27 protein-coding genes and 1 pseudogene are annotated in these 44320 nt (G+C 34.3%); 5 read left to right on the forward strand and 23 right to left on the reverse strand.

Annotated elements, in window-relative coordinates; translation table 11 throughout:
* Positions 1–121: 121 nt before the first annotated feature.
* The 7 genes from ABW636_RS20025 to ABW636_RS20055 form a co-directional block, all read right to left on the reverse strand.
* Positions 122–3016: a T9SS type A sorting domain-containing protein gene (locus ABW636_RS20025; protein WP_367591866.1), complete on the reverse strand. Its 2895-nt coding sequence runs from the start codon at positions 3014–3016 to the stop codon at positions 122–124.
* Positions 3017–3020: 4 nt separating this feature from the next.
* Entirely contained in the window at positions 3021–5111 is a 2091-nt protein-coding gene (locus tag ABW636_RS20030; protein WP_367591867.1) for a fibronectin type III domain-containing protein, read from the reverse strand.
* On the reverse strand, positions 5111–9976 hold the full coding sequence (locus ABW636_RS20035) for a hypothetical protein (protein WP_367591868.1): 4866 nt from the start codon (positions 9974–9976) through the stop codon (positions 5111–5113). Before ABW636_RS20035 ends, ABW636_RS20030 begins: the two co-directional genes overlap by 1 nt.
* 9 nt (positions 9977–9985) lie before the next feature.
* Positions 9986–10723 (reverse strand): hypothetical protein, encoded by a 738-nt coding sequence (locus tag ABW636_RS20040; RefSeq protein WP_367591869.1) that lies wholly within the window; start codon positions 10721–10723, stop codon positions 9986–9988.
* Positions 10724–10789: 66 nt separating this feature from the next.
* Positions 10790–11053 carry a hypothetical protein gene (locus ABW636_RS20045; RefSeq protein ID WP_367591870.1) on the reverse strand — a complete coding sequence of 88 codons (264 nt, stop codon included), beginning with the start codon at positions 11051–11053 and terminating at the stop codon, positions 10790–10792.
* 2 nt (positions 11054–11055) lie between these two features.
* The gene (locus ABW636_RS20050; RefSeq protein WP_367591871.1) at positions 11056–17334 is read right to left on the reverse strand and encodes a deaminase domain-containing protein; all 6279 of its coding nucleotides are present in this window, start codon (positions 17332–17334) and stop codon (positions 11056–11058) included.
* Between the two features lie 18 nt (positions 17335–17352).
* Complete coding sequence (locus ABW636_RS20055; RefSeq protein WP_367591872.1) at positions 17353–19782, reverse strand: TonB-dependent receptor; 2430 nt, start codon at positions 19780–19782, stop codon at positions 17353–17355.
* Positions 19783–20253: 471 nt separating this feature from the next.
* Between ABW636_RS20055 and ABW636_RS20060 the strand changes: the two genes are divergently transcribed.
* Entirely contained in the window at positions 20254–20826 is a 573-nt protein-coding gene (locus tag ABW636_RS20060) for a rhodanese-like domain-containing protein (protein ID WP_367591873.1), read from the forward strand.
* 73 nt (positions 20827–20899) lie between these two features.
* Here ABW636_RS20060 and ABW636_RS20065 read toward each other — a convergent pair whose 3' ends face one another.
* The 13 genes from ABW636_RS20065 to ABW636_RS20125 all read right to left on the reverse strand — a co-directional run bounded on the left by ABW636_RS20065 (position 20900) and on the right by ABW636_RS20125 (position 36697).
* Positions 20900–22126, reverse strand: coding sequence for a hypothetical protein (locus ABW636_RS20065; protein ID WP_367591874.1), 1227 nt, complete (start codon positions 22124–22126; stop codon positions 20900–20902).
* A gap of 96 nt (positions 22127–22222) precedes the next feature.
* Positions 22223–22672, reverse strand: a complete 450-nt coding sequence (locus ABW636_RS20070; protein ID WP_367591875.1) for a GNAT family N-acetyltransferase — start codon at positions 22670–22672, stop codon at positions 22223–22225.
* Between the two features lie 107 nt (positions 22673–22779).
* Positions 22780–23787 carry a hypothetical protein gene (locus ABW636_RS20075; protein WP_367591876.1) on the reverse strand — a complete coding sequence of 336 codons (1008 nt, stop codon included), beginning with the start codon at positions 23785–23787 and terminating at the stop codon, positions 22780–22782.
* Between the two features lie 394 nt (positions 23788–24181).
* Entirely contained in the window at positions 24182–25183 is a 1002-nt protein-coding gene (locus ABW636_RS20080) for an SGBP N-terminal domain-containing protein (RefSeq protein ID WP_367591877.1), read from the reverse strand.
* A 141-nt stretch (positions 25184–25324) separates the two neighbouring features.
* Positions 25325–25915 (reverse strand): hypothetical protein, encoded by a 591-nt coding sequence (locus tag ABW636_RS20085; RefSeq protein WP_367591878.1) that lies wholly within the window; start codon positions 25913–25915, stop codon positions 25325–25327.
* A gap of 506 nt (positions 25916–26421) precedes the next feature.
* On the reverse strand, positions 26422–27510 hold the full coding sequence (locus ABW636_RS20090; RefSeq protein WP_367591879.1) for a helix-turn-helix domain-containing protein: 1089 nt from the start codon (positions 27508–27510) through the stop codon (positions 26422–26424).
* A gap of 362 nt (positions 27511–27872) precedes the next feature.
* Positions 27873–28457: an NAD(P)H-dependent oxidoreductase gene (locus ABW636_RS20095; RefSeq protein ID WP_367591880.1), complete on the reverse strand. Its 585-nt coding sequence runs from the start codon at positions 28455–28457 to the stop codon at positions 27873–27875.
* Between the two features lie 67 nt (positions 28458–28524).
* Positions 28525–29097 (reverse strand): Crp/Fnr family transcriptional regulator, encoded by a 573-nt coding sequence (locus tag ABW636_RS20100; RefSeq protein WP_367591881.1) that lies wholly within the window; start codon positions 29095–29097, stop codon positions 28525–28527.
* A gap of 327 nt (positions 29098–29424) precedes the next feature.
* Positions 29425–29964, reverse strand: coding sequence for a transposase (locus ABW636_RS20105; protein ID WP_367591882.1), 540 nt, complete (start codon positions 29962–29964; stop codon positions 29425–29427).
* Between the two features lie 90 nt (positions 29965–30054).
* On the reverse strand, positions 30055–33552 hold the full coding sequence (locus tag ABW636_RS20110) for an efflux RND transporter permease subunit (RefSeq protein ID WP_367591883.1): 3498 nt from the start codon (positions 33550–33552) through the stop codon (positions 30055–30057).
* Positions 33553–33558: 6 nt separating this feature from the next.
* Positions 33559–34725 (reverse strand): efflux RND transporter periplasmic adaptor subunit, encoded by a 1167-nt coding sequence (locus ABW636_RS20115; protein WP_367591884.1) that lies wholly within the window; start codon positions 34723–34725, stop codon positions 33559–33561.
* Between the two features lie 8 nt (positions 34726–34733).
* Positions 34734–36095: a TolC family protein gene (locus ABW636_RS20120; protein ID WP_367591885.1), complete on the reverse strand. Its 1362-nt coding sequence runs from the start codon at positions 36093–36095 to the stop codon at positions 34734–34736.
* A 2-nt stretch (positions 36096–36097) separates the two neighbouring features.
* Positions 36098–36697 carry a TetR/AcrR family transcriptional regulator gene (locus ABW636_RS20125; RefSeq protein ID WP_367591886.1) on the reverse strand — a complete coding sequence of 200 codons (600 nt, stop codon included), beginning with the start codon at positions 36695–36697 and terminating at the stop codon, positions 36098–36100.
* Between the two features lie 254 nt (positions 36698–36951).
* Between ABW636_RS20125 and ABW636_RS20130 the strand changes: the two genes are divergently transcribed.
* On the forward strand, positions 36952–37926 hold the full coding sequence (locus ABW636_RS20130) for a polyprenyl synthetase family protein (protein ID WP_367591887.1): 975 nt from the start codon (positions 36952–36954) through the stop codon (positions 37924–37926).
* A gap of 156 nt (positions 37927–38082) precedes the next feature.
* A complete protein-coding gene (locus ABW636_RS20135) occupies positions 38083–38442 on the forward strand; it encodes a hypothetical protein (protein WP_367591888.1) in 360 nt (119 codons plus the stop codon).
* Between the two features lie 43 nt (positions 38443–38485).
* Here the strand turns inward: ABW636_RS20135 and ABW636_RS20140 are convergent, their stop codons facing one another.
* Positions 38486–39025, reverse strand: a complete 540-nt coding sequence (locus ABW636_RS20140; protein ID WP_367591889.1) for an alpha-ketoglutarate decarboxylase — start codon at positions 39023–39025, stop codon at positions 38486–38488.
* Between the two features lie 112 nt (positions 39026–39137).
* Between ABW636_RS20140 and ABW636_RS20145 the strand changes: the two genes are divergently transcribed.
* Complete coding sequence (locus ABW636_RS20145) at positions 39138–41912, forward strand: 2-oxoglutarate dehydrogenase E1 component (protein ID WP_367591890.1); 2775 nt, start codon at positions 39138–39140, stop codon at positions 41910–41912.
* Between the two features lie 82 nt (positions 41913–41994).
* On the forward strand, positions 41995–43212 hold the full coding sequence (gene odhB / locus ABW636_RS20150) for a 2-oxoglutarate dehydrogenase complex dihydrolipoyllysine-residue succinyltransferase (RefSeq protein WP_367591891.1): 1218 nt from the start codon (positions 41995–41997) through the stop codon (positions 43210–43212).
* Positions 43213–43428: 216 nt separating this feature from the next.
* Here the strand turns inward: odhB and ABW636_RS20155 are convergent, their stop codons facing one another.
* Positions 43429–44040 (reverse strand): hypothetical protein, encoded by a 612-nt coding sequence (locus ABW636_RS20155; RefSeq protein ID WP_367591892.1) that lies wholly within the window; start codon positions 44038–44040, stop codon positions 43429–43431.
* Positions 44041–44117: 77 nt separating this feature from the next.
* Positions 44118–44320, reverse strand: a pseudogene (locus ABW636_RS20160) (hypothetical protein); the annotation flags it as partial.

The following is a 44320-nucleotide window of genomic DNA, read 5'->3' on the forward strand; positions in this document are numbered from 1 at the left end:
TGAAATAATCGATTGCTGCTCTGTGTGAACGCAATTCACAAAATAATCTTTAAAATCTTCTGGGATCATAGCTGAAATTTAATAGTTCAAAGATAACACATATTTATCTTAGAACTTAGCCTTATTTTATAATCACTTTTCTAATGGCATTTCCATAAGGTGTTTCTAATACAATGGCATATACACCTGAAGCTACCTGGAGAGTAAAAGGTATATCATATTCCTTTTTTCCGGTTGCTGAAATGTGTTTTAAAAGTGTGTTATCCGTTAGGTTAAACACCTTGATACTGATTTCTTTTTCTTCTTTGAGTGTTATTTTTACAGAAAACTGCCCGTCTGATGGGTTGGGATATGCCTTAAATTCTTTAATGTTTTCTAATTGTTGAATTGTCGGATCATTTTCATTGTTAAGTCCTTCTTGTTGTAACACCAGTACTTTTTGAATATAGACATCTTTACAATCTCCCAGGGTAGCAATTAGTGTAATTTCATATTCTCCTGGTGTGTCAAAAGATAGTTCTGCAAGATCTTGATTTTGTGATATAACTTCTGCAGCATCGGGTATGATCCATTCGACCTCGTTAGGTGCCGGATAGGTTACGTCGATCATTACCATTTTTTCATTGGTAAATATCTGGCTGGTATATAAAAACTCTGCTTTAATTTCTTTGATATTTTCGATGACATTGATAGTGTCTTCTGCAATACACCCTTTCCCACTGGTTACGGTTACGGTATATTGTCCTTCTTGATCCACTGTGATTTCTGGATTAGTACTGGTAAATCCAGTAGTAGATGTCCAGCTATAGGTTGCTTGGGGATCTGATATAGCAGCAGAAATAGTGACTGTTTGCCCTTCACAAAAGAAAGGATCTTCACCCAGATCAATAGTGAACAAAGGAGGGTTTGCAAATTCTATAGGCTGACTGGCATTGGTCACCATACATCCATTTTCATCTACTACCCGGTAGATATACGCTCCATGAGCTATATTTTCTAGAGTAGTACCAAACGCACTAAAATCAGGTGCTGCTATCTTTTCCCAGATGACCACATAATCTCCTGTTCCTCCTTGTATATCGAGTTGTATACCTGCATCACTACCATCTCTACAAGAGAGTTCTTTTTTGTTAGAAAGAGTTACAGTGATTAGGTTAGGTCCTTCGACGTTAATTTCTTGCACTTGGCTATTTCCTCCATTATCGGTAACTGTTACCTGATAGGTGCCTATTCCCACATTATTTAGTGAAGGATTTGTTGTACCATCGTTCCATAGATATGAATATTCTCCATCAGGATCGAGATACCCTCCTGTTGCACTAGCGATGAGATTAACCATAGTATCCGAACAATCTAGTGTATCTGGTGTCATATTGATGGTGATATCTATAGGTTCTGGATCGGTCAATGTAAAGGTTTCGATCTCAGAATTACAACCATTAGAATCGGTTACTATAATGGTGTAAACACCTTCATATAAATCAACAATACTGGTGTTGGTAGACCCTATGGGAGGTGTAAAAGGGTTACCATCTTTGGTCCAGACATAATTTGTATAGTTGCCGGATCCGCCTGATACAGCAATCACAATACGACCGTTATTACCATCAATCAGTGTAGGATTGGTAATTAATCCCGGTAAACCAATGACATTGGGTATGGTAGGAAAACGTTCATCTACAGAGATAGTGGGACTTTGTACTTCACAACTGTTTCCATCACGAATGGTCACTACATAATCCCCTTTGGTAAGTCCATCAAATAGGGCAGACGTTTGCCAATTAATTCCATCATCAATAGAATATTCATAGGCAGGTGAGATTCCTGGAGTTCCACCATTAGGAGTAACCGTTATACTTCCATCACTACCCCCGGCACATTGTACATCAGTAGGAACACCACTTACCGATAAAAGAGGGGGAGTATTTAGTACAAAAGAGGGACTTTCACCGAATTTATCAGGAGTACTGTTTGCATTGTCAAAAGGAGCATTATTGCTTTTGGTTTGCCAGAATAGTTTATAGGTTCCACCGGGTAAATTTCTGGGATTCCAGGTATACGAACGCCCGTTAAAATCAATTTTTTCGATCACTTTAGATTCAAAACCGTCCCAAATCCCGTTTACGAGATCCCATACTTCAATCTTCATTTTTTCCTGCTTGGTATCATCAAGTTCTCTATCAAAAGTAACGGTAAAACTCCCATTATCGTTATTTGCAACATTGATACTATTGTTACAAGAAGGTTGAATGTCTACAATAGCACCATCTAATTCTGGAGAACAATTTTTTATATCGAAGGAAATAATATTGGTAAATTCTAACGTAGGTTTATATCCTGTTCTGAAGTGAGCTTTGTTTGCGTTTTGCAATGCACTTTCAGGAGTATTTGTCAAATTAAGTAATTCTAATAGATTGAAGGTGGTAGTTCTACCGTTCTTTGAATCCGGAAAGTGATTCCAGTCAATGCCATTTAAACTAAATTGCCAATGGTAACCATAATTCAAGGTAATTTCTTCTTCAGGACAAATTTCACGTACGACTTGTCCATTGTTATCGACAGGGAAATCGATATGGATTGTGTAAATATAGGTACGGAAATTACATCTGTTAAAGCTACGTGTTGGATCTACATTAAAATTGTTAATATTGTTAACTCCAGTGGGATCAAGAGTATATGGGAAAGCTTTTTCTTCGACACATGTTTCTGGATTAGAAGGGTTTCCTATAAAACGACTACGTATATCTATCTGTGGATTTGAAGATGAGTTGAGGACAGAAAAAAAATGAAAAATAGGATCACTATTAATATCAAAACCAAAATTCTCGGGACTATAAGAAACGATACTAGAACTTCCATTATCATCTTTAAAACTTATATTAACACTATTAGCATGATTGCCTCCTGCGTTTCCGACCAATTTTGTTTCAAAAAGGAGACCATGTTCTTGCCCCAAAACTGTAAAAGACAGTATAGGGTAAAACAATAATAGTAGTAAAAACGCTTTTCTTTTCATAATTCTAATATTTCACCTCAATCTCTTTCCATTCGCTTATACTACCATCTTTAAAAATTGCTTTAAATGCATAATTGTAGGTAGTATTAGGGATTAACTTTTGATCAATCCATCGTTTATCGTTTGGATCTAATCGTTGATATAGCGTAAATGATGCTTCATTTGATTTTCTATATAGCTGTAGTTCTACCCCATTTTCATCATTAAAACGCCAGGTAAGCTGTATAAATTTTTGCTCTCTGTCGACGGTTGCATAGATCCCTTTGATACCTGGTTTTAATAATTTGCCAGGCATATTGATGATTACAGGAGGAGTAGGTTCACTCTCTAGTCCACTTTGATCTACTGTAATCAAGGTATAGCTATACTTTCTACCAGGATTTACTTTGGTGTCACTATAACTGGTGATCAAATTGTTGGTAGATTCGTATATTTTTTGCCATCGATCAGGAATAGAGTCGGTAGCATCTTGTCGATATAAAATGGTTGATGCCCAATCATCAGAAGAACTATTAATCCAGCTAAAATCAACACCACCATCTTTAATCTCATAGGTTTTAAAGACGGGTGAAGTAGGAGGTATTCGATCTGGCTTTACGAGCACCAAGGTATCAGAAGGTACGGATTCATTATATCGGTTGTCTTCTGCAATTATCTGGTAATATACCGCTTTATCAAAAGAGGTCATATCGATACTATCGATATAATTTTCTTTGATCAGATTCTGTTTGTTAAGTTTTGTGAACTCCTGATCTTTACGATAGGCTCTTATAATATTGTATCCTTTTAAATCGAGCTCGGTGTTTTTTGCCCATTTGAGGGTTACAATACCCAATGTATCTACGATACCTTCTAACCCTTGTGGCTTTTCTGGAGGGATACTATCGATGGGTTGTACCATGGTCGGTGGTGATTCTTTAAAATCTTGATTTTTACCAAAAGCTTTCAATTTAAAATAATTGATATCTGATAAAGGACTGTAATTGATACTTTTTTGATTTGGAGCAATACTATCTATTACCGTTTTATAGGGACCAATAGCCGTTTCAGCACGTAAAAGTTCGAATTTTCGCAGTTTCCATTGTTCTTCTTCTGCAAATGTCCATTGCAGTTCTACTTCATTTTCAGAAAGGATGTTGGACGAAGTAAATAACGGTTCGGTTCTAATCTCTTTAAAAGCTATGAGTTCTGCCGTATCAGAAGGTGGACTTTTTTCATTAAAATAATTGATACCCACAATGCGATACCAATATTTTTTTCCATATCCCGGAATCGAATCGGTATAAGAAACACCAGTATAAGGAGAATCTGCCAATTTGGTAATCGGTACTTCATTTACTTTGTTGTAATCGGTACCGTTTTCTGATCGTTCTAAATTATACGAAGTATAATAAGGTAGTAATTGATCATACTCCCATACCAGTACAAAGGCATTTTGATAGTAATATCCAAAGAAATCAAAGGGCTTTGGTAACTCTTCACGATCTTTTGTGCTTATAAAAACACCAGAAGCTTCAACCTCCAATTTATCTTTTGGGATAGCACTTTTTACATTATATAGGTATTTTTCATTTTCTTTTACTGTAGTATCCACAAATCCGAGTCCTGCAAATTGTGCTACCTCAAAATCTTGATCAATAGCAAATAATGAAAACCCAAATCTACGATCCAATTCTTCACTTTCGTAAAATACCTGTAGCAATGGATTGTCTTCGTTATTATTTACTTGAAATGACTCTCCGTAGATAGCTTGTGCAGCAACTGCAGCCATATCATTTTGTTGTACAAAACTTTCCCATTCACTGGCAGGTCGTGGTTTGATAGTATCGCCAGAAAGAATTACCCGTTCTGGACTGGATAACGGTTTTCCATCTCGTAATACTGTCGTACGCTCTACAATAAATCCATATTGGTTACTATACTTCCAGGCATACTTGTCGGTTACAGCCCAACGCAATAAGATTGCATCGGCTTTTGCCAGAGCTTTTACCACTATTTTTTTAGAAGGTATTATTTCTTGCTCTTGAGAAGATACAGGAGTACATACACTTATAAAAAGTACTGTAATATATATGATAGAGTGTTTTAAAGCCATTAAAAATTATTTTTGTAATCGATTTTAATTGTGTTACCCGATGTTTTGGTAGGTAGTATATAGTGAAACTCTACCTGGTATTTTTCAACGTTGATGTACGGAAATTGTCCATCCATGATATACTTAAATCGTTCGTAAGCATTTTGATCAACAGGATCTGCATTTAGATACCTATTTATAATCACATACTGTAAATGATTGTAATCTTGTTTATACGCAACAGATAGATTCCAACGGAAAGGAAAACGTTCCTTTAAGTAAGGACTATCTGGATTATCTCTAACATATTGACTATATCGTATTGATGGGGTAATATGTTTCATAGGTGGTGTTCCCAAAATGGTCTCGTCTCTATCTACACGAATGTTACCATCTAATGGGTAATTTTGGTATAATAGAGGATAAATTTCTTTTTGATAATAATCATCAGATTTCATTCCTATACCCGACATCAGAGGTTTGTTTAAAGTATAATGAGTTCCAACCACTTCATTCACATCAAATGGTTCGAACTTAGCAATTTTCAATTCCAGTTGTGCTGTGTTTGAAGACCCAGCATGAAAATTAAAATGATCTATAACATTCATGGCTCTGACCTTTTCTCTAAAGGTATCAAACCTACTGGTATTAAAATTAAATGTTAATCGAGTAATGAATGCATCGTTGGTGGCATCTCCTGTAAGTGTGTTTTGAGAGATAGATACATTTTCGTCAACCTGTGTAAACGTTTCTTCTATAGTGTTATTAGCATTCGAATCCGTTCCCGATTTTGAAGTGATCAGGGCATATGTAATATTCGTTTCATTCGGTAATTTTGGAAGCGTAAAACTTAATTTGTTGCTCGCATTATCATATGCAAATTGCGTTTTTAGTTTTTGTCCGTTTTCGGTTACAAAGAATAGCTCATCTTTAAATCCAGGTGTGCCAAATAAATAATCTTGTCCTTTTTCTAGTTGCACATACCCTGTGTTAGATTCTTTAGGTAGTACATATCGTTGATTTACTATCGGATACATGTATTCGATGTTTTTATGCGGTATTCTTGTAGGTGCTTTGCCTGTAGTAAAGGTAACAGTTTTTTCCTCTACAATAGGTTGCCCATTATCGATAACAGCTACCCATTGCCCGCCTTTGTATTCGTTAAACTGTACTTTTGCTGTCGCCGTTATTTTTTTCTCTGGTGGTAAAATATCATCAGATTCAAATATGAGAATATCTTTATTGGTATTCCAGATAAGTTCACCTGGGATGGTTGTATTTCCATCTTTTACAGTAATCTCTTTCAGGGTTACTTGATATTTTTTGGTTCCCAGATCATCATTGATTTCTACAGTTTTGCCTATAGGTACATTAAAAGCTACTTGTACAGCATCAAAGACATCGACCTCGTTAGCATTGTCTTCTGGAGAAATATCTGAAATAATGACGACTTCTTGCAGTCCTGTTTTACCCACTATTTCACACTCTTCTCCTATGGTTACTTTAAGTCTGGCCTGTATGGTGATAATACCCATAACTCTTACTTTTACTCCGGCATAACCCTTTACAAACCAAGGATTGGGTAATTGCCCTTGTGCTAGTACAGCAACTCCAGCTTTCAGGATAGGAATTCTTTTTCGCATTCCGAAAATTTTGATTTGTGCACCTATTTCACCTTGTAGAAAAGCATATAATTGCCCGGTGGCATACCATCCGTCCATACCGATAGGACCCGGTCTTCCTTTACAGTGTGCATCTCCAAAATCTCTAATCATAATATCAAACCCTACACCAGCACGTACCGATGCATAAATGATTCCCCAATCAAAGCTTTTTCCGATCTCGACATAAGCACCAAAGGCATATCCTGTACCTTGTGCCAATTGGCTTTCAAAGTTTCTACCAAATTGTAACTCATCACCTTGTAAATTTAAAATATCAATTACCTCTGGTTTGGGCAAAGCAGCGGGTTCTAATATGGTTCCTACCATAAAGTAGAGGTCGAAGGAAGCATCAAATGGCCCGATCGGTATTCCTGCTACCCCAAATCGTTTGGTAGGAGTACCGATATATATGTACCAGTCATTGGGTGCATCATAAAATTCGATATATCCCAACCTGTTCTTTTCACCTGCTCCACGAATGGTCCCTAGATTAAGGAATACATCAAACATCCCCCAATAAGTATCATTTCTAAAATCTAAATCTACTGCAAGTTGTGCTGCAAATTTTTCGTTTCCGGTAAGGATATCAGGAAATACATGAGTGGCAAAATATTTGATTCCTTCTTTATCGATAGACATTTCGCTGAAAGCGGGATTGTTCTGTTCTTTCTCAGCTAGCTTTTTCTGCATTCCGGCTACGGTACCAAAAGGATTGCCATCACCGCTTCCGCCACCGCTTCCACCGCCACCGCCGGTCATAAGAGCGGCACCGCCATAGAATCCAAGTCTACTTAGTCCACCACCAGCAGATTCGCTATTAAAGCTCATTTCGATCGCAAAAAGACCAGTAAACGTAGCCGATTTTTTAACTTTAAAAGCTGCCATGGCTTTAAAACCAAATTCGGTATCAATATCAGGTCTATAGTAGATGCCTGACATACTCTCGGCACGTTCATCCATTCCGGCTTTTCGCATATGGTGATATACACCACCACCCAGCTCTAAAATTTGTAAACTCTTATTACTCTTATTAGAAGTCGGTTTACCAAACGCATCTACATACCAATATCTAAAATCATCTTTTCGACCAAAAATACCTTTGGCTCCCAATTCTATTTTTAGACTTTCGGCATATAGTTTTAGCTTACCAGAGAGTCCTTTGCCATAGACAGGATTGTCCCTAAAGAAATTGAGTTCTCCGTAAAATTCGAAGTTCTTTTTCTTGACATCGACCTTGACGGCATCGACTTCTATTTTGTCATATTTCCATTTTAGGTAATCTCCTTCTTCGAGCTTTCCTAGGATACGTAGTTTTACATCTCCTTTGATACCCGATTTATCCAGATTGATATAACTGTTGAAACCAATTTCGGCACGATCATCTTCGTATACTTTGGCTTTTACATCATAAAATCCTAGTTGAAATCCTGCAATTTTGGGTAAGGCAATCGTATCCTTAAAGCCCATATATTTTATAGAAAGATAGGGGCGTGATTTGGTCTGTATTTTAAAATTCTGAAAGGAGAGCCCTTCAAAATTAAGGGATTCTATATCATTATCTTTTACATCTTCTGAGGATGTGTTGTCCAGAGCATCTTTTTGTTCTTTATTAAAGGCCATAAGACCCGTGAGGTTGGCTTCGGGGTAGAACTTACTGTTTTCTACCTCCATCTTTATATAGGATTCTGGAAAAAGCTTTGCTTTTCCTTTAAAGATATTAAAATCGACATCTTCGGTCACCTCGACACGTACACTATAATGTTGATCTGCTGTGATCAAACCTTTATAGGCCAAAGCACCATTACTACTGCTGTCTGATTTACTAATGGGTAGTACCAACTCCCCATTAAAACCAGCTTTTATAAAATGGTTTACCTGTAAGTCTACATTGATAGAATCAAGGGAATATTGCCATTTACCTGCATTTCCTTCGTTGATAGTAAAAAGATTGGTGGCAAAGAAATTACCCGAGACCCCAAAATTATCTATTAATAGGCCTTTGGCACCAAAGGAGATGCGTTCTTTGGATTTGGTGATCTGAAACTCTGGTGGTAAGGTAACGGTGACTTCTTCACCATAAAACCCTCGCCATAGTTCTTGCTGATCTGCAGGGATCAATTGTTGCTCATTGTAGATGTTTGGAAACTTTACGGTAGGCGAATTTTTGGTATCACTTAGATCCAAGACTACATTTTGCATTTTAAAAGCCCAGCCAGGTAGTGGTTTTAATTCGAATTTAGGTAGGTCTAATTCGATGATCAGATCTTGTAATGATTCTGCTACGAATTTGAAACTAGCGCCTACGTAGCTTTCGTTACCTGCTATTTTTTTACCGTCTTGTGGTTTGGTTTCTCCCGGAAATTTTTTAGTGCCATCTTCATTCAAGGGAATGGCTACCGTTTTGGCAATACGTACATCGGCTTCTAATCCTATTTCTGATACTTTACCGGTACAATCAATTTTTACATAGGTTTGGCTGGTCGCACTACCATCACTTTCTAAGCCTCCTTTAAAGGTAATGGCCCATTGCCCACCACTTTGCCCTACTGGGAAGTCACCAATCAAATTTAATTGCGCCTCGCCATAGATACCTCCCTGGTGTGATAGTTTGACATTACTGGCGCTAAAGAAAAGCTCGGTACTTAGCTCACCCAGCGTAAGTTTTGCAAACAAATCTACCTCTGCATAGTTGGCATGTAATTTTGCTTTAACCACCCCAATAGTGATTGATGAATTGGCAGATACATCTTTTTTGATCCCAACAGGGAACTCTAATAACTCTTTACCACTTAGGATGTTTACAAAACTCTTTTGCTTTTCGATTTCCTCAAACAATTCTTTGGCTTTGCTAACTAGCGAATCTGTTTTGGGAGTAGGTTTATAGATCTTTTTGATATAGTCCTTAGTAAACTCTGCCAACCCCTGGAAGAAGTTTTCTGTAGGCGCCTCTGCTGATATAGACTCTAGTTCAGAAAAAGAACGAAACTCTTGCGTATTGTATTTGCGTAACGCATAGGCACCATTTTTTTGCTCGGCGATACGCTTTGCCTTAAAAGAAGCCAGACGTTGCAATGCGACCGAGTCTAACCCTTTTGCCATAGGGCTATTAAAGGTAGATGTTATGACTTTTTTTGTAGTCAGTAACAAAGTATCTTTACCTGTATTGGCAAAAGTAACTATCGATAGGAGCAGTGCTAGTATGAGTAGATAGTGTTTTTTCATCCTTTGGGGTTATTTATTTTTTTTATTTTTTTTATTTTTTCTAGTAAATAAATTAAAAACTTGTTTTATTCCTTCTAATTTATTTGGGATATGCATTTTTGTTCCAGAGTCCTTATAATCTCTTATTTGTGTATACATTGAAACGGGAATAAGCAATAGTCCTATTCCAGAAAGTATCGTCACGAAATATCCCGCCAATATCATCGTCCAAGCTCGCAATTTTATGTTCCCTCCTTTTAAGGTGTGATTATTTACCTTTAAATAGGCTATATTATTTTTATCACTACGAATTTGACTTTTTCTAACTTCAACTTCTTTTATAAAGTTTACATCCACATTTTTTATTTTAAGAAGTGTTTCATCTTTAAGATCACTTTCTTTTAAGATGTTATTTTTTTTCAAAAAATCAGTGACTATTTGAAAATCAGTGCTCTTTGTGTTGAAGGTGTTGCTTACTAGTAAAGTGTCACTAAATATTTTAAAATCAAGATATTCCTTTACATTATTTTTTAATTTGATTGAGCTGCTTAAGGGTATGGAATCATATTCTTTTCCATTTAATACAATCTTAGGTTTATTAAGCTTTTTCTCTAATTGTATCGATAACGAATTAATATTTTTATATGTGACTATATCATTAACGATATCATTACCCTTATTAATTAATAAGGGGCCAAACCAAAAAGTAAGCATTCCTGCTACAATTAGATAGGCTAAGGATAATATAATAAAGTTGTTTTCAGTCATTATTTAACTAATACTAATTTTTTGTTATGATTAAATGAGAATATTTATTTTGTCTTTTAGTACGTGTTAACTTTCGGGAGGAAATGGATACTCATCTATAGGTAACCAGCTATCTCCTTTAATGGCTAAATGTTTTTGCAAAGTTCCTAACCTGTATGCGAATTTGTATATTAATTTTGCTGATGTATTTTTAAAATCAATTGTTACAAACGGGGTTCCATCCAATATATCGATATCTATTAATTCAATTTTAGTTGAATTATTTACATTAAACTTATATATATATTGTTTAACCGCTGTTGGGGCATATACTATTTCTTTTAATATCATATCTAATATTTTAAATTATCAATCAATACGATTTTTACATTTGGGAACATAGTACTGAAATTTTTAATTACGCCTTGACAGGACAAACAATAAGGTAGTTCAGAAACGATTTTAAATTCTCCTTTAATATTAGGATAAATTTTTCCTTTTTTTGCTCCCAAATCCCTAGCTATTTCGGATAACATAACATATTCAGTATCTGCGTTTCTAATCCAAGATTCAGCCGTGTTAATACCTCCATTCTTGTCAACTTTATATGCTGTAAAAATATCTTCTCCTTCAAAAGTGTCACCACTTTTTCTTATCGTGAGGTTATCAAATTTTAAATTCCCAATGTTTCCTTCTAAATAGGCCTTGTTTTTTTTATTTAATTGTCTCATCAATTCATCCTGTTCGGACTTAGGTAATCCTGAATTTTTAATTTTATATATTTCTCCATCCATATATTCTTTTAATCGTTTTTTTGCTAGGCTATATTCTGCTGCGGAACCCCTAAATATATTATTGCCTTCGACTAATTTTGCTGGCCCATTACTTTTTTTCCTAAACCCTACTTCGTCACCTTTTTTTAAGATATCATCCCCTTCATATTTTCCTTTGGGGGTTCCATCTTCTAAGAATTTTTTCTTGACAAGCTTATTATCAACAAAACGCGCTACTTCATCTCCTTTACCGTCAATGGTTCGCGTTATTTTTATATCTCCCTTTTTTACTCCACTAAATTTTACAGGCAATGAAGGGTCAAAAATTTCATCTGCTTTTTTAAGTCCGTTGATCAATTTTTGTTTACTTGCAGCACTACCATTAAAGAGTAATTGTAAGCCTTCAAAAGATGATTTATTGTCATATTCAAATCTCTTACTTACTTTAGAAAGTATTTCGATATTACCTTTTACTACTCTTATCTCTGGAAATGCTTTTAAAACTCCCCATGCATCGACTAAGTTGGGATCTTTAATAAATTTTGATATAACACTTGCGTCCCCAAAATCAAAATCTTTTCCAATTTTGAGAATGTCGTCACCAAGATCGTCAAGCTTTTGTAAAAGAGAGAGATCGTTGTCTCCTAGTTTGTTTATCCAATCTTTTAACTTAATTAATTTGGGATCAGCAAGACCATCAAGTTTAGACAAAATACTGGTTTTAGAAGCAGATACACCTAGTTTAATTTCTAAAAGTACTCTTCTGTATTCAGATTTTAAATGCTCGTTTTTGTTTAGGAGTTGTTTACTTTTTACAATTAAATCATCAAACTCATCAAGAGTGATTTTTTTTCCTTTCGAGTTTAGTATTTGAAGATCATCTAGATATTTTTGTTTTTGAGCTGCTGTGGCGTTATCAACCACAGCTAATCCTTTTAATCCTCCATTAAGTAGATCAAAGGTTGTTTTGGCAGCAAGAAAATATCCAACATATTGAAAGGTCTTTGGTAATTTGTCTCCTGTACCAAATTGATATGCCGCACCCCCAACGGTAATAGAAAGATCAATTAATGAATAAGATTGTCTATATAGTGTTCTAAATAGAATTTTTGTGCCAGAATTTGCTGCTATTCTTACTGCTGAAATAGCAGCAGCTCCTTCACCAAGAGTAGCAACAGTAATTACAACATTAAAAGTATTCCAAGCCAAATTTTTAATTCGCTGATCTCCTGTATCATCGTACATATGTTCAAGAAAAATAACTGGAATAATATGACCTTTGGCCTCTAAACCACTTTCTGTATACAAGTGCTTGTTTGTAACAGGACTAAATGGAGAGGCATTGTCATAAAAATATACCATAACCATATCAAAAGGAGAGCCACTTTTTTCTAATAAATTGATTTTACTACTACAATCTTTCCCTCCATTTTTACAGGTTAAAAGCTTTACTTTATGAGTTTCTTCGTCATATAAATATTCATAGTCATTTTTATCTCTCACAAAACTTAATAAAACATAATCTCGATTTTCTACTTTCCAGTTTATTTCTGCTTTTATCCCATAAGTATTAGGACTTTCAATAGCTCTTTCGGCAGCTAATCTGTTTATTTCTTTGAAAAAAGAGGTATAGGAATCTGAGTTTGTGAAAAAGTTTGTTAACCGTTCTTTTAGGTGAAATACCAGAGGGTCTTCATCAAAACTCTTTTTTGGATCCTCTAAAGAACTTAAAAACGTTGCAGCCTCTTCATTAGTGACAGATTTCATGAGTTTAGTAATAACATCTTGATAATTGGTCCCAAAAAATGTAAGAATATTACCATCAAGCATTTTACTTAATGCTTCAATTTTAATATTTATATTTCTTGCTTTTAACTTATCAAACTCTAGCGCATTTACTATCTCAAATAGGACTTCTCTTTTTTGCGAAAGACCACTCTGTGATGAAGGTTTATATCGTTCTTTGTTTCCTATTATCTTATCAATAAACTGATCAAGATTTGTATTGTCTACATTATTAACTATTTTCTTTATTAAAGAAACATCACTTTTGCCACTAACAAATAAATCATCTCCAATAAATATGTTGTGTTGAAAAATGATTTCTAAAAGCTTCTCTTTTTCTTCATATGTCAGGTCACTTATAAATTTATCATTCAAATAATACAAAGCAGAATAAAACTCTTCTTTTGATGCATTAGATCCTAGTTTTTCGTTGTAGGCCTTAATATTTTTATTTACTCTTTGAAGAGCTTTAAGATAGAGGGATAATGCCCCGTCATGATACCAAAAAGCATCACGAGCTTTTATGAAAAGTGCTTTGTCACTTCCCCAAAAGATTCTATCTAACTTATCAGAAAAATCTTTGCTTATTTGTGCTACCAGGATGTCATAATCAATTTTGTCGTCTCCTTCACTACAAACCAGTTTTGCAATTCCAGTAAGCGCTTGAGCATCCTCTTCACTTTTAATTAAGTAACTATATTCTTTATAAAAATTGTTCCCATCTGTACATAAATCACAAGCTTCGGGACTATTTACATTGGACATATATGGTGTTAAACTACCAATTTGATTTGTCTTCAATAGATTTTCTTTACGCCCACCGCTATTCCATTGTTTTTCTCCTTTGTCAACAGTATTAGGATATCCTTCTTTTTTATAAAGATCTATACCACAACTATCATCTGTTCTTTTTAGTTTTCCTAAATGTACGGTGACTTTATTGCTCAGATTTTTAGAATAGTGATCTTGAAATACACGTTGTGTCCAGGTGTCGCTTGTTCCTAGGTTTTTTAGATACCCCATGAACAGCTCTTGACCATTGTTACTTCTACCTTTTGCTGCTACATAACGTTCTAACTTTCCGTTTTCTAATACAGTAAATGCGAATAGTGCACCTGTATGATAAAAGGTAATATCCTCTGCATTAAGAGGGATAGAGATTAGTTTGTTTGCAGGAGAAACAAATGAGATACAAGATTCGTTTTTACTGGTAGTATTAACGGTCACCTCGTACTGATTAAATTTGTTGGGTGCTACCGCATTACCAATTAGGTATTGGTCAGCAGCAAATTCCCCATCCTTATCATCCTGAAACAACATCAACTTCAAGCTAGGATCACTCATGGTTGCCCAATTAGGATATCCTAATTCGGTACCATCACCATAATCCATCAGCCAGGTGTTGGCTTGCCCTGCGTTAGCATCATTATCACCAAAGGGGTGTCGTAGTGTATATACTCCATGCCCTAATTCGTGAGCTGCTACCTTAAGGGCAGAATCTTTTTGTTCAAGTCCTTGCCCCATATGTTTTTCAAACAAGAACCCCCATTGTCTGGTTTTAGGCATAAAACCACTTAAGGGTTTAGAAACCGTAAATTCATCACTTAATACTAAAACAAAATATTGTTGTGAGTCATACCCAGGATATTGTTTTTTAAAGGCCTTATAGATGTTTTTTAATTCGGTAGGGTAATCTGATAAAAGTCCGCTACCATCGTAGTCAATAACACCGTTATCATTATCATCCCATTCGTCTTTGGTAATGGTAATATTGATAACATCTTTTTTGACGTTAAATATACCTCCTGCTTTCCCAAAAATATCATTTAGACCTGTTTCTAGATTCGAGATATTGTTACCACCATTTACTGTAATGACTTGTAATGGAGTAGGAGTGTGTTTTTTAAGATGGTGTATAAAGAAATTGGCGGCTATTTTATATTTATTATCGCTAGCATCAAGGTAGGTGATCACTGCTTCCTCGGTGCGATAGGGATCTCCACCTGTAACAGTAATTTTATAGGTGTTGGTATTGGCCAATCGCTCATGTTTGATCGATTTGTTTGTTACCGTTTTGATAATCAGGCTGTCGATATTGATTTTGGAGTCATTGATAACGATATCGGCATAAAACACATCATTTTCACCTTTTACAATGGCTTTATGGGCAGGATAGTAAGAGTCGCCACTACTGGTATTTATGTTAGGATAATTGGCTTTTTCGTAGTCATTGTTTACCAGATCCAAAGCAAAATGGGTGTCATCTCCAGTTCTAAACGTTACTGTAATTGCATCATTAGTAATGTTATTTACGACGGGATCTTCTAGTGTACCTGTTGGGTTTCCTGAGTTAACACCATCGGTATTATCAGATGTTATTTGAGGAGAAGGATCTCCTGTACCTGTTTGGGTAATGTTTCCGTCTTTAACCGTCCACTCATCACCGCTTGCATCTTTAATGATATGAGTATCTCCTTCATCATAATCAAAAGTGTCTGTCGTACCGTCGGGCTTTACAATAACGATTTGCCCATCAGTAATACTGATATCTTCGGTATCTATTTCATAATCTAATGGTGGTATTTCTGTAACATCCCCACCAGTAAAGACATCGGCAATATCTTCGGCTACATCAATAACTTCGTCTACATCCAGGATATTTCCCCATGTAGGGTCGTAGGTAGTAATAACAGCTCCTTCGGCAAGTTGATTTTCGTTATTAATAAAAACATTGGTAAAATTAACAGCTACTTTAATACTGTTAAAATAGGGAAAGGTTACATATCCTTTTCCTGTAAACCGCCCGTTACTACCACTTACTTCAGTTACTTTAATAGGGAAATCTCCGGCTTTAAAAGAACTACCAGGAAACAGTTGTTCTAATGGCTCCATGTTTTCGATATCCAAATCTGGAGAAATACCACAGTCTATAAGACTGGTTTCATCATCTTCGGCTAGGGTAGTAAATGTTTGTAAGGGAGAATAATCACTTTCTGAGATCAAACACCTCTTATTTACTTGATATTCATACTCGGTATCTGCTCGAAGGTCCCATAACGTAGTCCAATTGGCACTGGTTTTAGCAAAAAACCATTCGTTATTATCTCCTTTTTGTCGATAGCGTATGGTAAACTCGGGCACATCTGTAGTGTAGTCATCCCAAAGAATGTTTACTTGTTGAGCGCCTTTTACCTCATGTCTGGTATTGGTTGGCGTATCACAAGGGGCGGTATAATTGAACCAAAAAATTTCACTATATCCATTGTTTTTGAATAATCCTACTTCTTCTGCACCGCTAATAGCTTTTCCCTGTACACGCCATGCATATCGTTTGTTGGGCAATAATAAAGGATCCGCTGGCCCATACAGATAAGAAGTGTTGGAGGTAGTGATCTGAAATACCGGAGGAGAACCCAAAAACGCAGCTTGCGGATTCATCGTTTGATCCCAGATCTCTACAATACTTAATTCATACTGTACATTGCTGACATTAATATGTCTTGGAGTCCATTGAAACAATAAGTTTAATGGGTTTTGCTCTGAAATATCGGTTTGGTTAGAAGGAGCAATTAAGAAAGGCGGTTCGTTTTGAAAAACATAGGTGGTAGCACATGTTCTTTGAGAAATACGAGCTCCTGTAAGTGTGTCAAACACTTCAAAACAAAATTGATAAGATCCTTCTGGGATCACTTGGCCATATACTGATGGCGGAATACCCGATATGTTTTCAAAGGCGAAATATGGAGCTAATTCTGTATTTGATAATGTTAATGGGACTCCTCCTTCAACAAATAGAGAGGGAGCTCCTATGATTAGATCTTTACTCTCAAACGCAATACCATTACCTTCAAAATAAGCTTTTAATCGTATCTCACGATTGGCCTGAGAAAGGTCATTTAAGAGTATTTGTAAACGTAATGGACTATTGATAGCAGTTGCATCTGCATAAGATGAAAAATAAATAGGTGCAGGAGGAATAGCCTGCGGTATTAAGGTAACAGGATACGTTTGTGAAAACATACCTTGCCATGCCAGCAATACCATTAAGAACAGAATAAACAACCGTCGTTTCATAGGGGTATACGTTTGGTTTTATATTTTATCTATATATCGAAGCTCGAATTTGTCTGGATTGACCTCTTCTAGCGACTTATGATAATAGAAATCAATAATTTGGGATTCTAAATATAAGTTAATTTTTTTAACATCTTCTTCTTCTTCTTCTTCATACATCTTAAAAGCTTTTTGTGCTTGTTGCTTTTTAAATGTCGCAATCAATTCGTCGGGTGTTGTTACCGCTTTTATACTAGTGTACTGGTCAAACTTCTTCTTCATCCATCGGTGTCCAACTAGCTTCTTTTGGCGGTCGTCAAGCTCTTTTTCTAACCTACTAATTTTACGAGTATCTTGCGGAGTGGCCTTTTTAAGGGCATCTAATTCTACTTTTGTTTTTACAAAGCTTCTTTCTAGTTTAAAGTCAATATACTGCATGTCTTCACGAAGACTCTCTATAACTTCATACAGTATGTTGTCATAGGCTTTTAAGAAATCCTCATAACTGTATAAAGCGTTTAAGAACTTGAGTGCTTTTTGTTTATAAGGTTCTGATTTTGATTCTTTTTGTACCGCTGTAAACAGAAAATCAAGATTACCTTGTTTTTCTTTAGGAATGTTCTGAAACCTTGAACTGTTTTTTACATTGGTAAGCTGTTCGTTAATTTCTGGAATGGTACCACTATAGGTGGTAGATCGATGTCTAAACTGTAAAGTTCCTAATTTAGCGATCGCCTTTTCATCAAGCTTGTTACGTTTTTTTAATTTAATTTTAAACGTATCAAAAGTATATGTGTAACCCAAAGTTGCTGTAAAATCAGTATTACTTACGGTTGTAGTATTTCTAAATAAAGAGAGTAAGTTCAAATTTAGAGTATGACTCTCATAAAAAGAATAGTTACCACCCAATCTTAGGTTGTAAACATCATTTTGTTTTTCTCCATTATTAAATGCAGTATTGTAAGAGCTAGAAAAGTTTGCTCTTAATTTTTTATCGAAAAATGATTTGGTTACAGTAAACGTGGGTCCTAATGTTAGATTTTCTGTTACCCCCACAGTATTATAAGATGCATTGGCTGCCAGGGTAAAATTTAAAGATTGTAAAGGATATCCCAAGGTATATGCAGACGAAACATTGTAAAATTTGGATAGCCCATTTTCGACTGTATTTCCTCCCTGCTGATTGTTCGAGTTTTGGTATGTTAGATTTAGATTTACAGCCTGTTGTCTGGTTTCAGTTTTCTTTAAAGTATAGTTGATACCAAGGTTAGCGTTTTGAGATATTTGACGATAATTAAGGGTGTCTACATTGTCAAATTGATTTACTTCATTGATGAAATCAAATTGATCTCGAATATTGGTATACGATTGAAAATTTGAATATCCAGCGTTTACAGATAATTTATCAGAACCTGTATAGGTGATATTGACAGCACTTACGATTCGCTGTAGTTCTGAATTTTTTGTTTTATCAAGGTTATCTTTTTGAAGCCCCGCATTTACACTTAGTCCTATTTTGTTATTAAATAGGTTTTGTGTAGCATTTACTGTAATGTTTTCGAGGTCATTGTTAAAATAATAGGCACCAAAAGTTCTGTAATTCGGGTCTATTCGTTCGTATCCTACCCCAACAGAACCATTTCCTGCTGGATAATCTAATTGCGCATTAAGTGCATTATAATAATTGGTCGTTAGGTTTTCATTTAATAAAAAAGATAACACACCAGCAGAAGATACTTTTGCTTCTGTTGCCAGAATGTCTTCGGTAACACCAGAAATGGCATACTCGAAGTTTAATTTAGCTTTTTTGAAAAGCGTGAAATTAGTTTCTGCACTTACTACGGTATTTTCTTTTGGAGTTAATTCTAATTCTACAGGAATGGCATTTAGTAATGAGTTTTCTTTGTCTTTTGCATTAAAAAATATAAGTCCAAAAGAAGCTCCATCCAGATCATAGGTAGTTTTAAAACCGAAACCAAATCGCTCATAAGCGGGAATGGCTTCGGGGGTTTCATCATTATATTCTGTAGCCTTTAAAAATCGACCATATAACGCACTGATTTTAAAAGGACCTTTGGGAGAAAGATCCACCCCACCTCCTGTAAATTGATGTCCGTTTAATGTATAAGGCGAAAAGGTCATGGCGACATCCCCAATATGAGTAGCGACCCATTTATAAGATGGATGAATGCTTAATCGATTTATTTTGAAAGGTGTACTATAGCCAAAGTCCTGATTGGTATAAGAAAACGACAATGGAATATTATAAATACCACTAACATTAAAATTTAAATTTCCGTTTACGAAATACGTAAAAGGATTCCTATTGGCAGTACCATCATAAAAAACACCATTACCAGAAATTCCACCATTAAATCGTAATAAAGGAACTTTACCAATTTGCTCAAGATTTTGAGCAGAAGTAATGAAGGTAAGGCTTAAGAGTAAAATAAGTAGTTTTAGTTTCAATATGTTTACGGTTTGGGGAAGCGAATTTAGTATAATTTTAACAAAAAAGAAGTAAATTTTTTGATTATCAACGGTTTAATGTTTTTTTTTAGACTGTATATACGTTTTACCTTTTAGTTATTATTACATCCAAAGTTATAGAGCTTTAGTCTCATTTATTGAGACTATAAGGCTAATCTTTGGTGTTGTATAGTTTAATATTTTAATATATAAAATTATCATATAACCGAGTTTTTTTATCAGTCAAATAAGTCCTGAATCTTTAACATTGTTAAAGATTCAGGACTTATTTTTTCATTTTACAATAATTACAACTGTTTTTTACTTGTGCTTTTATGTAAATTGAAAATAAATATACCTATGATTTGATGTAAAGGGTTTACTGACTCAATGAGATGACCCGTTTACTCATTTATAGTATGTATTGGTATAGTTAACCAATACATTTGATACAACTTTAAAAGCAAAAAGATGGAAAAAAGAGTGATTTCTATACTGATCTTAATAAGTGCATTGCAAGGATTTTCTCAAGACAAACCCAAAAATGATTACCCCAAATCGTTGGCCAATTACAAAGATTTTAAAGATCTGGTTATTGAGGTAGAAAACTATAGAGCAGAAAGATTGTTAAATTTAAATGCTTTTTTAAAGATGAGTAAAAAAGAAAATGTGATCATTCTGGATACGCGTACCAAAGACCACTATAATAGAAAGCATATTAAAGGAGCTATTCATTTGGAATTTTCTGATTTTACACAAGAAAACTTAAATCGGTTGATTCCTGATATGAATACCCGTATTTTGATTTACTGTAATAATAATTTTATGGGTGATCAGATTGATTTCACTTCCAAAATAGTAAAACCTTTACCCAAAGCCAGAAAACCAATAGTGTCTAATGAAAAACCAATTACGTTGGCACTAAATATTCCTACTTTTATTAATTTATATGGATATGGGTATAAAAACGTTTACGAATTGGATGAATTGGTTAATGTAAACGATACGAGAATAGCATTTGAAGGAACAGAAGTCATACAATAACTTTGTTATTTTGTATAATGATATTTCTTTAGGGTATCGTATAAAATACCCTAAAGAAATGTAAAGGTATACTTTATCTTAGTGTGCCTGCAAAAATATCGGCTATTAACTCAATTTTTGAGGGGGTATAGATGTCAAAATAGTTTGTGAGCAGATCACTATATTTTTCAATTTCTGAGTATCGGTTCATGATTTTAAATATTACATCAACTTTATAGTTTCTTAATCGGAAAGGACCAGGTGCTGTCATACTACTAGGAAAGCTAACCGTTACATGTAACCTTCCTTTTTGGTTGGTATGTATGCTACCATCACCTTTTAGTACTACATGGATAAAGTAATTCTGGATAACTTCTTCAGGGGTTTCGGTAACGTTTATTTCAGAAGCAAATATATCTGAGGTTATAGGGTAGTTTCCATAGTTTGTAAAGCCTATAACGTTATTGTATATTTTAAAATCAGATTCTACTAATCCTATGCTTGCTGTGGTGTCGTCAAAAACAATAGGGTTCTTAACATCTACTAATACACTATAGATGGCATATCTTGAACGATCACTGTTATGTATTTTTAGAATCACTTCATTAGGGTATTTAAAATCTAAAAAAGTGCCGGGAGTAAATTCTTTATAACTTTCGTCACTATCTGTCTTGTTTTTATATGTGATAGAGCTTCCCTCATACATTATTTTGGGTGCCAGATTCGAAAAATCTGTTCCGTTGGGTACAATCATAACAATAGTACCATTATAGGGTCTTCCGTAGGGATATTTTCTGATTTCTGAACTTGAAACATCCTCACCCAATCCAGGGTTTTGATCACTTAAAAACTGAAATTCGCTGATTTCTAATTTTTCATCTTCAGGATTAATCTCTTTTATGGTAACCAAAACATCATATTGTAACGTAACTTCTGTTTTTTGAGAAGGTGTGATAGTGTAGGTAATATTTTTTCCCGGAAGAATATGTTGCTCACCAACAGCAGGAACAATATTAAAATCTTCGGTATTAAAAGGTACTTGTTTTAAACTAAATTTTGGAATTGTGGTATAGGCGAGCTCGATTCTTATTTCTCCTTTGTCTTGAGCTACCCCATTTACCATTTTTGGTTGTTTAATAGAAATATCTTCAACAAGATTTTCATCGACTTCAGATAGGATAAAATCAAAGAGTTGTGCTTTTTCAAAGCTAACTTGGCTGCCAGAGCCATCTACTTCATCATTATCATTACTACTACAACTTGTATGCAATAGGTTTATCATGACTAATAGGGTAATTAAGAGTACATTTTTTTTGATCATTGTTGTTTTAATTTTTGTTTATTAGTATTGTTTAATTTGTTTATACTACATTTTATATGTCTTACTAAATTGAAATGTCTTTTCAATTTTTTTTGATTAACTTTTTTTTAACCTTTTCTCCATAAAAGTACTTAACGGGTCATCTTTATAATGTCCAAATTTTCTGCAAATAGAATACCCAAGTTTTTTATATAGACCAATTGCATCTTTTGAGTACGGCCCAGTTTCTAATCTTGATAAGGAGATATCTTTTGAAATAAGAAGCGTTTCGAGTTGATGAATTATCTTTTTTGCCAAACCTTTCCTTCGTTGTGTTGGAGGAACATAAATACGTTTCAATTCACCATAATCAGAGTATATTTTTACAGAACCAATAGCTATGATTTCTTTATTTTCGATAGCACCATAAAAATATACGTTGTCATTTTTAAGAATTTCAATGCTGTCCAAATGGCAACTGTTGGGAGGATATAATTTACTTTGGTATTCGTCTAATTCTTTTATGAGGTCTTCGGCGAGAACTGGATCTATAAGTTTTATCTGCATGATGTTAAAAAAATATGTTTGGTTTGTTAATGGAATTTTATAAAGAACTGGTTTAAACGAATAACTATTTAAACCAGTTCAATGGAAATAGCCTAAAAAGAATACAACTATTCATTGCTTACAAAAACGCTGGCTTGCACCTCAACCTTTGCAGGCGTGTATATATCGTAGCTCTTACCGTCTGCTTTATCGAAATGTTTATTAATTTCAAAATTTCTATTTACGATTTTAAATGTTACATCGACTTTATAATCGGTATATCCAGTAAAAGTTCCTTTAAGGGTACTAGGGAAATTGGTTGTTACATATAGTCTTCCTTTTTGGTTAGTGGTTATGGTGCCATCACTTGTTAACCAAGAATTTATGTAGTAGTTTTTAATAACCGCTTCGGGAGTTTGAGTAACGTTAACATCAGAAAAAAACAAATCTGAAGGTATAGGGTAGTTCCCGTAATTGGTAAATTCAATAACATTTTCATATATGTAATGGCCAAATATTACTGCTTTTCCGTTATCTATTTTTACTGTGGTGTTATCAAAAACAATAGGCGTTTTAACATCAACAAGTACACGATAAGTGGCATATTCTGAATTATCACTATTATGTATTCTAAAAATAACTTTATTGGGGTGTTTGAAATCTAAAAAAGTACCGGGAGTAAACTCTTTAAATTCATTATCGCTATCTGCTTCATTTTTATACATTATTGAGCTTCCTTCGTAAGCTATTTTAGGTGCTAAATTCGAAAAATCTGTTCCTCTGGGTACAATCATAACAATAGTACCATGATATGAATTCCACAAAGAAGGGCTTCTGATTTCTACGTTTGAAACATCTTCACTCAGGCTGGGATTTTTTGTGTGTAAAAACTGAAAAGCATTGATTTTTGGTTCTAGATAATCATCTGTATTTGTAGAACCATCGTCATCCGTGTTTGTAGCATCATCATCATCCGTGTTAATAAAATCATCATCATCTATGTTTGTAAAATTATCGTCATTTATGTTGGTAGGTTCATCTTCATTTGCTACTATTTCATCGATACTACTACAACTTGTTAATGATACACTTATAATCATTAGAAGTGTAATAAAGAATGCACTTTTTTTAATCATTTTTTTTATTTTTTATTTAATTCATAAATGCAATTGTGGCAAATGTGTCCTTTAAGTTTTGTATAATTAATTTTTTGACTTTTGTGCAAGAGGGAGTTTAGTTATACTTTGATTGAATCTGATTTCTGAAACAGCTTGTTATGATTTAACCTGAATTGGATTGTTATTTTGTTTATAATTAGTTAGTTGGGTTTTGGAGTCATGTTGAGCACAGTCAAGATGTATTGATTTGTAAGAAAAATATCTCTTGGCTGTGCTCGTGGAGGCAAAAAAAGAGTAAAATAAAATACGTTGATGATAAACAATTTTTTATAAATAGGGGGCAGATTGGTTTACTATTGTTAAGAACTCTTAGGTGCTCCTCTTTTTTTAATCACTGATATAGATTAACGTTTTATTCGAATTTTAGATCGTCAATTAATGCAGAAGAATATTCATTAAGGGCATTAAGGGTAATTTTTTTAGATGCTAAAACAAGTTGGATGGTTGCATAATCAATTTCCTGACCAATAAATTCACTAACGTCTATTTCAAAATCTGTCAAATCTTCGGTGGGTTCAACAATGGTGATATATCTTGCTCTATCTGGTAAAGTACTGGTATTAAGTTGACTGGTTGTAAGTGTGTCAGCGGTTTTAGAGAAGTGAACTGCAATTCTAAGTGTATCTATCACATCTGGTAAATTAGAACCAAAGAATTTATATTTGCCTGTAAGTTTATTAGGAACTTTAGAGCATTTAAATCGTATATAACCATTGCTTTTGCCTTGATTATAACTAGTGCCAGGAATCGATCTTTTTATGAGTAAAGCACTTCCTTCACCAGTAGGATAATCATACTTATTAAAAAAAGTGTACTTGCCAAAAATTCTTGTAAGAATACTTACCAAACCTTCTGTCCATTCATTAGGAGCATCATAATTAACTTCACTTTGAGTATAAGTTCTCCAACTCTCAAAATCTCCATTAGGGATTTCACAAAAAGATTCTTCAGAAGTTTCAATCCGAGTTTCAATAATATATTTTTTTGTTGTTTTGTCTTCTGCGGTAACAATATAGTTAACCGGACTTGAAAAATCTAATACTTCTTCTGATTTTGGGGTAATAGTTGCTTTTTCAGAAATAGTAAGAGTAGGTTTTATGTTACTAATATCAGTATTTGGAGGAAAAGTAATTGTAATTGTATTGCTTTTTTGATCGATAACTGCATTATGTATTGTTTTTAAACCATTATTTAAATTGGTATTAAAAACAAATTTTTCAATTTGTTTTTCACTGCTTAATTTTAGTGATATTTCCTCGTCTGATGGTGTTTCTTCATAGTTGTTATTGTCTAAACTGCAAGAAGTGAAAAATAGGGCACATACGATTAATGCGATTGAAATAGTTTTCTTCATTTTTTTTAAAATTTAATGTTTAATCTGTTTATTAGTTTATACTATTTATTTATGTGTTATTACTAGTAAAAGTGTCCTGTAGCTTTTATTTAATTAACTTTATGTATAAAAAAATTATGATGTAGTTTTTGCATACACCTACTAGAAATGATATCCAACAAAAAACCAAATATTGTTTACAAATTTATGTTGTTCGACTGTAGTGTTACCCCATTGTGTTTCGGGAATATTGTTAAAATAGTAACGAAAAGGTAGAGATGCGTTGATGTATACATGTTTGATGCCAAACAAATTTTCTTTTCTGTAACCAATAGCAAATCCAACAGTCATTGTTTCATTGTTTATACTGTTATCAGAAATAATATGATTGTATTTATCATTGACATAAGCAATAGTACCGCTGTAATAAAAGTTCTTTCTTTTTCCAAAATATCTATCATAGTACAATTCATAAATTCTGAAGTAACCTTCTACATTATCTCCTTCTACGGCCGCAGACTCCCATTTACTAGATAAATGCCTTTCGGTTAAATTTACTTCTCCAATCATCAGTCGTATTTGATTTTTATCATTGAAACGATATCCTATTTCTCCTGCAAAATTCTGGAACTTGTTCATTGTCATTTCTAGAGTTTCATAACCCATAAAGAATGTTGATCGATTATTGTTTTGAGCATTGATTATGTTAAGGAATAAGGTTACAATAAGTCCAGTTACCCATCTTAAATTCATGATTTTTTTTTAAAGTTTAAAAACTCAAAATTCTATAATTTGTATTAAGAAATAGTAGCTCCCTATATATCGATACTTAAATATGATGTTAGAATGGTGTCATCCTTTAGGATGATACGTTGGTAAATGAAGAATGATGCTCTATTTACTAAATAATACCAGTTTTTAAATGATTTTATCGTTAACTGAATTGAATTGTTTTTGATTCAGGTGAGAAAGAAAATTTATGGATAGCAGGGCTACCGATGATATATTTTATTTTGAAATATGGAGCAAAAAGAAACAATTTTAGTAGGTTATATGATTTGAGAATTGGTATAAATTTAAAATAATTAGAAGTATTTAAAAAAGTTAATGATTATCCGTTTGGTGTGCTACTGATAATTTCAATGTCATTCCGAATGTATTTCGGAATATTATTATATTCATAGGTACTAACTTATAACAAGAACCTGAAACAAGTTGACAATAATGAGTTAGTATGCATTGCGGACATTCAAAAAAAGTTAAATGACTTTGCTCTGGGATGATACGTTTTGAATTTCTTTTTTATACTCAGAAGGAGTTTTTCCTGTGATTCGCTTAAAATTTCGGTTAAAAACAGATTTGGAACTAAATCCGCATTCATATGCTATTTCAATAAGTTTGTAATGTGTAAATTCATTGTTCTTTATTTTTGTACAAAACTCATCTACTCTTTTTGAATTAATGAAGTCATTAAAATTCATCTCAAACTGTCCATTTAATAGCTGTGAAAGATGATTGGGTTGCGTATTAATTTTTTGTGCCAATTCTCTTAGTGACAATTCAGGATTTAGAAAAGGTTTTTCTGTTTCAATCAACTTTTCTAATCTTCTTGTCAATTCTACTTTATTATTATCGTGGAGTCCCGATTTTTCGTATTTCACATGTTTTGTAGGACTATTTATGTTTTCTGTATTAGAAAAGACGTTGTTTTGTCTAATGCCAAATATTCCTATTAAAATAATGAATAGAACCGCCCCTGAAAATATCAATTCATTACTCCCTCCAAATACGAAAATCCAAATAGTTCCGATTCCAAAGGTTAAGAATCGTAACCAGTCAAGATTTCTTCTTTCTATTTTTGAAAGTTTGTGTTTAATATTTTTTCTGTGTTTGTGAATAATAATGTAACTCATAGAAAAGTAAACAACACCAGAAAGTAAGGTCAAAATAGTATTTACGATTACAAATTTTTCATAACCAATTCCATCGTTTTGAAATATATACAATTTTTCGCTGGCTGGTAAAATGTAAAAAGGGATAAGCCTTATGTTTACTAATATAAATAATAAAAAATGCAACCAGTGATAACTTATGTTTTTATTAGGGTTTACAAATAAAGAAGTATAGGTGTACAAAAACGGTCCGTGTAATAAGGGGAATGGGATGCTCAATCCAATTAGGAAACTGTATTTTTCAATGGTTGTACTTGCGTCCAAATAGTATAGGGTTGTATGAATAGCTAATATCGTGAGCCAACACATCAGTACCCAGTCCGCTTTGTTTTTTCTTTTGAAAGCTAAAAGAATTATTAGAAAAGTAGCTATTGTTATTCCTGTTATGTATTGCATTTTTATCGTATAACTTTTTCTTACTATTATAAGGTTTAGATATGCTAAAAGTAATAATAAAATAGTGTACTATTGGCTATCGTAATGGTCTAATTTTTTAGGTTAAGAACTCTAGGAAAATTAATGTTGTAGTTTGATGGATAAGGAGTTTTTTATCAGTATAGTATACGATTTACGAATAAAAATTTCTAATTTATTCCAATAGATTTTCTGTCCTATAATTCTGGTTTTATGTAATTCTCATCTTATGAGCAGTAGCGGATTTTATACTGCTTATCTGGCAGATAACAAAATACTAAAATAAAAACGGTTCAAGTTTGCATCTAAAGGGCTATTGCTTATACACAATGTTGTATGGCGTATTATTTATTTTCTCTACCTAGTTGCTCAACTTTTGCCAGCCATTTATTTCTAAATTCTTCTTTTGAATTTTTTATAGGTGAGATATAGGTAACCTTAACTGGTTCAATACCACAAAATTGAAGAGTTCCTTTTTTTAATTGATTCACTGCTGGGTTTTTCATAATAAGATCATTGTACCATTTTGGGGTATCGGCTGTAACTATAATTCTACCTATTCTTCCTTTTAATAGTTTTTTTGGTATTGCTTTTCCAGGTTCGTAATCAAAAGTAATTCCTGGAAGAAAAGTTCTATCAATGAAGCCTTTCATTATAGCAGGATAACCATACCACCAAATAGGGAATATCCAAACTATGTGGTTTGCTTCTTTTAACTTTTCAATGGAGGCTAATAGGTCCGGTTCCAATTCAGTTCTTTTCTGATAACCGAATTCTAAATTTGGGTTAAATTTTAAATCTCTAATATTTATAACTGAAACTTCTGCATTGGATTCTTCAGCTCCTTTTTGATAAGCTTCTGTCAATCCCACATTAAAGCTCTGAGGGTCTGGATGACCATTTATAATCAAAATTTTATACTGTTCCATATTTACGTATCTTTGTTTTATGCAAAAGTATGGACGGGGAAAACGAATAAGAAGGACAAATGTCCAATTATGAAATGTTTCTTCTGAGTCTGCTTAGATGTCTTTGAGTTATACCTAGATATGAAGCAAGGTATTTTAAAGGAACTTGTTGAATGAACTCTGGATTATTTATGATTAAATCGTTGTAGCGCTTTTTTGCAGATTCCATTTGTAAGGCAAGTAGTCGGTTTTCCATTTCTATATAAGATTCTTCTGCAACAAGTCTTGAAAATTTCAGCCAATTTTCACTCGAATTCATTAATTCATAGTACTCTTTACGTTTAATTATCAGTAGCTCTCCATTAGTTAGTGCGTGAATATTTTCAAAGGTTGTTTTTTGTGTCATAAAGGAAGAAAATGCAGATATTATATTGCTTTGAAAAGCTAAACAATAAGTTACTTCTTCATCTTTACTAGAAATGTAAAAATTTCTCAAAATACCTGAGTTTACAAATGCCATCCAATCACAAACCTTTCCTGCCTCAATCAAAATATCTCCTTTTTCAAAAGATATTGGTTCAAAATATTTTAATCCATTGGCTATTTCTGAATCTGTCAGAATATTAACAGATTTGAGCATATTTCTAAGATTATCTTTCATATCACTCTAACACCTTTTTCATATGGCATACAACGTCTCTTGTATGATACGTTTGCATCCCGCAGGGTGCATATGCATTATACAAATTGTGTGTGCCCAGCATGGGCATCTTTTAGTTATCAAAAGTAACTAATTCATCTAGAGGGTGCAAGTCCCTTATGAGCAGGAGTAACGCCTTGAACCATTAGTAAGTCGCAAGCTGGTTTATCGTGAGGTATGCAGTGAAGGAAGTGAGACTACAAACCCCGGTACTGAGGAATACTTTTAGAGGTTGCCTTAGAAATGGTTGATGCCAATATGTGAATAATGTGTATGCCTAAATGGGCATTAAAGTCCTTTAAGTTTTCTGATACGATCCCTGGAGGTCTTAATATTCTTGCCCCATACAAAGGTATACCGATTGGCATTGGCCTGGATCTTGGTACCATCAACATAAATATCTTTCAGGTTTACATAGCCCTGATCGGCTAAAAGAAGAACTACCTGATTAAAAATCTTCTTAAACTTACCCTTCAACTTACCCTTCAACTTACCTGAGCGGAAGTTGGCAATGGTGTTGTGATCAGGCTTGATACAACCAGATAACCACATAAAATGAATATTCTCTGATAAAGCCTGCTCTATTTTGCGTGAAGAATACAGATTACGCAAATAGGCATATACCAATATTTTCAATAAAACTTTAGGAAGATAACTTGAGCTACCACCACCTTTATAGGTGGCTTCCAAGCTACTCATATCAATATGATCTAAAATCGTATTAACAATACGTACCGGATGATTCAAAGGAACTAAATCATCGTAACTGGGAGGAAGTAAACTCAATTGATCTTGATGGTTAGTCTTCCAGACTTGTGTGCGTTTCATATCCTAAAAATACAAAGCAGTACAAAATCATCCAAAAAAAAGAAGCTGCCTTTTTAGACAGCCTCTTAGAATAGATTGTCGGGGTATATATTATGCTGCTTTTGCTGCAATAGGTATTTGCGCAACGCGTTGTTTTCTGAACCTTACTTTTACTCTGTTTACAATAAAGAATAAACAAGGTACAATGATCAAGGTTAAGAATGTTGCGATGATCAATCCATAGATCACAGCCCAGGCCAAAGGACCCCAGAAAATTACATTATCTCCACCAAGATATATTTTAGGATCTCCAGTACTAAATAATGAAAAGAAATCTACATTAAATCCAATTGCTAAAGGAATAAGTCCTAGAACTGTTGTAATTGCCGTAAGTAATACAGGTCTTAAACGTGCTTTACCTCCTTTGATGATGATTTTTAGTACTTCGTCATTAGGTAAAAGCTGTCTTTCTGATAGGTTAAGTGCTACTTTTCTACGATCAATCAATAATTGAGTGTAATCGAGTAGTACCACCCCATTGTTTACTACAATACCGGCCAGAGAAATAATTCCCATCATAGTCATCATAATAACAAAAGAAGCTCCGGTTACCAATATACCACCAAACACACCAATAAAACTTAAGAAGATAGCAATCATTATAATGGTTGGCTTGGATATAGAACTAAACTGAAAAATTAAGATTAACATGATAAGTCCCAATCCAGAGAAAAATGCGCCCATTAAGAAAGCCATTTGTTTGCCTTGCTCTTCGATTTGTCCTGTGTAATCGATTTCTACACCTCTAGGCAGTTTTTTAAAACTAGCCATTTCTGTTTGTATTTGGGAGACGATCGCACCTGCATCGGTAAATCCGGGTTGTAATCCAGAATATACGGTTACCACTCTTTTGGTGTCTTTGTGTTTGATAGCACTAAAAGAAGAGGTGTTTTTTTGCGATGCTACTGCAGAAACAGGGATTTCTCTTAACTTTCCTGTTGCCTGATCTCTAAAGGTGATATTTTGGTTAAATAATGCACTGGTGTTATATCTGTTGTCTTCATTAAATCGAACATAAATATCATAATCCTCTCCGTCTTTTTTGTAAACCCCAGCTTTTTCACCAAAGATAGATCGACGTAATTGGTTACCAACCTGTCCTGCAGCGACATTAAGCTCTCCTGCTTTTTCACGATCGATTACTACCTGCATGGCGGGTTTTCCTTTGTTGACATCTATTTTTAACTCTTCGATACCAGGAATGTTCTTCTCATTAATAAAGTTACGCATTTGTTCGGCTATATTAATAAGCTCGTCATAATCGGGCCCTTCGATTTCTATATTGATAGGATACCCGGCAGGAGGTCCCACAGGATCTTTTTCTACAGAAATAGCTACTCCAGGATAGATTCCTTTCAGGTTTTCTTGTACTTTTTGTCTTAGTAGTTCAGAGTCTTTGCCTTTACGGTACTTATACTCTCGCATGGTAGCCGTGATTTTTGCTTTATGAGGCATCTCTGCATTACTACCCCCATCGGTTTGTGGGTTACCTGCTCCTTCACCTACTTGTGATACAGCAGATTCTACCAAGAAGTTATAATTTTCTCCTTCTACATACTCACGGTCATTGACCACAGCATATACGCGTTGTTCTATCTCTTTGGTAATGGCATTGGTTTTGTCGATATCGGTACCTTGTGGATATTCTACATACACCACAATTTGATTGGGTTTATTATCGGGGAAAAACTCTACTTTGGTACGTTGACTTCCTACAGACCCGCCAAACATGGCAAAGACAACAAATAATAGGATAAATGTACCTATAACAAAACCATAGGCACGCCACCCTTTAAGGGCGAATCCTAAGAATTTTTGATACTGGTTTTCTAACCAGGCAAGAATCCTTCTTTGAAAGAAATTGGCTCCTTTTTTAAGAACATATTTGTATACCCAAAACATAACGGCTGTAAAAATCATCAAGCTACCTAATCCTCTTACAGCACCACCAAAGATCAAAATAAAAATACCGATTCCTCCTAGAATAATACTTAGACGGATGAGTTGTTTTACAGTAAGTGTTTTTTCACCAGTTTCCATAAACTGAGAGACTAGCATCGAATTGATAAAGATGGCCACAAAAAGAGAGGACCCTAGTACAACCGATAAGGTGATAGGGAAATAGATCATAAATTGCCCCATTACTCCTGGCCACATCCCTAGAGGTATAAAGGCAGCTACGGTCGTAGCCGTAGAGATAATAATAGGAAACGCAATTTCACCAATTCCTTTTTTAGCCGCTTGTATGCGAGACATGCCTTCTTCTTCCATCAATCTATAGACGTTTTCTACCACCACAATACCATTATCTACCAGCATTCCTAACCCCATAATCAAGGCAAATAAAATCATGGTGTTCATAGTGTATCCTAGGGCAGATAGAATCATAAATGACATAAACATAGACATTGGGATCGCAAAACCAACGAATAGGGCATTTCTAAATCCTAAAAAGAACATTAAAACACCAACAACAAGAATAATCCCAAAGATGATATTGTTTACCAAGTCACTTACCTGGTTGTTGGTTTTTTCTGATTGATCATTAGCTACAGTCACGTTTAAATCAGAAGGGAATACATTTTCTTTTGCTTTTTCAAGAATTTCGTTAATTTGCTCTACAGCCTCGATCATATTTTCTCCAGAACGCTTTTTTACATCGAGCATAACCACGCTATGTCCAAACTCTCTGGCATAGGTAGTTTTGTCTTCTTCTTTAAAAGTAACTTTGGCAATATCCCTAAGATAGACCGCTCCGTTTTGAGCTTTTACTACAAATCCATCTAGTTGTGATGGACGTTCTATTTCTCCCAAAATACGTATAGTACGACGTTGCCCACTGGCAATCATATTACCGGCAGACATGGTCATGTTTCCGTTACGTATGGTATTGATAACGTCGTCAAAGCTTACTTTGGCAGCCATCATTTTATATATGTCTACAGCAACCTCGACTTCTTTTTCTTGTGCTCCTCGAATATCTGCTTTCTTGATTTCTTTAAGATCTCCTATTTCATCTTCAAGGTATTCTGCATACTCTTTTAGCTTATCAACCGGATAATCTCCAGAGATATTAATATTCATGATGGGTGTTTCTTCAGAAATACTTAGGTCAAAAACATTAGGTTCTACTTTTGCACCGTTAAATGTTGGCCAGTCTTCGTTTGCTTTTTCAGAATCAACTTCATCTTTTACTTTTTGCTTGGCTGCTGGTACAGAAAGTTCTTCGTCAAACTCGACCGTGATAATAGCATAATCTTCTTGAGAAGTTGATAGTATTTCAACAACATTACTTACACTTTTCAATTTATCTTCCAGAGGATCAACGATCAAACGTTCTATATCTTCTGCAGTATTACCAGGGTAAGGTACACTAATGTATATTTTGGTCTCATTAATTTCAGGAAAATTTTCTCTGGGCATAGAGAAATATGCGGTGAGTCCCAGCACTAAAAAGATACCTATCATTACGTAGATGGTGGTTGGGTTATTTATCGCCCATGAGGACAACCCAAACTCCTTGTCTACTTTTTTCTTATTAACTTCCATAGGGTATTAGTTTAATATTTTTACTTGTTGACCATCTTTTACACTTCTGGCTCCTTCGCTGATAATAGCGTCGCCATTGGTAATTCCGTCTAGTATTTCAATAAAATCACCTTGTGTTTTTCCTGTTTTTATAATTACTCGTTTGGCTTCAGCAATATTTTCAGGGTTTTTATCTAAAGTTACATAGGTGTATTGATCCCCTTCTGCATTTTCAGAAATGATACTTTGCGGTATTAATATCGCTTTCTCATTGGTGTAATCGTTGATTTTTACTTTTGCGGTAAGGTTAGGTTTTATGGTCCCTCCGTCTGATGGCACAGCAATTTCTACATTAAAGGATCTGTTATTTGGGTTGATATAATTTCCTACCTGACGTATTTTTGTAGTAATCGTTTTTCCTAGTACGGGGAAATATACTTCTACATCTTTGCCCTTGGTAATAGAAGAAATATAACGTTCAGGAACTTCACTTTCTATATACATGTCATTTAGGTTAATGATACGTATTACTGCAGATTGCCCAGGAGATACGACACTTCCTTGTTCGGTGATGACATCATCAACAATTCCAGAAAAAGGTGCATTTATAGTGGTTTTAGCTAATTGACGTTTGATTTGATTTACAGCATTTTGCTGTGCTTCATAGTTTGTTTTAGCTTGCAGGTATTGTATTTCAGAACCAATTTTTTGTTCCCAAAGTCTTTCTTGGCGATCAAATGTTGTTTTAGCTAATTGAGCTTGCACTTCTAGTTGTGACAATTGTTGGCTTAAACCACCGTCATCAATACTTGCTAACAATTGCCCTTTGGTTACTTTTTGCCCTTCTTTAACATAGACTCTGGTAAGTATGCCTCCCATTTCTGGATATAATACCAAATTCTTTTTGGTTTCAACATTTCCTTGTAATTCGAGATAATGGTTAAACAAGGTATCTTTGGCCATTATCGTCGTTACCAAGGGCAACTTTTTTTCGGTATCTAATTTGGCAATAGCTTGGTCTAATTGTTTTAATTGATCAGCAACTGTTTGTTGTTCGGCAATGATTTCGGTCCTTTTTGCGCGTAATGTTTCAAGGTCACCTTGTTCTATAACCTTATCTATAGATTGGGTTTTATTTTGTCCACATGAAATGATAAAAAGAGCTATGGGCAATATGGTAAGTATCTTTTTCATAATTAGGATTAATTATTGTTTGGAGTGTTTAAAATCGTTTCTAATTCTGCTTTGTTGTTTATAATAGATAGCATAGCATTTAATACTTCATTTTGCGAAGAAAATAGCTGTAATTGCGCTTGCCGTAAATCAAAACTAGTGGCAAGACCTTCTTTATATTTAATTTGGTTTTTCTTTTCGATTCGTTCTGCCAGGGTTAAGTTTTTCTTTGCAGTTTCATAGTTTTCTATAGAAAAAGTATAATTACTAATAGCAGTATCGTACTGTAATCGAATTTCCTGTTGTGCACGCTCAAAATCTGTTTTAGATTGTTCATTAGCAATTTTGGCTTGTTGCGTTCTGGCACTTCTTTTTAGAGAGCTAAAAATGGGGACTTTTAAGCTGGCACCCAATATCGAAGATTGAAACCATCTTTGTTCACTATCTAAAAAAGTAAAGGTGTTACTATTGGCCTGAGTGCCGTAATTTACAAATGCAGATAAGGAGGGGAGAGCCCTGCTTTTTTCTAACTTTAATTCTAATCGTCTTTGTTCGGTAAGAAGTTCTGCTAGTTTATAATCCACATTATTTTCGATAACAAAAGGTTTTTCGATAATAGATTGATCTATGTTTTTCATAGATAAGGTATCTAGATTATCGGTCAAAACAATAGAAGAATTACTATCGACACCTAGCGCAAGAATAAACATTTGCATTGCTATTTTTTCAAGGCGCTCGGCATTTTTAAGTTGACTGGTGGTTTGTAATAAAGTAATTTGTAGTTGCTCTACACTTTCTTCTTCTGCCAGCCCATTCTCAAAAATCTTTTTAGTCTCGTTATAATTTTTTTCTAGGGTGTTTACATTCTTTTCTATAATCTTAAGGCTTTCCTGGGCAACAAGTACACTGCCGTAAGCATTGATAACACCTTTACGAACCTCTAGTTGTGTTTTTTGTTCTACATCATTATTGTATTTTAAAAAACTTTTTGCAGCTTCAAGGCCTACTAGGTAGGAACCATCAAAAATAAGCTGACTTAAGGTCGCTGTTGCCGATGCTTGTTGTTTGGTTCCAAAAACTACGGGAACAAACGTGCCGGGTTCACCTCCAGAAAACTCACCAGGAATCAAACTTACCGGTTGTTTTAATTGATTTTGATAGTCGACAGAAGCATTAAGTTGCGGGAGACCATCTGCAGTCGTTTCCCATTTTCTTTTTAAAGCCTTTGCAACATCACGTCTTGCGTTAATTGATTGATAACTGTTTTTTAATGCGAATTCTATAGCTTCATCTAATGTAAATGAATAGGTAGAAGAATTGACTGATTGTTGGGCCAATAGTGTTGTGGTATAGAACCAAGCAAAACAAATGAACCAAAAAATGTTTCTCATATTTATTGCTCTTTAATAAGATTGTTTAAAATTGTACGTCCTTTTTCTGTGGTAATACCTAAAATGTGGTACTCGAGATAATCATCCATTAGCTTGGCAACAGGAAATTGCTGACTAGGGAACATTCCTTTATCTTTAATACCAGTGGTTCCTATAAAATATATTCTTGAAATAAATTCTACATCGATATTTTTTCTAAAAACTCCTTTGTCAATACCTCTGTTAAGATTGTCAACAACACATTCTTGAAATACCCCAAATTGCTTTCCCTTTAGGACTTCATAAACTTTTGGGTAGTATTTCTGAAGCTGATATTGTGGTGCAGTTTTCTCATCTTTAAGATGACGCATCACAAAGGCTTTGATTGCATATAATTCTTCAATTGGATCTAGTTTTTCTTCTAAAATAGAATCAATTCCATCACAGACAGCGCAAAACAGATGGTCTGTTGTGGCTTCTACCAGCTTTGTTTTGTTTTGAAAATGAGTGTAAATAGTTTTTTTTGAAATACCCATTTCTGAAGCGAGGTCATCCATAGTGACACTTTTAAAACCTAGGTTTAAAAACATGTCATTCGCTTTTTCTATAATCTTTTCTTTCATTATGGGGGAAACTTAATTTGATCGCAAATGTACAATGGAAACTTTGAAAACAAATAAAGTTTCCATGGTTTTTGCATTTTTTTAACATATATGTTTTGAGTAAAATGCAATCAAAGATTATTAAAAGCCATGGGTTCATAACTCGATCTGTTATATGGACAAAGAGTATATAAAACAGGTGTTTTTTTATATGAGAAATAAATAACTTCAGTTTTATAAAAGATTAGTTTACTTTAGCACAAAAATTACATACAGTGCATACAATTTCTGAGTATCAAGATTTCTTTTTGAAGTACTTAAAAGAAAAAGAGATCAATAAAGAGCCCCGCAATCTTTATGAACCTATTTCTTATATTCTTAACCTGGGAGGTAAACGATTACGGCCAATTTTGGTGTTAATGACATCAGAGATTTTTGATGAGTCCTATGATAAAGCTATGGATGCAGCCTTGGCGATAGAAGTTTTTCATAATTTTTCGTTGGTACATGATGATATTATGGATGACGCTCCTCTTAGAAGAGGCGAAAAAACGGTACATGAAAAGTGGGATGTAAATACAGGAATACTTTCTGGTGATGCAATGCTAATTAATGCCTATCAGTTGTTTGAAAGTTATGAAGGAAATACATTTAGAGAACTGGCCCAATTGTTTACAAAAACAGCCATAGAAGTATGTGAAGGACAACAGTATGATATAGATTTTGAGCTTAGAGATGATGTAACGATCATAGAATATATAAAGATGATCGAGTATAAAACAGCAGTGTTGGTCGGTGCTGCAATGAAAATGGGAGCTATTGTTGCTAATGCTACCGAAGAGAGTAAAACTGCTATTTATAATTTTGGAAGACTATTAGGAATCGCATTTCAGCTTCAGGATGATTACTTGGATGCGTTCGGAGATCCTAAAACCTTTGGTAAGCAAGTAGGAGGAGATATTATAGAGAATAAGAAAACTATATTATATCTTAAAACACTGGAGTTTGCTAATAAAGATGAAGAAAAACAATTAAACAGTTTGTATACTCTTACTCCAGAAGACCCTTCTGAAAAGATTAATGCAATAAAATCTCTTTTTGAATCAACAGGGGCTAAACATCAAACAAGACTGGAAATAGAAAAGTACACTAATATGGCTTTTGAAGTGTTGGATACACTTCCTGTTACTGAAGATAAGAAAGCAATACTGACCTCGTTCGGAAAGAACCTTATGAGTAGAAGTGTTTAGTCACTTTAAAAGCGATAGCTCTTGATCAATCACAGTGCATGAATATTGTTAAGTTTAGGTAAAAAGTATCGTGTTTATACTAAAAATCAACCAATATAATGTGTTTTGGGGTGTTTTGAGTATAAAAACAAATATATTATACTTAAAAAAGAATAAATGACTGGAAGCTATTCTATGTTAGCAAAACAAATGATTGATAATGCTTTGATCTCTGATTTGTATGCTCAGTTTGTAAAACAATTGCAAAAGGACTTTAATAGGGGAGGAGTTGATTATGTAATTCAAAACAAAGACCCTCAGAAACTATATTATGAGATTGTAGATTTATTAAGTGAAAAGCTACAATATGATTCGGGGCAATTTTCTTCTTTACTATACGCAGTAGATGTTTCTGAAACGAGTATACTAAAGTTCGAACCTGAAAACCGTTCTTCAATTGCAGAATATATAACGTATTTAATCTTTAAAAGAGAATGGCAAAAAGTATGTTATAGAAATGATAATAAGATAAACTGATGATCGACGTAGTAATACCATTATTATAATAGGAGAAATCTTTTCAGAAAAACACTCTAACAAAGGGCGCGTATGCGCTTCCGTAAATACTTTTGTCTTCATCAAATAATAGGTCATACCGAAGTCCAACGGTCACAGGTCCCGATCTAAATCCTGCCCCAACAAATAATGCTGGATACCAATAAGTGTCTGTGTTCTTTACTTCATTTATTTCTATTTGTTGATGTACGCCCATTTCCTCAAATTCTGCAGAAAGTTGTAATTCTGGAATGGGGTTAAGTAACGTAATAATGCTGCCTCCATAATTAGTGCTTTTTCTTTTTAGATCTATGCTATCGTCATTAAAACTACTATAACCAAAGCTTAGCCCAAGGCCAGTACTAAACCAGTCATTAACTTGGTAAATTGCAGAAGGGGCAACAATTGCATTAAAGGTGTCATTAGAAAATCCGATATTTAGATTTCCTCCAAAACGTACATTCGACCAAAAATCGGCTTCTTGCGATATTCCTTTATTCGTTGTTAATAGGAGTGTTAAAAGTGACGTAAAAGTTACAATCTTTAAGAAGTGATTTGTTTTCATCGCAATTAATTATAAAAATATAATAAATATAAGTAATTCAATACCTAATATACCGCAATTATTGTATTTTTGTGGCGTTTTTGTTATTAAAAAGAGGATTGAATACCTACATATGGATAAATATTCATTTTTAAATGCGGCTAATACCGCATTTTTTGCAGATTTGTATGATCAATATTTGCAAAGCCCAGATAGTGTTGAACCTAGTTGGAGAGCTTTTTTTCAAGGGTTTGATTTTGGATTAGAAAGTAGTGACGAATTAGGGGAAACTATTTATGTTGATAATGGCACTCAGGAAACAGTTGCGGTGCCACAAAATGTTCAAAAAGAGTTTCAGGTAGTCCGTTTGATAGATGGTTATAGAACTCGTGGTCATTTATATACTAAAACTAACCCGGTTAGAGAACGAAGAAAGTATACTCCAACATTGGCATTAGAAAATTTTGGATTAAGTCAAAGTGATCTTAATACAGTGTTTAATGCAGGAGAAATCATAGGGATTGGCCCAAATACATTAAGTAATATTATTGTTCACCTAGAACAAATATATTGTGATTCTGTAGGGATAGAATATATGTATATTCGTAACCCAGAAGAGAGAGAGTGGATACAGGCTCGTGTTAATTTCAATACCAATAGAACTAAGTTCTCTGTAGATCAAAAAAAGCATATTCTTAAAAAACTTAATCAGGCCGTTTCGTTTGAAAGTTTTTTACATACAAAATATGTTGGTCAAAAACGTTTTTCTCTAGAAGGAGGAGAATCGTTAATTCCTGCTTTAGATGCATTGGTAGAGAAGGCTGCCGATATGGGAGTTAAAGAATTTGTGATGGGAATGGCGCATCGAGGTCGTCTTAGTACATTAACCAACATTTTTGGAAAAAGCCCTAAAGATATTTTTAGTGAATTTGATGGTAAAGATTATGAAGAAGCCGTTTTTGATGGAGATGTAAAATATCACTTAGGATGGACTTCGAAAAGAGAATCAGATTCTGGGAAAGCAATTAATATGAATATTGCTCCTAATCCATCTCACTTAGAAACTGTAGGAGCGGTAGTAGAAGGGATTACCAGAGCAAAGCAAGATAAGCATTATAAAGACGATATTTCTCAGGTATTGCCTATTGTTGTTCATGGTGATGCAGCCATTGCAGGACAGGGGTTAGTGTATGAAATTGTGCAAATGGCACAATTAGATGGGTATAAGACAGGAGGTACTATTCATATTGTTGTGAATAACCAAATTGGATTTACTACAAATTATTTAGATGCACGATCTTCTACATATTGTACAGATATTGGTAAAGTAACTTTGTCTCCTGTACTTCATGTAAATTCTGATGATGCAGAGGCGGTTGTACATGCAGCTAATTTTGCATTGGATTTTAGAATGAACTTTGGTCGCGATGTTTTTATTGACTTATTAGGGTATCGTAAATACGGTCATAATGAAGGAGATGAGCCGCGTTTTACACAGCCTAAGTTGTACAAAGCTATTTCGAAACATAAAAACCCAAGAGATATTTATGCAGAAAAGCTAATATCGCAAGGGGTTATAGATACAGATTATGTTAAAAATCTTGAGAAGGAGTATAAGGCTTCATTAGAAGAAGAATTAGAAGATTCTAGAAAGCAGGACAAAACGGTGATTACTCCGTTTATGAAGGATGAATGGGCAGGTTTTGATAGGGTGCAAGAGGATGAAATGATGTCTGTAGTTGATACTACATATCCTAAGAATGAGCTTGCAGAGATAGCAAAGGTGATAACAGCGCTTCCGGCTGATAAAAAGTTTCTTAGAAAAATTGAACGTTTAATAGAACAGAGACGTAAAATGTTCTTTGAAAACGATCAATTGGATTGGGCAATGGGAGAATTATTAGCATACGGTTCTTTGTTAAAAGAAGGGTATGATGTAAGAATGAGTGGTCAAGATGTTGAGAGAGGAACTTTTTCTCATAGACACGCTGTTATCAAAGTTGAAGACAGTGAAGAAGAAGTAGTGTTATTAAATAATCTAAAGGGAGATCAAGGAGATTTCTATATCTATAATTCGCTGCTTTCTGAGTATGGAGTTGTTGGATTTGATTATGGTTATGCAATGGCAAGTCCAAAATCGTTAACCATTTGGGAAGCGCAATTTGGAGATTTTAGTAATGGTGCACAAATAATGTTGGATCAGTACATTTCTTCAGCAGAAGATAAATGGAAACTACAAAATGGTTTAGTAATGTTACTGCCTCATGGTTATGAAGGGCAAGGAGCAGAGCATTCTTCTGCCAGAATGGAGCGATATTTACAACTTTGTGCAAAAGATAATATGTTTGTTGCAGATGTTACAACACCGGCAAATATGTTTCATTTGTTAAGAAGACAATTAAAAGCTGCTTATCGTAAACCTTTAATAGTTTTTACACCAAAAAGTTTACTACGTCATCCAAAAGCGGTTTCATCTGTAGATGAGTTTACGAATGGTAGCTTTCAGACGTTAATAGATGACTCTAGTGCAAAACCAAAAAATGTAAAAACGCTCGTTTTCTGTACAGGTAAATTCTACTATGATTTATTAGAAGAAAAGGAAAAATTAGGAAGAGAAGATGTGGCATTGGTAAGAATAGAACAGTTGTTCCCATTACCAGCAGATCAGATGGATGCAGTGATTAAAAAATATAATGCAGAAGATGTGGTATGGGCACAAGAAGAACCTCGCAATATGGGGGCATTAAGTCATATGATAATGAATTATGATCAGGCAAAATCGTTTAGATTTGCGAGTAGACGACCCTATGGTGCGCCAGCAGCAGGTAGTGCAACACGATCTAAAAGAAGGCATCAGCAAGTGATCGACTATGTGTTTGATAAAACAAAAGATAATCAAAGAAGATAAAATAAGTAAGTGAAGTTAGTGTAACTTTAATAAATAGAATCAGAAGTTTCCAAAAGGAATTATAAAGGATAAATTCAGAATTATGGCTTTAGAAATGAAAGTCCCATCACCGGGAGAATCTATTACAGAAGTAGAAATTGCTCAATGGCTTGTTGAGACTGGTGATTATGTTGAAAAAGATCAGGCAATAGCAGAAGTAGATAGTGATAAGGCAACCCTAGAATTACCTGCAGAGGTAAGTGGGGTGATTACCTTAATGGCTGAAGAAGGAGATGCAGTTGCCGTGGGTCAAGTAGTGTGTTTAATCGATACAGATGCAGCAAAACCAGAAGGTGATGCGGTAGCTCCTGCGGTAGAAACTCCAAAGGTAGAAGAGAAAAAAGAAGCGCCTAAGGCTGCTGCTCCTGCAAAAGCAGAAACATATGCTACGGGAACGACATCTCCTGCTGCCAAAAAGGTGCTTGCAGAAAAAGGTATAGATGCCGCTCAGGTAAATGGTACAGGTAAAGATGGGCGTATCACAAAGGCAGATGCTATTGCAGCAAAACCGTCTTTAGGAAGTCCAGGTCTAGGAAGTAGGGGAGAGTCCCGTAAAAAACTTTCGATGTTACGTCGTAAGGTAGCAGAACGTTTGGTTTCTGTTAAAAATGAAACGGCCATGCTAACTACTTTTAATGAAGTAGATATGCAACCTATTTTTGATCTTAGAAAGCAACATAAAGAAACATTTAAAGGAAAGCATGGGGTAGGTCTTGGATTCATGTCTTTCTTTACGTTGGCTTGTGTTCGTGCATTAAAAATGTATCCAGCTGTAAATTCGATGATAGATGGTAAGGAGATGATATCTTATGATTTCCAGGATATTAGTATCGCAGTATCGGGGCCAAAAGGATTAATGGTACCTGTTATTCGTAATGCAGAAAACTTGAGCTTTAGAGGAGTAGAATCTGAGGTAAAAAGATTGGCGATAAGAGCTCGTGATGGTCAAATTACTGTAGATGAAATGACAGGAGGAACTTTTACCATTACAAATGGAGGAGTTTTTGGTAGTATGTTATCTACACCAATTATTAACCCACCACAGAGTGCTATTTTAGGAATGCATAACATTGTAGAGCGTCCAATCGTGAGGAACGGTGAGATTGTTGTGGCTCCTATTATGTATGTTGCGTTATCTTATGATCATAGAATTATTGATGGTAAAGAGTCGGTTGGATTCTTGGTGGCTGTAAAAGAAGCACTAGAAAATCCAGAAGAATTATTAATGGATAACAATGTCTTAAAAGCATTAGAGTTATAAAAAGTAATAGTATTGTATATAGAAAAGTCTCGATATCATTATCGAGGCTTTTTATTTTTAAAAGATTTGTTACGCTATATCTAGATCAGTATATAATGTCATCCCAAACTAGATTTGGGATCTCATTGTTCTAGACTGTATAACTGTTAACCAAGATGCTGAATCAAGTTCAGCATGAGAAATACTATAAATTTAACTATATTAAAATCATAACTTTTATGGTTTAGTAATTTTATATTTGGTAATTTCTTCATCGGTCATCCAATGAATAGATTCGGCAGGAGCAGCTTCGATAGTAAAGTAATAAAAGTCTTCTGCTTCTTTTTGTGTAAAGCCCACAGATTTGTAATAATTAATATAGGGCAGATGTACCTCATGTCCTTTTGGGTAGGATGTTGCTATAGGTTCTCCTGGACCTGCTCCCCATGAGTGCACACCTATTTTACTACCCGGTTCTCGAGTTCTTTTAATGCCGCCCACATACATGTCTACTGCTCCAGAGGCAATTGCTGAAGTAGCAAATAAATGAAACTCTATTTTTGCATCATGCATTTTTTTTGAAACAATCAAGTTTGCATTGTCATCTTCTGAGCCGGGACATTGAAGCATATTAATTGTTTTTAAATTTGGATATTGTTTTAACAAATTATCAAAATGTGTAGGGGTGTCACTAGAAATCAAACCATTCATCTCTGCGGTAGTATCATTAATCGATTTGAAAATTCCGAACTCTGTGGATGTTGTAGCAGTATCATCATCATTTTTACAGCCCAAAAGGCTTATACAACTTAAGAATAGAATAACAAGGTATTTCTTTTTAAGAATCATATTTTATTGATTTTGTTATGTACACTTTATGACGTTTAAGAAAGTGTTTGACCCTATTTTTTCTGTATAGTTATTGGCTAAGTTCTAAAAAGGATATGATTTAGCGCTATATTTTTAAATTCGTTCCATACTGTATTGGAAGCAAAAGCAATAGTAGGCACTGTAGCCATTCTATTTGTATCATTTTTGATTTTTTCTAGCACCAAAAACCAATTGAGATAGTTTTGGAGATATTTAGTTGCTACACCATTGAATGATTCCATGAATTTTCTAAGCCTGC

It is taken from the genome of Aquimarina discodermiae, from assembly GCF_040786235.1.
Taxonomy (GTDB): domain Bacteria; phylum Bacteroidota; class Bacteroidia; order Flavobacteriales; family Flavobacteriaceae; genus Aquimarina.

Bases quoted from the DNA above. Each gene is read 5' to 3' on its own strand.
- ABW636_RS20025 (WP_367591866.1), bottom strand. From the start codon at position 3,016: ATGAAAAGAAAAGCGTTTTTACTACTATTATTGTTTTACCCTATACTG.
- ABW636_RS20030 (WP_367591867.1), bottom strand. From the start codon at position 5,111: ATGGCTTTAAAACACTCTATCATATATATTACAGTACTTTTTATAAGT.
- ABW636_RS20035 (WP_367591868.1), bottom strand. From the start codon at position 9,976: ATGAAAAAACACTATCTACTCATACTAGCACTGCTCCTATCGATAGTT.
- ABW636_RS20040 (WP_367591869.1), bottom strand. From the start codon at position 10,723: ATGACTGAAAACAACTTTATTATATTATCCTTAGCCTATCTAATTGTA.
- ABW636_RS20045 (WP_367591870.1), bottom strand. From the start codon at position 11,053: ATGATATTAAAAGAAATAGTATATGCCCCAACAGCGGTTAAACAATAT.
- ABW636_RS20050 (WP_367591871.1), bottom strand. From the start codon at position 17,334: ATGAAACGACGGTTGTTTATTCTGTTCTTAATGGTATTGCTGGCATGG.
- ABW636_RS20060 (WP_367591873.1), top strand. From the start codon at position 20,254: ATGGAAAAAAGAGTGATTTCTATACTGATCTTAATAAGTGCATTGCAA.
- ABW636_RS20065 (WP_367591874.1), bottom strand. From the start codon at position 22,126: ATGATCAAAAAAAATGTACTCTTAATTACCCTATTAGTCATGATAAAC.
- ABW636_RS20070 (WP_367591875.1), bottom strand. From the start codon at position 22,672: ATGCAGATAAAACTTATAGATCCAGTTCTCGCCGAAGACCTCATAAAA.
- ABW636_RS20075 (WP_367591876.1), bottom strand. From the start codon at position 23,787: ATGATTAAAAAAAGTGCATTCTTTATTACACTTCTAATGATTATAAGT.
- ABW636_RS20080 (WP_367591877.1), bottom strand. From the start codon at position 25,183: ATGAAGAAAACTATTTCAATCGCATTAATCGTATGTGCCCTATTTTTC.
- ABW636_RS20085 (WP_367591878.1), bottom strand. From the start codon at position 25,915: ATGAATTTAAGATGGGTAACTGGACTTATTGTAACCTTATTCCTTAAC.
- ABW636_RS20090 (WP_367591879.1), bottom strand. From the start codon at position 27,510: ATGCAATACATAACAGGAATAACAATAGCTACTTTTCTAATAATTCTT.
- ABW636_RS20095 (WP_367591880.1), bottom strand. From the start codon at position 28,457: ATGGAACAGTATAAAATTTTGATTATAAATGGTCATCCAGACCCTCAG.
- ABW636_RS20100 (WP_367591881.1), bottom strand. From the start codon at position 29,097: ATGAAAGATAATCTTAGAAATATGCTCAAATCTGTTAATATTCTGACA.
- ABW636_RS20105 (WP_367591882.1), bottom strand. From the start codon at position 29,964: ATGAAACGCACACAAGTCTGGAAGACTAACCATCAAGATCAATTGAGT.
- ABW636_RS20110 (WP_367591883.1), bottom strand. From the start codon at position 33,552: ATGGAAGTTAATAAGAAAAAAGTAGACAAGGAGTTTGGGTTGTCCTCA.
- ABW636_RS20115 (WP_367591884.1), bottom strand. From the start codon at position 34,725: ATGAAAAAGATACTTACCATATTGCCCATAGCTCTTTTTATCATTTCA.
- ABW636_RS20120 (WP_367591885.1), bottom strand. From the start codon at position 36,095: ATGAGAAACATTTTTTGGTTCATTTGTTTTGCTTGGTTCTATACCACA.
- ABW636_RS20125 (WP_367591886.1), bottom strand. From the start codon at position 36,697: ATGAAAGAAAAGATTATAGAAAAAGCGAATGACATGTTTTTAAACCTA.
- ABW636_RS20135 (WP_367591888.1), top strand. From the start codon at position 38,083: ATGACTGGAAGCTATTCTATGTTAGCAAAACAAATGATTGATAATGCT.
- ABW636_RS20140 (WP_367591889.1), bottom strand. From the start codon at position 39,025: ATGAAAACAAATCACTTCTTAAAGATTGTAACTTTTACGTCACTTTTA.
- ABW636_RS20145 (WP_367591890.1), top strand. From the start codon at position 39,138: ATGGATAAATATTCATTTTTAAATGCGGCTAATACCGCATTTTTTGCA.
- odhB (WP_367591891.1), top strand. From the start codon at position 41,995: ATGGCTTTAGAAATGAAAGTCCCATCACCGGGAGAATCTATTACAGAA.
- ABW636_RS20155 (WP_367591892.1), bottom strand. From the start codon at position 44,040: ATGATTCTTAAAAAGAAATACCTTGTTATTCTATTCTTAAGTTGTATA.